Source organism: Peribacillus simplex (genome assembly GCF_001542915.1).
Taxonomy (GTDB): Bacteria; Bacillota; Bacilli; order Bacillales; family DSM-1321; genus Peribacillus; species Peribacillus simplex_B.
This window is the reverse complement of sequence record NZ_LNNH01000038.1, coordinates 1-57,671: the sequence shown is the minus strand read 5'-3', so window position 1 is coordinate 57,671 and position 57,671 is coordinate 1. Positions and strand designations below refer to the sequence as shown.

Annotated in this window: 53 protein-coding genes and 2 other annotated features (1 of these 55 running past the window's edge); of the genes, 45 read left to right on the top strand and 8 right to left on the bottom strand. The window is 45.6% G+C overall.

The window, feature by feature from the left end; genetic code table 11:
• The 10 genes from AS888_RS17910 to yihA all read left to right on the top strand — a co-directional run.
• Positions 1-796, top strand: the 3' portion of a protein-coding gene (locus AS888_RS17910) for a 2-isopropylmalate synthase (protein ID WP_061143509.1). 740 nt of this gene lie to the left of the window's left edge; the window shows 796 of its 1,536 coding nt (coding positions 741-1,536); its start codon lies off the left edge, out of view; it ends in the stop codon at positions 794-796.
• A gap of 15 nt (positions 797-811) precedes the next feature.
• Positions 812-1,924 carry a 3-isopropylmalate dehydrogenase gene (leuB, locus tag AS888_RS17905; protein WP_061143508.1) on the top strand — a complete coding sequence of 371 codons (1,113 nt, stop codon included), beginning with the start codon at positions 812-814 and terminating at the stop codon, positions 1,922-1,924.
• A 68-nt stretch (positions 1,925-1,992) separates the two neighbouring features.
• Entirely contained in the window at positions 1,993-3,402 is a 1,410-nt protein-coding gene (gene leuC, locus AS888_RS17900; RefSeq protein WP_061143507.1) for a 3-isopropylmalate dehydratase large subunit, read from the top strand.
• A gap of 23 nt (positions 3,403-3,425) precedes the next feature.
• Positions 3,426-4,022 (top strand): 3-isopropylmalate dehydratase small subunit, encoded by a 597-nt coding sequence (gene leuD / locus AS888_RS17895; protein ID WP_061143506.1) that lies wholly within the window; start codon positions 3,426-3,428, stop codon positions 4,020-4,022.
• Between the two features lie 175 nt (positions 4,023-4,197).
• The gene (locus AS888_RS17890) at positions 4,198-5,229 is read left to right on the top strand and encodes a tetratricopeptide repeat protein (RefSeq protein ID WP_061143505.1); all 1,032 of its coding nucleotides are present in this window, start codon (positions 4,198-4,200) and stop codon (positions 5,227-5,229) included.
• A gap of 183 nt (positions 5,230-5,412) precedes the next feature.
• Entirely contained in the window at positions 5,413-6,705 is a 1,293-nt protein-coding gene (tig, locus tag AS888_RS17885; protein WP_061143504.1) for a trigger factor, read from the top strand.
• Positions 6,706-7,138: 433 nt separating this feature from the next.
• Positions 7,139-8,407: an ATP-dependent protease ATP-binding subunit ClpX gene (gene clpX, locus AS888_RS17880; protein WP_061143503.1), complete on the top strand. Its 1,269-nt coding sequence runs from the start codon at positions 7,139-7,141 to the stop codon at positions 8,405-8,407.
• Positions 8,408-9,395: 988 nt separating this feature from the next.
• On the top strand, positions 9,396-11,066 hold the full coding sequence (lonB, locus tag AS888_RS17875) for an ATP-dependent protease LonB (RefSeq protein ID WP_061143502.1): 1,671 nt from the start codon (positions 9,396-9,398) through the stop codon (positions 11,064-11,066).
• A gap of 234 nt (positions 11,067-11,300) precedes the next feature.
• Positions 11,301-13,622, top strand: coding sequence for an endopeptidase La (gene lon, locus AS888_RS17870; protein ID WP_061143501.1), 2,322 nt, complete (start codon positions 11,301-11,303; stop codon positions 13,620-13,622).
• The gene (gene yihA / locus AS888_RS17865; protein WP_061143500.1) at positions 13,619-14,200 is read left to right on the top strand and encodes a ribosome biogenesis GTP-binding protein YihA/YsxC; all 582 of its coding nucleotides are present in this window, start codon (positions 13,619-13,621) and stop codon (positions 14,198-14,200) included. Before lon ends, yihA begins: the two co-directional genes overlap by 4 nt.
• A 55-nt stretch (positions 14,201-14,255) precedes the next feature.
• On the opposite strand, the gene AS888_RS17860 is transcribed toward yihA, so the two are convergent.
• Positions 14,256-14,738 carry a LiaI-LiaF-like domain-containing protein gene (locus AS888_RS17860; RefSeq protein WP_061143499.1) on the bottom strand — a complete coding sequence of 161 codons (483 nt, stop codon included), beginning with the start codon at positions 14,736-14,738 and terminating at the stop codon, positions 14,256-14,258.
• Positions 14,739-14,991: 253 nt separating this feature from the next.
• Here AS888_RS17860 and hemA point away from each other — a divergent pair, with 253 nt between their 5' ends.
• From hemA to ysxE, 8 genes are all read left to right on the top strand, one after another.
• A complete protein-coding gene (hemA, locus tag AS888_RS17855) occupies positions 14,992-16,344 on the top strand; it encodes a glutamyl-tRNA reductase (RefSeq protein ID WP_061143498.1) in 1,353 nt (450 codons plus the stop codon).
• A 10-nt stretch (positions 16,345-16,354) separates the two neighbouring features.
• Positions 16,355-17,185 carry a cytochrome C assembly family protein gene (locus AS888_RS17850; RefSeq protein ID WP_061143497.1) on the top strand — a complete coding sequence of 277 codons (831 nt, stop codon included), beginning with the start codon at positions 16,355-16,357 and terminating at the stop codon, positions 17,183-17,185.
• A 9-nt stretch (positions 17,186-17,194) separates the two neighbouring features.
• Positions 17,195-18,127 (top strand): hydroxymethylbilane synthase, encoded by a 933-nt coding sequence (gene hemC, locus AS888_RS17845; protein ID WP_061143496.1) that lies wholly within the window; start codon positions 17,195-17,197, stop codon positions 18,125-18,127.
• Positions 18,127-18,924, top strand: coding sequence for a uroporphyrinogen-III synthase (locus AS888_RS17840; protein WP_061143495.1), 798 nt, complete (start codon positions 18,127-18,129; stop codon positions 18,922-18,924). The genes hemC and AS888_RS17840 overlap by 1 nt, the downstream gene beginning before the upstream one ends.
• Positions 18,921-19,916, top strand: a complete 996-nt coding sequence (gene hemB, locus AS888_RS17835) for a porphobilinogen synthase (protein ID WP_061143494.1) — start codon at positions 18,921-18,923, stop codon at positions 19,914-19,916. Before AS888_RS17840 ends, hemB begins: the two co-directional genes overlap by 4 nt.
• A gap of 33 nt (positions 19,917-19,949) precedes the next feature.
• The gene (gene hemL, locus AS888_RS17830) at positions 19,950-21,239 is read left to right on the top strand and encodes a glutamate-1-semialdehyde 2,1-aminomutase (RefSeq protein ID WP_061143493.1); all 1,290 of its coding nucleotides are present in this window, start codon (positions 19,950-19,952) and stop codon (positions 21,237-21,239) included.
• Positions 21,240-21,852: 613 nt separating this feature from the next.
• Positions 21,853-23,256, top strand: coding sequence for a stage VI sporulation protein D (gene spoVID / locus AS888_RS17825; protein ID WP_061143492.1), 1,404 nt, complete (start codon positions 21,853-21,855; stop codon positions 23,254-23,256).
• A gap of 91 nt (positions 23,257-23,347) precedes the next feature.
• Positions 23,348-24,418 (top strand): spore coat protein YsxE, encoded by a 1,071-nt coding sequence (gene ysxE / locus AS888_RS17820; protein WP_061143491.1) that lies wholly within the window; start codon positions 23,348-23,350, stop codon positions 24,416-24,418.
• A 56-nt stretch (positions 24,419-24,474) separates the two neighbouring features.
• Here the strand turns inward: ysxE and AS888_RS17815 are convergent, their stop codons facing one another.
• Positions 24,475-24,666, bottom strand: a complete 192-nt coding sequence (locus AS888_RS17815; protein WP_061143490.1) for a hypothetical protein — start codon at positions 24,664-24,666, stop codon at positions 24,475-24,477.
• A 211-nt stretch (positions 24,667-24,877) separates the two neighbouring features.
• Positions 24,878-25,108: a binding site (T-box leader), on the top strand.
• Positions 25,109-25,151: 43 nt separating this feature from the next.
• On the opposite strand from AS888_RS17815, the gene AS888_RS17810 reads away from it, so the two are divergent.
• Positions 25,152-27,803 carry a valine--tRNA ligase gene (locus AS888_RS17810; protein WP_061143529.1) on the top strand — a complete coding sequence of 884 codons (2,652 nt, stop codon included), beginning with the start codon at positions 25,152-25,154 and terminating at the stop codon, positions 27,801-27,803.
• A gap of 55 nt (positions 27,804-27,858) precedes the next feature.
• On the opposite strand, the gene AS888_RS17805 is transcribed toward AS888_RS17810, so the two are convergent.
• Together AS888_RS17805 and AS888_RS17800 are read right to left on the bottom strand one after the other, a co-directional pair.
• Positions 27,859-28,713 carry an ATP-grasp domain-containing protein gene (locus AS888_RS17805; protein ID WP_061143489.1) on the bottom strand — a complete coding sequence of 285 codons (855 nt, stop codon included), beginning with the start codon at positions 28,711-28,713 and terminating at the stop codon, positions 27,859-27,861.
• The gene (locus tag AS888_RS17800; protein ID WP_061143488.1) at positions 28,682-29,626 is read right to left on the bottom strand and encodes an ATP-grasp domain-containing protein; all 945 of its coding nucleotides are present in this window, start codon (positions 29,624-29,626) and stop codon (positions 28,682-28,684) included. Before AS888_RS17800 ends, AS888_RS17805 begins: the two co-directional genes overlap by 32 nt.
• A 99-nt stretch (positions 29,627-29,725) precedes the next feature.
• On the opposite strand from AS888_RS17800, the gene AS888_RS17795 reads away from it, so the two are divergent.
• From AS888_RS17795 to minD, 11 genes are all read left to right on the top strand, one after another.
• Positions 29,726-31,006, top strand: coding sequence for a bifunctional folylpolyglutamate synthase/dihydrofolate synthase (locus AS888_RS17795; protein WP_061143487.1), 1,281 nt, complete (start codon positions 29,726-29,728; stop codon positions 31,004-31,006).
• A 241-nt stretch (positions 31,007-31,247) separates the two neighbouring features.
• A complete protein-coding gene (locus tag AS888_RS26885) occupies positions 31,248-31,376 on the top strand; it encodes a hypothetical protein (protein ID WP_260320254.1) in 129 nt (42 codons plus the stop codon).
• Entirely contained in the window at positions 31,373-32,125 is a 753-nt protein-coding gene (locus AS888_RS17790; protein ID WP_081092509.1) for a prepilin peptidase, read from the top strand. Before AS888_RS26885 ends, AS888_RS17790 begins: the two co-directional genes overlap by 4 nt.
• A gap of 295 nt (positions 32,126-32,420) precedes the next feature.
• Entirely contained in the window at positions 32,421-33,392 is a 972-nt protein-coding gene (locus AS888_RS17785; RefSeq protein WP_155645539.1) for a hypothetical protein, read from the top strand.
• A 187-nt stretch (positions 33,393-33,579) separates the two neighbouring features.
• A complete protein-coding gene (locus AS888_RS17780; protein ID WP_061143485.1) occupies positions 33,580-34,152 on the top strand; it encodes a Maf family protein in 573 nt (190 codons plus the stop codon).
• A 54-nt stretch (positions 34,153-34,206) separates the two neighbouring features.
• The gene (radC, locus tag AS888_RS17775) at positions 34,207-34,881 is read left to right on the top strand and encodes a RadC family protein (protein WP_061143527.1); all 675 of its coding nucleotides are present in this window, start codon (positions 34,207-34,209) and stop codon (positions 34,879-34,881) included.
• A gap of 148 nt (positions 34,882-35,029) precedes the next feature.
• A complete protein-coding gene (locus AS888_RS17770) occupies positions 35,030-36,049 on the top strand; it encodes a rod shape-determining protein (protein ID WP_061143484.1) in 1,020 nt (339 codons plus the stop codon).
• Between the two features lie 167 nt (positions 36,050-36,216).
• The gene (mreC, locus tag AS888_RS17765; protein WP_061143483.1) at positions 36,217-37,089 is read left to right on the top strand and encodes a rod shape-determining protein MreC; all 873 of its coding nucleotides are present in this window, start codon (positions 36,217-36,219) and stop codon (positions 37,087-37,089) included.
• Entirely contained in the window at positions 37,086-37,604 is a 519-nt protein-coding gene (mreD, locus tag AS888_RS17760; RefSeq protein ID WP_061143482.1) for a rod shape-determining protein MreD, read from the top strand. Before mreC ends, mreD begins: the two co-directional genes overlap by 4 nt.
• A gap of 115 nt (positions 37,605-37,719) precedes the next feature.
• Complete coding sequence (minC, locus tag AS888_RS17755; RefSeq protein WP_061143481.1) at positions 37,720-38,403, top strand: septum site-determining protein MinC; 684 nt, start codon at positions 37,720-37,722, stop codon at positions 38,401-38,403.
• A 2-nt stretch (positions 38,404-38,405) separates the two neighbouring features.
• Positions 38,406-39,209, top strand: a complete 804-nt coding sequence (gene minD, locus AS888_RS17750; RefSeq protein WP_061143480.1) for a septum site-determining protein MinD — start codon at positions 38,406-38,408, stop codon at positions 39,207-39,209.
• Between the two features lie 173 nt (positions 39,210-39,382).
• Here minD and AS888_RS17745 read toward each other — a convergent pair whose 3' ends face one another.
• A complete protein-coding gene (locus AS888_RS17745) occupies positions 39,383-39,826 on the bottom strand; it encodes a S1 domain-containing RNA-binding protein (RefSeq protein ID WP_034308861.1) in 444 nt (147 codons plus the stop codon).
• Positions 39,827-40,078: 252 nt separating this feature from the next.
• Between AS888_RS17745 and AS888_RS17735 the strand changes: the two genes are divergently transcribed.
• From AS888_RS17735 to AS888_RS17685, 11 genes are all read left to right on the top strand, one after another.
• Positions 40,079-40,825, top strand: coding sequence for a M23 family metallopeptidase (locus tag AS888_RS17735; protein ID WP_061143478.1), 747 nt, complete (start codon positions 40,079-40,081; stop codon positions 40,823-40,825).
• Positions 40,818-41,684 carry a M50 family metallopeptidase gene (locus tag AS888_RS17730; RefSeq protein WP_061143477.1) on the top strand — a complete coding sequence of 289 codons (867 nt, stop codon included), beginning with the start codon at positions 40,818-40,820 and terminating at the stop codon, positions 41,682-41,684. Before AS888_RS17735 ends, AS888_RS17730 begins: the two co-directional genes overlap by 8 nt.
• 41 nt (positions 41,685-41,725) lie before the next feature.
• Complete coding sequence (locus tag AS888_RS17725; RefSeq protein WP_061143476.1) at positions 41,726-43,198, top strand: Rne/Rng family ribonuclease; 1,473 nt, start codon at positions 41,726-41,728, stop codon at positions 43,196-43,198.
• A gap of 75 nt (positions 43,199-43,273) precedes the next feature.
• Positions 43,274-43,357: a sequence feature (ribosomal protein L21 leader region), on the top strand.
• Between the two features lie 13 nt (positions 43,358-43,370).
• The gene (gene rplU / locus AS888_RS17720; RefSeq protein ID WP_034308849.1) at positions 43,371-43,679 is read left to right on the top strand and encodes a 50S ribosomal protein L21; all 309 of its coding nucleotides are present in this window, start codon (positions 43,371-43,373) and stop codon (positions 43,677-43,679) included.
• A 13-nt stretch (positions 43,680-43,692) separates the two neighbouring features.
• A complete protein-coding gene (locus AS888_RS17715; RefSeq protein WP_061143475.1) occupies positions 43,693-44,025 on the top strand; it encodes a ribosomal-processing cysteine protease Prp in 333 nt (110 codons plus the stop codon).
• A 12-nt stretch (positions 44,026-44,037) separates the two neighbouring features.
• Entirely contained in the window at positions 44,038-44,328 is a 291-nt protein-coding gene (gene rpmA, locus AS888_RS17710) for a 50S ribosomal protein L27 (RefSeq protein WP_061143474.1), read from the top strand.
• Positions 44,329-44,871: 543 nt separating this feature from the next.
• Positions 44,872-45,411 carry a Spo0B C-terminal domain-containing protein gene (locus tag AS888_RS17705; protein ID WP_061143473.1) on the top strand — a complete coding sequence of 180 codons (540 nt, stop codon included), beginning with the start codon at positions 44,872-44,874 and terminating at the stop codon, positions 45,409-45,411.
• 48 nt (positions 45,412-45,459) lie between these two features.
• The gene (obgE, locus tag AS888_RS17700) at positions 45,460-46,749 is read left to right on the top strand and encodes a GTPase ObgE (RefSeq protein WP_061143472.1); all 1,290 of its coding nucleotides are present in this window, start codon (positions 45,460-45,462) and stop codon (positions 46,747-46,749) included.
• 40 nt (positions 46,750-46,789) lie between these two features.
• On the top strand, positions 46,790-47,239 hold the full coding sequence (locus AS888_RS17695; protein WP_061143471.1) for an ACT domain-containing protein: 450 nt from the start codon (positions 46,790-46,792) through the stop codon (positions 47,237-47,239).
• Positions 47,240-47,361: 122 nt separating this feature from the next.
• Positions 47,362-48,237: a prephenate dehydratase gene (gene pheA / locus AS888_RS17690; RefSeq protein ID WP_061143470.1), complete on the top strand. Its 876-nt coding sequence runs from the start codon at positions 47,362-47,364 to the stop codon at positions 48,235-48,237.
• Between the two features lie 293 nt (positions 48,238-48,530).
• Positions 48,531-49,289: a DUF6944 family repetitive protein gene (locus AS888_RS17685; RefSeq protein WP_260320245.1), complete on the top strand. Its 759-nt coding sequence runs from the start codon at positions 48,531-48,533 to the stop codon at positions 49,287-49,289.
• A gap of 48 nt (positions 49,290-49,337) precedes the next feature.
• On the opposite strand, the gene AS888_RS17680 is transcribed toward AS888_RS17685, so the two are convergent.
• Both AS888_RS17680 and AS888_RS17675 read right to left on the bottom strand, forming a co-directional pair.
• Positions 49,338-49,871, bottom strand: a complete 534-nt coding sequence (locus tag AS888_RS17680) for a transcription repressor NadR (RefSeq protein ID WP_061143469.1) — start codon at positions 49,869-49,871, stop codon at positions 49,338-49,340.
• 46 nt (positions 49,872-49,917) lie between these two features.
• Positions 49,918-51,066, bottom strand: coding sequence for an IscS subfamily cysteine desulfurase (locus tag AS888_RS17675; protein ID WP_260320244.1), 1,149 nt, complete (start codon positions 51,064-51,066; stop codon positions 49,918-49,920).
• A gap of 81 nt (positions 51,067-51,147) precedes the next feature.
• Between AS888_RS17675 and nadB the strand changes: the two genes are divergently transcribed.
• Genes nadB through nadA form a run of 3 tightly spaced genes read left to right on the top strand, consistent with a single transcriptional unit; the run spans position 51,148 to position 54,666 of the window.
• On the top strand, positions 51,148-52,731 hold the full coding sequence (nadB, locus tag AS888_RS17670) for an L-aspartate oxidase (protein WP_061143468.1): 1,584 nt from the start codon (positions 51,148-51,150) through the stop codon (positions 52,729-52,731).
• Complete coding sequence (gene nadC, locus AS888_RS17665) at positions 52,712-53,563, top strand: carboxylating nicotinate-nucleotide diphosphorylase (protein WP_061143467.1); 852 nt, start codon at positions 52,712-52,714, stop codon at positions 53,561-53,563. Before nadB ends, nadC begins: the two co-directional genes overlap by 20 nt.
• Positions 53,560-54,666 carry a quinolinate synthase NadA gene (gene nadA, locus AS888_RS17660; RefSeq protein WP_061143466.1) on the top strand — a complete coding sequence of 369 codons (1,107 nt, stop codon included), beginning with the start codon at positions 53,560-53,562 and terminating at the stop codon, positions 54,664-54,666. Before nadC ends, nadA begins: the two co-directional genes overlap by 4 nt.
• Positions 54,667-54,756: 90 nt before the next feature.
• On the opposite strand, the gene ypfJ is transcribed toward nadA, so the two are convergent.
• Positions 54,757-55,602, bottom strand: coding sequence for a KPN_02809 family neutral zinc metallopeptidase (gene ypfJ, locus AS888_RS17655; protein ID WP_061143465.1), 846 nt, complete (start codon positions 55,600-55,602; stop codon positions 54,757-54,759).
• A gap of 294 nt (positions 55,603-55,896) precedes the next feature.
• Between ypfJ and safA the strand changes: the two genes are divergently transcribed.
• Positions 55,897-57,671 (top strand): SafA/ExsA family spore coat assembly protein (safA, locus tag AS888_RS26880; protein ID WP_061143464.1); only part of this gene is annotated, 1,775 nt, incomplete at its 3' end.

Sequence of the window (57,671 nt, the reverse complement as noted above, 5' to 3'; positions counted from 1 at the left end):
GTACATCCGTAAAGACTTCTATCAAGCAAAATCGGACCTCGTATTGAATGAAATCAAACGGACCAGTGATTTGGTCAGCCGCCTGACGGGGATGCAGGTTCCTGCCAATAAAGCGATAATCGGTGCCAATGCATACGCCCATGAGTCGGGCATTCATCAGGATGGCATGTTAAAAGAAAAAACGACATACGAAATCATATCACCTGAACTTGTCGGCGTATCCTCCAATTCACTCGTATTAGGCAAACATTCAGGACGTCATGCCTTCAAAGAGAGATTGCAAGAATTGAATTTTTCCGTGACGGATGAAGAGATGAACTCGTTATTCGTTCAATTCAAGGAATTGGCGGATAATAAAAAGACCATGACGGATGAAGATATCGTGGCACTTGTGCTTGAAGAGAAAGCGGCGGATCTCAGCTTTTATGAATTGACTTCCTTGCAGATTTCTCACGGTACACATCAAACAGCTACAGCGACGGTAACGTTGAAAAAAGGCGATCATGAAGAAATTCAGGAGGCAGCCACAGGCGCAGGAAGTGTCGAGGCCCTCTATAATACTCTCGAGAGATGCTTGGGATGTGAAGTGAACCTGCAAGACTACCGAATCCAATCGGTGGGCGGAGGAATGGATGCCCTTGCTCAGGTTTTTGTCAAAATTGATTATAACGGTGTGGAAACGAGCGGGCGCGGGCTTGATCAGGACGTTCTGGAAGCATCCGCAAAAGCGTATTTGAACGCTGTGAACCGCGTCATCATCATGAGGGAACTGGAAGAAAAGGCAGTATTACAATAGGAAGGGGAGATTTCGATGAAAAGGAATATTGCGGTGCTTCAGGGAGACGGCATCGGTAGGGAAGTGACTAGAGGCGCTGTAGAAATCCTCGAAGCCGTTGCCCAAAGATACGGACACGAATTTGACTTTCAATATGGTGATATTGGCGGCGGTGCCATCGATCTTACAGGTTCACCATTGCCTGATGATACTGTGAAGATTTGCCAAAATAGCGATGCGGTATTATTAGGGGCAGTCGGAGGCCCGAAATGGGATGATCAGCCAGCACACCTAAGGCCGGAACGGGGGTTGCTGAAAATCCGTAAAGATTTGAATCTTTATGCCAATATCCGTCCAATCAGCTATTATTCCAGCTTGTCGGAGTCTTCTCCCCTTAAAAAGGAATTCATTGAAGATGTGGATTTCGTGATCGTCAGGGAATTAACCGGTGGCCTTTATTTTGGAAAACCAAGCGAACGAGTGGAAAGGGACGGGAAGGAAGCGGTCGTCGATACGCTTTTCTATCAGAAAAGCGAAATGAAGCGCATCATTGAACTGGCGTTTGCAATGGCTTCCAATCGCAAGAAAAAAGTCACCTCCGTCGATAAAGCGAATGTTCTTGAATCCAGCAGGATGTGGCGTGAAACGGCCGAGGAAGTCGCCAAAGATTATCCGGATGTGACGCTAGAGCATATGCTTGTGGATAATGCGGCCATGCAGCTGATTAAAAACCCGAAACAATTCGATATTATCGTAACGGAGAATATGTTTGGTGACATTTTAAGTGATGAGGCGTCTGTATTGACCGGTTCGCTTGGTATGCTTCCTTCGGCTTCGATATCTGCGGAAGGACCTAATCTATATGAACCGATTCATGGCTCTGCGCCGGATATTGCTGGCAAAAACTTGGCCAATCCAATCGGGACCATTTTATCGGCGGCTTCCATGCTGCGGTTATCCTTCGGTTTGGAGGATGAGGCACATGCCGTCGAGCAGGCTGTGGAAACGGTGCTTGAATACGGCTTGAGAACAGGCGATATCGCAAATGGGCAACGGGATATTACCACTACTTCAGAGATGATTGCCGAAATTAAAGCCAGCCTTTTAGACCAGGAAGCCATTTCCAATATCATGGGTGCTTATGCATAAACGTCTTCACGGCCTAACATTAGGCCGTGTTTTTTAAAAAAATATAAGATTGATCGAGGTGGATACGGATGGGAAAGTCGATAATAGAGAAAATATGGGACCGGCATATTGTAAATGAAGAGGAAGGTAAACCGGATCTATTGTATATAGACCTTCAATATATACATGAGGTGACCTCGCCGCAAGCATTTGAAGGGTTGAGATTAAAGGGACGCACCGTCAGGAGGCCGGACCGTACCTTTGCGACCATGGATCATAATGTTCCGACCGTCAATCGCTATTTCATCGAGGATGATATTGCCAGGAAACAGCTGGAAGCACTTGACCAAAATTGTAAGGAGTTCGGTATCCGCCTTGCTGACTTGGATAGTCCGGAACAAGGGATCGTTCACGTCATCGGCCCGGAATTGGGGCTGACGCAGCCGGGAATGACGATTGTTTGCGGGGACAGTCATACCTCTACACATGGTGCGTTCGGATCGATAGCATTTGGAATCGGTACAAGTGAGGTCGAGCATGTATTAGCGACGCAAACGCTATGGCAAACAAAACCAAGAACGTTAAAGCTTGAAGTTAATGGCACGCTGGGACACGGTGTGAAGGCGAAAGATGTCATTTTATATGTCATCTCCAAATTCGGTGTCGATTTTGGCACGGGGCATATCATTGAATACTGTGGGGAAGTTTTCCGGGATATGTCAATGGAGGAGCGAATGACCGTCTGCAATATGTCCATCGAAGGCGGGGCAAGAGCAGGGCTGGTTGCTCCTGATGAAACGACTTTTTCTTATTTGAAGGGTCGTAAATATATGCCGAAAGGGGAGGAATTCGAACGATATGTTCAGGATTGGCAGTCACTATCCAGTGATGAAGATGCTGTATATGACCAAGAAATCATCCTCGACGGCAGCCTCATTTCACCAATGGTAAGCTGGGGCACTAACCCGGGAATGGCCAGTGGTGTGGACGGCAAGGTGCCGACCTTTGCCGAGGATACCATCGATCCGAAGGAATTGAATCGTGCACTTGAGTATATGGGCCTTGAGGAAGGCATGGCGATCACCGATATTCCGGTTCAGCATGTTTTCATAGGGTCTTGTACGAATTCCCGCATTGAGGATTTGCGGCAGGCCGCAGAAATGATAGACGGCCACGAGGTTCATCAAGGGGTGAGGGCAATGGTCGTTCCGGGCTCGCAAAGTGTAAAAAGGCAAGCGGAGGATGAAGGGCTCGATGAAATCTTTAAATCTGCAGGTTTTGAGTGGCGTGAGTCAGGCTGCAGCATGTGTCTGAGCATGAATCCGGATGCCGTGCCAGCCGGAGAGCATTGTGCCTCGACCAGTAACCGAAACTTCGAAGGGCGCCAGGGTGCAGGTGCAAGGACACACTTGGTTAGTCCTGCCATGGCTGCTGCGGCTGCCATTCATGGGAAATTTGTCGATATCAGGAATTTTCAGAAGACGGAACAAATTCATTAACACTTTAATCGGAGGTGCAAGTAATGGAACCCATTACGTTATATAAAGGAAGAGCGGCGGTTCTTGACCGTAAAAACGTGGATACCGATCAAATTATCCCTAAGCAGTTTTTGAAACGGATCGAGCGCAGCGGCTTTGGGGAATTTTTATTCTATAACTGGCGTTTTGATGAAAACGGGAAAGAACGTCCTGATTTTGAATTGAATCAACCCCATAATCAAAACACATCCATTTTAATAGCAGGTGAAAACTTCGGCTGCGGTTCCTCGCGCGAGCATGCTCCTTGGTCATTGAAAGACTACGGCTTCGATATCGTCATCGCACCGTCGTATGCAGATATTTTCAAAAGTAATTGCATGAAAAATGGCATGGTTCCGATCGCATTGACGCCGGATGAAGTCAGGCATTTGATGCGGGCTGCATCAGCGCCTGACCATGAGCTGACGATCGATCTTCCGAATCAAACCTTGAAGGACGACCAAGGATTCGAGGCAAGCTTTGACATTCATCCATACTGGAAGGAAATGCTCGTCAAGGGGTGGGATGAAATTTCCATCACGCTTCAATATGACAAAGAGATTTCTGCCTATGAATCACGAACCAAAGCTGTATCCATATAAGCGCAGAAGGATTATCTCCCGTTTTCAATTCCCATTGGGAAAGAAAACGGGATTTTTTATGACTGGAAATACGGAAATCAGCATATATAAGTGAAGATCCGGGGAAATTTTTGTGTTTCCTTCTATTACATGCTAAACTGTTTTTCAAAAAGTGAACGGTGAGGCGGAAAATAGGATGGATAATGAGAACAACCGAAAAAAGGACGGAGAAGCTAGGGTTATCGCCTTTCCAAAACTCGGTGAAAGGCTGATCGCCAAAGGGTTGGATGAGCTAGGTAATCGAAACTTCAAAGCTGCTGCCCAGCTTTTCAGCCAAGCGAGGGAGTATGAACCTGAAGATGATGAGGTGTGCATGGGGCTTGTAGTCTCGCTTGTCGAGCTGGAGTTTTATGAGGAGTCAAAGGAATTGTGCAAAGAGATGCTGAATAAAGGCATCGGTGACTATTTTCAACTGATCAATATCTATTTGATGGTTTTGCTGCAATTAGGCGAGCATCAAGAAATGGTCACGACGATCGAGCTGCTGTTTGACGAGAACCAAATTCCGTTCGACAAAGAGGAACAATTCGAGAAGATGCTGCAGTTCAGTAAACGGGCACTTGAGGATAAAAAAGAGGAAGAAGACAGGAACACTCAGCAGATTGCAGTGGAATTGCAAGAGGATGGGCTTTTTGAAGGCAAGACGGATAATGAAATGTTTTTGGTCATTTCAAAACTAACGCATATCAATATCCGACCGTTTATCCCTCAAATCGAGCAATTTCTGCAATCCGAAGGGCACCCCTTCTTTAAAACGATGCTCCTGAACATTCTGACCGACCAGGAATATAACGAACAAGTGAGACTTAGCAAATTCAATGAATCGAAGTCGGTCCTCCCGACGGAATTGAAGAGCTTGAAGGAAACGGACTTCTATAAGAAGATCACCAGCCTGACGGAAGCAAGAATCAGTCAAGATAACCCAAGCTTGTTCGAGATGGTGCATAGTTTAATCGAACGGCATTCCTCCCTGTTATACCCCTTCGAACCGGAACAGGAGAGCATTCCTTCTTGGGCGGCCGCTTACCATGCCTTGGCGGAGGAATACATGACTGGTGAAGTTTCCGCGAGGGGCATAGCAGGATTTTACCTCGCAGAAGAGGATGCCGTAGCCGATATTCTTTCCTATTTAAAAGAAATTGAGGAAATTTCTTATCCCATTATTTAACCTATTGCTGTTGTAACAGAATCAACCTGTGGTATAATGTAGTGGTTGTAATGTATAATTCGTCTAATTTTGACGAAACCCAAGATTTTTTGGGTATATTTGAGGGATGACTTGTTAACACTTGCAAAGCATATTCATCCAATGCTTATTATTGAAGTATATAGATTTTTTGGAGGGAAACACATGTCTGTAAAATGGGAAAAACAAGAAGGTAATCAAGGCGTACTAACAATCGAAGTTGACGCTGCAAAAGTAAACGAAGGTTTAGACGCAGCTTTCAAAAAAGTAGTGAAACAAGTAAACGTACCTGGCTTCCGTAAAGGTAAAATGCCACGTCAAATGTTCGAAAAAAAATTCGGCGTAGAATCTCTTTACCAAGATGCGCTTGATATCATTCTTCCGGACGCTTACGCAAATGCTGTCGAAGAAGCTGGAATTCAGCCTGTAGATCGTCCAGAAATCGACATCGAGAAAATGGAAAAAGGCGAAAACCTAATTTTCACTGCAACTGTAACAGTTAAGCCAGAAGTTAAATTAGGAGATTACAAAGGTGTTGAAGTTGAAAAGTTCAACACGGAAGTAACGGACGAAGATGTGGATAACGAATTGAAAACTTTACAAGAGCGTCAAGCTGAGCTTGTCGTGAAAGAAGAAGGACAAGTTGCCGAAGGCGATACAGTTGTTCTTGACTTTGAAGGATTCGTTGATGGTGAAGCATTCGAAGGCGGAGCTAGCGAAAACCATTCATTGGAAATCGGTTCTAATTCTTTCATCCCAGGATTCGAAGAGCAACTTGTTGGTCTTGAAACTGGCGCTGAAAAAGATATCGAAGTTACTTTCCCTGAAGAATACCATGCTGCTGAACTTGCAGGAAAACCAGCTGTATTCAAAGTGAAAATTCACGAAATCAAAACAAAACAACTTCCTGAGTTGGATGATGAGTTCGCGAAAGACGTTGACGACGAAGTGGAAACGTTGGCTGAACTGAAAGAAAAAACAAAACATAAATTAGAGCATGACAAAAAACATGAAGAAGAAAACTTCATTCAAAACACTGTAATTGGCAAAGCTGTTGAAGGTGCAGAAATGGACGTTCCTGAAGCTATGATTTCCAACGAAGTGGACCGCATGATGAACGAATTCTCTCAACGCATTCAATCTCAAGGTCTTAATCTAGAACTTTACTACCAATTCTCAGGTCAAGATGAAGAAGCTTTGAAAGCGCAAATGAAAGAAGAAGCTGAAGGACAAGTTCGTACGAGCTTAACTCTTGAAGCAATCGCTGAAGCTGAAAAGCTTGAAGCGACTGATGAAGATGTAGAAGCCGAGCTTGGACAAATGGCTACAATGTACAATATGGAAATTGATGCGATCAAACAAGCTCTTGGAAACTTGGAAGGCATCAAAGGCGATCTTAAAATTAAGAAAGCCATTGACTTCTTGGTAGAAAACAGCAAAACAGTTGACGCTAAATAATTTTTATAAGTAAGCGGATTTTAATATTTTCTTTTAAAAAAACAAGGCGCGAGTAATCGTGCCTTGTTTTATACATATTGAGAATTAGTGGAAATTTCAAATATCGGTTATTTCCTGATTGATTTTTTTTGGATTTCAGTGTAGATTAGTTCTAATACCGCATATACATATTTATACAGCGAATCCTAATTTTAAAAATCAAAAGTTTTGGGCATACTGGTAAAGGGCAAATACATATTGATTGATTATTGTACTTATTTAACAACTCGGACGCGTGAGCATTTTTGTTACTAAACTTCCAAGAACATGATAAAATGCAAAACATACTAGGGATTTGGAATGCTTAACTAGAGGTGTGCCTAGTTTTTTTTCAATTAAGATTGGGTACCGCTATGTACTAGAGTTGGAAGAGTATTTAAAGGGGTGAACGTACATGTTTAAATTTAATGATGAAAAAGGACAGCTGAAATGTTCTTTTTGCGGAAAAACACAAGAACAAGTCCGTAAACTGGTTGCTGGTCCAGGTGTATATATTTGTGACGAGTGTATCGAGCTTTGTACGGAAATCGTCGAGGAAGAACTTGGTACTGATGAAGAAGTGGAATTCAGAGATGTACCTAAACCTATGGAAATCCGGGAAATTCTTGATGAATACGTGATTGGACAAGAACAGGCGAAGAAATCTTTGGCTGTTGCGGTTTACAATCATTATAAGCGTATCAATTCCAATAGCAAAGTCGACGATGTCGAGCTTTCGAAAAGTAACATTGCCCTAATCGGACCGACAGGAAGCGGGAAAACCCTTCTTGCACAAACATTGGCCCGTCTATTGAATGTTCCTTTTGCCATTGCTGATGCGACTTCATTGACGGAAGCTGGATACGTAGGGGAAGATGTGGAAAATATCCTCCTTAAATTGATTCAAGCAGCCGATTATGACGTTGAAAAAGCGGAAAAAGGCATCATATATATTGATGAAATCGATAAAGTTGCGCGTAAATCGGAAAACCCTTCGATTACACGTGACGTATCTGGAGAAGGCGTGCAACAAGCTTTATTGAAAATTCTTGAAGGAACCGTTGCAAGCGTGCCGCCTCAAGGTGGACGTAAACATCCGCATCAAGAATTCATTCAAATCGATACGACCAATATCCTGTTCATTTGTGGCGGTGCATTCGATGGCATCGAACCGATCATCAAACGCCGTCTTGGCCAAAAGGTCATTGGATTTGGCTCTGATGTGAAAAAGGATGATATTGCGGAAAAAGAATTGCTTTCCAAAGTACTTCCTGAAGACTTGCTACGTTTCGGATTGATCCCGGAATTCATCGGACGACTGCCAGTAATTGCGACTCTTGAGCAATTGGATGAAGCCGCTTTGATTGAAATCCTGACTCAACCGAAAAATGCTCTTGTTAAGCAATATCAAAAATTACTTGAGCTTGATGATGTCGAATTGGAATTCGAACCGGAAGCGTTAAGTGAAATTGCCAAAAAAGCGATTGAGCGTAAAACGGGTGCCCGTGGATTGCGTTCCATCATTGAAGGCATCATTCTAGAAGTGATGTTCGATCTGCCTTCACGTGATGATGTTGCAAAATGTGTGATCACGGGCAACACGATTTCCAAAAATGAATCTCCAAAGCTTGTCCTTAAAGATGGCACGACCATCAAGGGTCAAGAAAAGAAAACATCCGCTTAATGAATGTGAAAAAGTAAGACGCCAGTACAACCTGGCTGTATAGAAAAAGGGTTTCGGAGTGATTTCATTCCGAAACCCTTTTTTTTGCAAATTGCACGCGTGATCTTATCCTCTTGTCCGATGTTTAGGTGGCTAGGTGCGGTAGAAGAACTGTTTAAACAAGTAAAGACCCAAAATGCAGCTCACCATTTTCCCCGACCTCCTCTGGATAAGCGAGTGCCTGAAAAGTAAAGCAACGGTCAATGTCCATGCCCTCCTCCAACCCTGTGATTAGGCAGGATTCGAAATACATTTTCACGTAAAGTGGAATGAAACGGAAGGCGGCGAGACTCCTGCGGGAATTGCGCGTTCACTTGAGACCCGCAGGCTGAAAGCCGAGAAGCTCAAAGACCGCCTCTGAAAGATAAGTGCCTGCAGTGCAATGAAACGGTCCAAGTACAGATTCCCCCATACTGTGGGCAATGGAGATTTCCACTTCTTGTTCACACAAAGTGGAATGAAACGGAAGGCGGCGAGACTCCTGCGGGAATTGCGCGTTCACTTGAGACCCGCAGGCTGAAAGCCGAGAAGCTTAAAGACCGCCTCTGAAAGATAAGTGCCTGCAGTGCAATGAAACGGTCCAAGTACAGATTCCCCCATACTGTGGGCAATGGAGATTTCCACTTCTTGTTCACACAAAGTGGAATGAAACGGAAGGCGGCGACACTCCTGCGGGAATGGCGCGTCCGCTTGAGACCCGCAGACTGAAAGCCGAGGTGGGTCAAGGACCGCCTCTGGATAAGCGAGTTGCCTGCAGTACAATGAAGCGGTCATTGTCCAAACTCACCGAAACTTAACCAATGAAAGTCTAACCTCAACCTGAACGGAAATACGGAATTCCACCGCCAAAACCCCAAAAATTTACAACGTTGATTTCTTGGATAATTTCGCCCTTCCCAAGGAGATACTAACAGAAATGACAAACTAGGAGAGTGCAGGAGGGAATAGAATGAATTGGACAGGATTGGCGTTGTTTATTCAGCTGTTTTTTGGGATTATTATTGGATTGTATTTTTTGAACTTATTGAAAGGCCAACGGACCCAAAAGGTTTCGATTGACAGAGATTCACGAAAGGAAATGGACCAATTAAGGAAGATGAGATCCATTTCATTAACGGAACCATTGGCGGAGAAGGTAAGGCCAAGCACATTCACCGAAATCATCGGGCAGGAAGATGGGATTAAATCATTAAAAGCTGCATTATGTGGACCGAATCCCCAGCATGTGATCGTTTACGGCCCTCCGGGGGTTGGGAAAACGGCAGCAGCCAGACTTGTTCTTGAAGAGGCTAAGAAAAATGGCAAGTCACCTTTTAAGAATTCAGCCGTTTTCGTGGAATTGGATGCGACTACAGCTAGATTCGACGAGCGGGGGATTGCCGATCCGCTGATTGGTTCGGTTCACGACCCGATCTATCAAGGGGCCGGGGCGATGGGACAGGCTGGCATTCCGCAACCAAAGCAAGGCGCTGTCAGCAATGCTCATGGCGGGGTGTTGTTCATAGATGAAATAGGGGAGCTTCATCCCATCCAGATGAATAAACTCTTAAAGGTTTTGGAGGATCGGAAGGTCTTTCTGGAAAGTGCCTATTACCAAGAGGAAAATCAAAATATTCCCACTCATATCCATGATATTTTCAAAAATGGGCTTCCTGCCGACTTTCGCTTGATTGGAGCGACAACGAGGACGCCGAATGAAATTGCACCTGCGATCCGTTCAAGATGCATAGAGGTTTTTTTCCGCGAGCTGGACCGGGAAGAAATAATGAAAGTGGCCAAGAATGCCTCCGATAAAGTGGGGATCACGATAAGTGAAAAAGGATTGCAGTCGATTTCCGATTATGCCCGTAATGGCAGGGAAGCGGTCAATATGATCCAGACTCTTGCCGGGATCTCGATTAATGAAAATAGGAGCTTCATAAGAGAAGAAGATATTGATTGGATGGCGCATAGCAGTCAATTGACCCAACGCATGGACCGGAAAATAGAAACGAATTCGAAAATAGGTCTAGTCAACGGTCTTGCAGTATATGGTCCCAACTCAGGGGCATTACTGGAAATCGAAGTTACCGTCATGGCTGCATCGAATGAGAAAGGCTCGATAAATATCACCGGCATCGTGGAAGAAGAGAGCATTGGCGGTGGAAATGGCAAGTCGATCCGTCGCAAGAGCATGGCGAAAGGTTCGATCGAAAACGTGATCACGGTTCTCCGGTCGATGGGGGTGCCTGCCGATCAATTCGATATCCATGTGAACTTCCCAGGCGGAAGTCCCGTCGACGGACCTTCTGCAGGGATTGCAATGGCAACGGGCATATACTCGGCCATTTATAAAATCCCTGTTGACCACACAATAGCAATGACTGGGGAAATCAGCATCCATGGCGGAGTCAAGCCGATTGGCGGAGTCATACCGAAAATCAAGGCCGCGAAGCTAGCCGGGGCAAAGAAAGTGATCATCCCAGCCGATAACATGCAGCCGTTGCTATTGGAAATCAAGGATATCGAAATCATCCCCGTTACACATGTAAAAGAAGTGCTGGATCAAGCACTGAAAAAGGAAATGATATCAGAGCAAATCCTCACGTCCTTGGACCTATCAAAAAAAGAAAGCGTATAAAGGAAGTGCCCCGGCTTAATAGAACCGGGGCATTATAATGAAGTCCATTTGGGAAAAATAATCGCAAGTTCAGGCGTGCTTTTTTAATTAATATTGGAGATAATAAGAGCAGTAGAAACGTGTCAAGGTAAACGAATAGACACTTCTATATAAATAAGATAGAATTGTTAAAAGGTCGAGAACATGGGTAAATAGTTTACAACGACGATACTAAAAAGATGGAGGTGTCAGGAAATGACTGATAAAGAAATCATCGTCCCCCTCCTGCCGCTTAGAGGATTGCTTGTATATCCAACGATGGTACTTCATTTAGATGTAGGCCGAGACAAATCGGTGCAAGCCCTTGAGAAAGCAATGGTGGAAGACCATCTTATATTTTTGACGACACAACAAGATGTTTCGTTGGACGAACCAGGTGAAGAAGATTTATTTAAAATGGGAACTTTAACAAAAGTAAAACAGATGCTGAAGCTTCCGAACGGGACAATCCGGGTATTGGTGGAAGGGTTGAACCGGGCAGAGGTCGTTGAATTTTACGATTATGAGACACATTATGGTGCCAAAATAAAAATATATGAAGACAGTGATGAAAAGGATGCGGAACATCAAGCATTGATGCGCACTCTTCTGGATTATTTTGAACAATACATAAAAATGTCCAAGAAAATAACCGGTGAAACATTCACATCCACTTCCGATATTGAAGAGCCAGGGAGATTGGCTGATATCATTGCCTCGCATCTGCCTTTGAAGTTGAAGGAGAAGCAGGAAGTGCTAGAGACCATCGATATGAAAAAGCGATTGAGCCGTGTAATCGAAATCATCAATAATGAAAAAGAGGTTCTTTTTCTCGAGAAAAAGATCGGCCAGCGCGTCAAGCGTTCAATGGAACGGACTCAAAAGGAATATTATCTGCGTGAACAAATGAAAGCCATACAAAAAGAATTGGGCGATAAAGAAGGAAAGACTGGCGAGATTGAAGTCCTTAACGAAAAGATTGAAGAAGCGGATATGCCTGAGCACATAAAGGCAGCGGCCTTAAAGGAATTGGACCGATATGAAAAAGTGCCTTCAAGCTCTGCTGAGAGCTCTGTCATCCGCAACTATATTGAATGGCTCATATCGCTTCCGTGGTCGAACGCGACAAAGGATGATTTGAATATCCATAAAGCTGAAAGAATCCTGAATAGGGATCATCATGGTTTGGAAAAGGTGAAAGAGCGGGTGCTGGAGTATTTGGCCGTCCAGCAATTGACCAATTCCTTGAAGGGACCGATCCTTTGCTTGGTTGGGCCTCCTGGGGTCGGGAAAACCAGTTTGGCTAAATCAATCGCAACATCCATGAATAGGAACTTTGTCCGGATCTCACTAGGTGGAGTTCGTGATGAATCAGAGATCCGCGGCCATCGCCGCACATACGTAGGGGCAATGCCAGGACGGATCATCCAGGGCATGAAAAAAGCGGGAACGATCAATCCCGTCTTTTTGCTGGACGAAGTGGATAAGATGTCCAATGACTTTAGGGGCGATCCATCCGCAGCGATGCTTGAGGTGCTCGATCCCGAGCAAAACCATAATTTCAGTGACCATTATATTGAAGAAACGTATGACCTATCCAAAGTCATGTTCATAGCGACAGCGAACAATTTGGGCTCCATTCCTGGCCCGCTTCGTGATCGTATGGAAATCATTTCGATTGCAGGTTATACTGAAATAGAGAAACTTCATATAGCCAAGGATCACCTTCTGCCTAGACAGTTGGAAAACCATGGGTTAATGAAGACACAATTGCAAATCCGTGAGGAAGCTCTAACCAAAATCATTCGTTATTATACCCGGGAAGCCGGTGTCCGGAGTCTGGAGAGACAGCTTGCTGGCATCTGCAGGAAGACTGCGAAAATCATCGTGTCCGGGGAGAAAAAGCGGGTCGTCATTTCTGATAAGAATGTCGAGGAGTTTCTGGGGAAAACGATGTTCCACTATGGACAGGCAGAAGTCGAGAATCAAGTCGGGGTAGCCAATGGCTTGGCTTACACATCGGTTGGCGGCGATACGCTGCAAATCGAGGTTTCCTTATCACCAGGTAAAGGAAAGCTTATATTGACTGGCAAGCTTGGCGATGTAATGAAAGAGTCTGCACAGGCCGCTTTCAGCTATGTCCGTTCAAAAACCGAGAAACTTCATATTGATGCGAACTTCCATGAAAAATATGATATTCATATTCATGTCCCAGAAGGTGCTGTCCCTAAGGATGGTCCTTCTGCAGGCATCACGATTGCAACAGCGTTAATATCGGCCCTTACCAACAGGCCGATCAGAAAAGAGGTAGGCATGACAGGCGAAATTACATTACGCGGACGGGTTCTGCCAATCGGCGGCCTTAAAGAAAAATCTTTAGCGGCGCACCGGGCAGGACTTACGAAAATCATCATCCCGCAAAATAACGAAAAGGATATTGATGATATCCCGGAGAGTGTCCGTAAAGCATTAACATTTGTTCCAGTTTCACACGTAGATGAAGTCCTTGAGCATGCATTGGTAGGTGTGGACGAATGAAAGTGACAAGTTCAGATATTGTCATCAGTGCCGTAAAGCCTGATCAATATCCCAATACTCCAATCCCGGAGTTTGCCTTGGCTGGCCGCTCCAATGTAGGGAAATCGAGTTTCATCAACAAAATGATCAACCGGAAAAACCTGGCGAGAACATCGTCCAAACCGGGCAAGACGCAGACTTTGAATTTTTACATCATTAATGAAGCACTCCATTTTGTCGATGTTCCAGGCTATGGCTATGCAAAGGTATCCAAAACCGAACGTGATGCGTGGGGAAGAATGATCGAAACGTATTTCACTTCCCGTGATCAGCTCCGTGCTGCGCTTCTGATCGTCGATTTGCGTCATCCGCCGACAAAGGATGATATCGCAATGTATGAATTCCTGAAGCATTATGACCTTCCAAGGATCGTCATCGCCACTAAAGCGGATAAAATTCCTAAAGGCAAATGGCAGAAGCACTTGAAAGTCACCCGCCAAACGTTAAATATGGAAAAAGAAGATGAATTGCTTCTTTTCTCTGGTGAAACGGGCGAAGGGAAAGAACAGGCTTGGGGTGTCCTTAAGAAATATATGTAAATGAAAAGGGTATTCCGCATCCGGAATACCCTTTTTCAATATGAATTCTGCCTGATCACTTTTTACGAACTAAAAAATAGATGCCGATTGCCATCAAGGCAAATGGCCAAAACCTTTCGATATTCGCCGTGCTCGTTTCGACCAGCCCGAAAGAGGTCGTGATCTTATCATAGAATAAGAATAGAATCGAGATGATCAGCAGTATCAACCCATGAAACATTCCATTATTTGTTTTGCGGGCCCGCAGTATAAAACCCAGTGAGATGATTAAAATAAAGATACCTATATTATCCGGCCAAATTTCCAGGTTTTTTACGATGTGAAAATGAGCCCCGAAACCAAGCAAAATCACGCCTGGCAGGATCGACTCATACTCATTGCCGCTATAGGCCTGAATCAAGAAGGCTGCACCCACTATACATAATAGGGTCGGCCAACTATAAAAACCTGGGAAGATTTCGATGTGGGAATGCTCAAGAAAAAAATATAGGCCGAAACCAATTAAAACGATTCCAGGGAAAATGCGTTGCGTTTTCATGTGATCCTCCTATCCAATTCGATTACTTGAAGTTTTTTGCCATTTTTGATATGGTACTTTTGTACACTATGTCGAAATATGTATGTAACTTATAAATCCCGCCTAGACACCTTTTGGAGCAATCCTGGCGTTTTAGCCGTCTTTTCATGGTAGCATATGTTTTCATAAACTGTTCATATTATTTGCGTGAATCATTTTTTGTACATGGTATAATAAATTTACACGAAAAATTTTGGGGGTGCAAAACAAAAGGATGCATATTCTAGCGGTTGGTATTAATTACAAAACTGCCCCTGTTGAAATTCGGGAAAAACTATCGTTTAACGAAGCCGAACTTGCCGAGGCAATGAAAGCTCTTAAAAATAAAAAAAGCATCTTGGAAAATATCATTATTTCAACTTGTAACAGAACGGAAATATATGTGGTCGGTGACCAGCTTCATACAAGCCGGTATTACATTAAGGAATTTCTTTCGGAATGGTTCCATATCGATAAAGAGGAATTTTCTAAATACCTGTTCATCTATGAAGGTGATGGGGCCGTCGAGCATTTATTTTCCGTTACGTGCGGCTTGAATTCCATGATCCTTGGGGAAACGCAGATTTTGGGACAAGTACGCTCCAGCTATATGTTGGGACAGAAAGAAGATACGATTGGGACCGTTTTTAACCATCTCTTCAAGCAAGCCCTTACATTGGCGAAGAAAGCTCATTCAGAAACGGAAATCAACACCAATGCCGTTTCTGTCAGTTATGCTGCCGTCGAACTTGCCAAAAAAATCTTCGGCGGTCTGAACGGCAAAAACGTTTTGATTCTTGGTGCAGGTAAAATGGGAGAGCTGGCCATTCAAAACCTTCACAGCAATGGTGCAGACAGCGTTACGGTCATTAACCGCACTTTTCAGAAAGCGGTCGACTTGGCCGGCAGGTTCAATGGTAAGGCAAAACAGCTTCAGGAGCTGCAGTGCGCTTTAGTGGAAGCGGATATCCTGATTACTTCGACTGGGTCGAAAGATCTTCTCGTAACAAAAGAGATGATGACATTCGTAAATAAGCTTCGCAAGGGCCGTCCTATTTTCATGGTCGATATCGCCGTTCCGCGTGACCTCGACCCAACGCTGGCCGAGCTGGAAAATGTCTTCTTGTATGACATTGACGACCTTGAAGGGATCGTGCAAGCGAATATCGAAGAGCGCAGAAAAGCCGCCCAGAAAATAGAATTGATGATTGAATCCGAAATCGTCGACTTCAATCAGTGGATTAATTTGCTTGGCGTGGTTCCTGTCATCTCTTCCTTGCGGGAAAAATCGCTTTCGATTCAGAAGGAAACGATGGAAAGCATCGAAAGAAAGCTTCCGCATTTAAGCGAGCGTGACAAAAAGGTATTGAACAAGCATACGAAGAGCATCATCAACCAGATGTTAAAAGATCCGATCCTTTATGCAAAAGAGCTGGCGGATGAGCCGAATGCAAAAGAGCAATTGAATAACTTCGTGAAAATCTTCCATTTGGAGGAATTGATAGAAGACCACCTGGTAGCGGAGGATGATGAAAAAGAACGGAACGGCTCCAAGGCATCCCTGCTAAACCCAGTTCCTGTCCAGTAATGAGGTAGATATGGAATTACTAATGACAAGATTGCATGAAGTCACAGTATTGTTGTATGCCATCAGTATGCTTTTATATTTTATGGACTTCCTTAATAATGACCAGAAGGCGAACAAGGTCGCTTTCTGGTTGCTTTCTATTGTTTGGGTACTGCAAACAATTTTTTTGTTTCTGTATGTATGGAAAACGGGAAGGTTCCCGGTTTTGACGATTTTTGAAGGTTTATACTTTTATGCATGGGTCCTCGTATCTTTATCATTAATCATCAATCGCTTGCTAAGAGTCGATTTTACGGTCTTTTTTACGAATGTCTTAGGCTTCATGGTCATGGCCATCCATACCTTTGCACCTGTACAGATAGAATCGCAAGTTCTTGCACAGCGTCTCGTTTCGGAGCTGTTGCTCATACATATCACCTTTGCGATCCTTTCTTACGGGGCATTTACGCTTTCTTTCGTATTTTCCCTCCTCTACTTGATTCAATATGATTTATTGAAACGGAAGAAATGGGGCAAAAGGCTGCTTCGACTCGGCGACTTAACAAAGCTTGAGCATATGTCTTATGTCCTTGCGGCAATAGGCGTGCCCTTATTGGTGGTCTCGCTTATCCTGGGCATCCAATGGGCCTATATAAAAGTGCCGGGTGTATCGTGGCTGGATATGAAAATCATCGGTTCGTTTATATTGCTCATCGGCTACAGTGTGTTCTTATACTTAAAAATCCGGAAACAAATGTATGGAAGGACATTGGCCTTTCTGAATATTGGATCCTTCATGATCGTGTTAATCAACTTTTTCCTTTTCGGAAGCCTTTCAACATTCCACTTTTGGAATACTTAGGAGGAAATTATGAGAAAAATTATTGTCGGTTCTAGACGAAGTAAATTAGCGATCACCCAAACGAATTGGGTGATTGCCCAACTTAAAGAACTTGGGGCTCCATATGAGTTCGAGGTGAAGGAAATTGTGACAAAGGGTGACCAAATCCTCGATGTCACACTTTCCAAGGTAGGCGGTAAAGGCTTGTTCGTCAAAGAGATCGAACAAGCGATGCTCGATAAAGAAATCGATATGGCCGTACATAGCATGAAGGATATGCCGGCAGTGCTTCCCGAAGGCTTGACGATCGGGTGCATACCTCCACGTGAGGATCACCGGGATGCCTTGATATCAAAAAATCATGAAACCTTATCCGGATTGAAGCCAGGCTCCATCATCGGCACTAGCAGCCTGCGCCGTGGCGCCCAGATTTTAGCAAGAAGGCCGGACCTTGAAATCAAATGGATTCGCGGCAATATCGATACCCGCTTGAACAAGCTGAAAACGGAAGATTATGATGCGATCATCTTAGCGGCAGCCGGACTTTCAAGAATGGGCTGGGAGCGGGAAATCGTTACCGAATTCCTGGATGAAGACATTTGCATTCCAGCAGTCGGTCAAGGAGCGCTTTCCATTGAATGCCGTGAAGACGACAAAGAGTTGCTCGATGAACTTGCTAAATTAACATGCGAAAAAACGAAAAAGACCGTCGAAGCGGAGCGTGCGTATTTGGATAAAATGGAAGGCGGATGTCAGGTACCGATTGCCGGCTTCGCGGTGGCAAAGGATAATGGCTCCGTTGCCTTGACGGCATTGGTCGCTTCCCCGGATGGAAAGGTGATTTACAAGGAAATGGTCGAGGGTGAAGATCCCGAGGCAGTCGGACATGAAGCTGCCAAAAAAATAAGTGAAATGGGCGGTAAAGAATTGATCGATCGCGTAAAAGCGGAGCTCGATCAGTAATGACTCCCTTTCAGCCTCTTAAGGATTATCAGGTACTGATCACCAGAGGGAAAGGACAGGCTGATGGCTTAAAGGCATCTATCGAGGAAAATGGCGGAACGCCGCTTCTTGTGCCATTGCTGGAGTTCACCCTGCCTGATCGTTTGGAGGAGGTCCGTCAATGCTTAGCGGCGATTCATACCTATGACTGGATCATCTTGACCAGTCAAAATGGGGTGGATTACTTCTTTCAGCTTCTTGGTAAACGGCCAAGGACTCTTCCGAAGATAGCGGTGATCGGTTCCAAAACGGAAGTCGCCCTGAAACGGTACGGATATGAGGCGGATTTCGTGCCATCCGAATTTGTTGCCGAAGGGTTCGTTTCGGAGTTCATTACCATATTGGAACCTGGAACCCGTGTGCTGCTGGCGAAAGGGAATCTAGCCAGGTCCGTCATTGCGGAGGCAATCAATGAAGGTGGAGCATCATGTGATGAAGTGATCATCTATCGCACCGTACTTCCAGCAAGCAGCGAACAAGAACTCGTCCATCTTATAAAGAATCATGCCATTGACATCATAACCTTTACGAGTTCTTCGACGGTCAATCATTTCCTGCAGATCATGGAAAGCCATGAATTGGGTACATACATAGACCGGATCGTCATCGCATGCATCGGTCCCATCGCCGCCAAGACGGCTGTTAAACATGGATTATCAGTAGACGTGTGTCCTGATGTCTATACGACGGACGCCATGGTTGCCGATATCATTCACTTCATCATGAAACGAAATACTAAGGGAGGAACTTTACAATGAAAAATATTCCATTCAATCGCCACCGCCGTTTGCGTGCAAGTGCAGGCATGAGGGCTTTGGTCCGTGAAACACAATTGCATAAAGAGGATTTGATTTATCCCATCTTCATCATTGATGGTGAACAGGTAAAAAATGAAATTAACTCGATGCCGGGTATCTATCAGCTTTCCATGGATAACTTGGAGGCGGAAATGGATGAAGTGGCAAGTCTTGGGATTAAATCGGTCATTTTATTCGGTGTACCCTTTGAACATGATAAAGACGAACACGGCACCGGGGCGTTTCACCATAACGGACTTGTGCAGGAAGCAACCCGCCTTATAAAAAAACAATATCCAGAAATCATCGTCATTGCTGACACCTGCCTTTGTGAGTATACAAGCCATGGCCATTGCGGAGTGGTTGAAGGGGAAAAAATCCTCAATGATGCTTCCCTGGACCTTCTTGCCAAAACAGCAATCAGCCAGGCAGAGGCTGGAGCTGATATCATCGCTCCTTCCAATATGATGGACGGGTTCGTGGCAGCCATCCGTGCAGGACTGGATGAAGCCGGATATGAAGATATACCGATCATGTCCTATGCCGTGAAATATGCTTCTGCTTTTTACGGTCCCTTCCGTGATGCAGCGAATGGCGCGCCGCAATTCGGCGACAGGAAAACATATCAAATGGATCCAGCCAACCGTCTTGAAGCATTCCGTGAAGCGGAATCCGATGTCGCTGAAGGTGCGGATTTCCTAATCGTTAAACCGGCACTCGCTTATATGGACATCATCCGGGATGTTAAAAATAATTTTAATCTCCCTGTTGTTTCCTACAATGTCAGCGGTGAATATTCAATGGTCAAGGCAGCCGCCCAAAATGGCTGGATTGATGAAAAAGCGATCGTGACGGAAATGCTGACAGGATTGAAGCGTGCGGGTTCCGACTTGATCATCACGTACTTCTCAAAAGATGTTGCACGGTGGATGGACGAAGATCAACAAAGATAAAAAAAAACCGGTAATGGAAAAGGGGATTGAATCATGCGGTCATATGAAAAATCGAAAAAAGCGTTTGCCGAAGCAGTAAACTTGATGCCAGGCGGAGTGAACAGCCCGGTACGTGCCTTCAAGTCAGTGGACATGGACCCCATTTTCATGGAGCGCGGCAAAGGCTCAAAAATGTATGATATCGATGGCAATGAATATATCGACTATGTTCTTTCATGGGGACCGCTTATCCTCGGTCACACAAATGATCGTGTCGTCGAAGCATTGAAAAAGGTAGCCGAATCGGGCACTAGCTTTGGAACATCTACGGTAATCGAGAATGAACTCGCTAAGTTGGTCATAGACCGCGTGCCTTCGATTGAGATGATCAGGATGGTATCTTCCGGAACGGAAGCGACCATGAGTGCTCTCAGGTTGGCACGAGGCGTTACAGGACGTGATAAAATCCTGAAATTCGAAGGCTCTTATCATGGACACGGAGATTCCTTGTTAATCAAAGCAGGTTCCGGCGTTGCCACGTTAGGATTACCGGATAGCCCCGGTGTACCGGAAGGCATTGCCAAAAATACGATTACCGTGCCTTATAATGATCTTGCAGCAACCAAATATGCATTTGAACAATTTGGCGAAGATATCGCCTGTATCATCGTCGAGCCGGTTGCCGGCAATATGGGGGTCGTTGCGCCACAGCCAGGCTTCCTCGAAGGCTTACGGGAAGTGACGACCGAATATGGGGCCTTATTGATCTTTGATGAAGTCATGACAGGCTTCCGTGTCGGATATCATTGTGCCCAAGGGTATTTTGGCATCGCGCCGGATCTTACCTGCCTTGGCAAAGTGATTGGCGGTGGACTGCCGGTTGGAGCCTTCGGAGGCAAGCGTGAATTGATGGAACGAATTGCTCCTAGCGGAACGATTTATCAAGCGGGAACATTGTCAGGCAACCCGCTGGCCATGACGGCTGGTCTTGAAACACTGAGCCAATTGACGCCTGAATCTTATCAAGAATTCACTCGAAAAGGCGATATGCTTGAAAAAGGCATTGGCGAAGCAGCCAAAAAGTACGATGTCCCACATACATTCAACCGGGCAGGCTCGATGATCGGACTATTCTTCACGAATGAAGAAGTCATCAACTACGATACAGCCAAAACATCCGATCTTGAATTTTTCGCCTCTTACTATCGGGAAATGGCGGACCAAGGCATCTACCTGCCGCCGTCCCAGTTCGAGGGCTTATTCCTATCCACTGCACATAGTGATGAAGATATCGAAAAAACCATCTCAGCTGCAGAAAAGGCTTTTGCCAAATTAAAGAAATGATTCGAAAAAAAAACGCTTAAGTCAGGCTACCCTCCTCCAAACGCTTTTGGAGAACGGAAGCCTGACTTTTTTTTATTTACTCGATTGTGGCCGGATTAAGTAGGGTGTAGGTCGAATTAATGTGGTTACAGGCCGGATTAAGTTGGATGTAGGTCGGATTAATGTGGAGGTAGGCCGAAAAAGTGGGCGCAGGCCGGATTAAGTTGGTTCAGGACGAAAAAAGGTAGCAGTAGGCCGAATTAAGTTGGATGTAGGCCGGATTAAGTTGGGTTCAGGACGAAAAAAGGTAGCAGTAGGCCGAATTAAGTTGGGTGTAGGACGAATTAAGTTGAATGTTGGTCGAATTAATGTGGAGGTAGGCCGAATTAAAGTGGCTGAAGGCCGGATTAAGTTGGTTCAGGCCGAAAAAAGGTAGCAGTAGGCCGAATAAAAGTCACTGTAGGCGAATTATAGGCAAAAGCCCGAATCATGTACATGAAATTTCTCCTTTAAAGCTGCGGACAAAAACGTGGACTAGATAGGTTTAGATGAAAATAAGGAATAATTGATCGTTTTCCTTCATAGATTGTTATTGGTATATGTACCGTTTCTGAAGTTGAAAGGAGGAGTTGTTTTGTCGCAAGAAAATGAATCGCATTTACGATTTTCTTTAGAGGAATCCGTTTGGTTCCAGAAGGGACAGGAAGTGGCTGAGCTTTATTCGATTTCCCTGGATCCGAATGTGACGATTCAAGAGAGTGATCAATATGTTTTTATACGAGGCTCGTTAGACTTATGCGGTGAATACAAGGACTCGCAAAATGGTGAACAAGAGGAGTTTTCGCAAACCTTTTTGCCAAAAGCCGTGCAAAAGGTCGAGAGGCATCTCAATGGACTTAATGAGTTCACACACCGTTTTCCGGTTGATATAACGATTCCGACAAATCGGGTTGCTTCATTGGAGGAAATCGATGTCTCGATTCAGAGCTTTGACTATGCGTTGCCGGAACATAATCACTTGAAATTGCAGGCGGATTTATTGATAACTGGAATTTACAATGATTCATACGTGGAAGAGCGGTTCGATACGGAACAGGAAGCAGGGGAATTGGAGGAACAGGAAGAAACGGATGGAGAAAATGAGTCTTACATTCCTTATGCGGCTGGAATGCCGACCATTCCGGATTTTCAGCCTGTTTTCCGTGATGAGGAGGAAGATGAGTTATATTCGCCATTTTCCGCTGAGGCAAAACGGGTAGCCGAAGCTAACGAAGAGGAAGAAGAAGAAGAAGAGCCGATTTACTTAAGCGATCAGCACAGCGCTCCTGTTTTCGAAATGCCGGTGTCACCTTATCCTGAAGAGGAGGAGTGGGAAGCGGAAGTAAGCAGACAGGAAGACACGGATGCCAGTGAACAAGGGTCCGAAGAACCTGTATTATCCGTGCAGGAAGAGAGGCCTAGCAGGCAGGAAAAAACGATAGAGAACGTGGAATTGCCAATGGCGTCCTTGAATGCGGAAGAAGGTCAGGGGGATGCTGGCAATCATCAGAGTGTTCCAATTGCCAGCGGTCCAGTGTCACGGTTCAAAACCGAGGGCGGCGCCCTTCAGGAAGAGGATGAAGTTGTGGCCGCAGGTCCGGTCCTCAACGAACAGGTGAAGGTGGAAAAGGAAGTCGAGCTTCCTTCATCGATAGGGGACCTGTTCAAAGAAAGGGAAAGACCGGCACCGCAAGCCAAAGATAAGGAAGTGAAAACGTACAAGGGCCGGAAGCAAGCAGCGGAACGGGATGAAAAAGAAACGGCTGAGCATGGGGAAAAGCAGTCTTCCATCATGGATTTATTCGGCAGGAAGCAAGATGAAGAATTGGTAAGGATGAAGGTCTGCATCGTTCAGCAAGGAGAAACGCTTGAAGACTTGGCGCAGCGTTATGATGTAACGGTCCAATCGATACTCTTCAGCAATGAATTGGAGTCGAATCAGAGTATCGAGGAAGGTCAAGTCGTTTATATACCGAAGGCGGTTGCCTATAAAAATTAACCGTGACAGAGAGCAGCGCATCCATATGGCCTGCTCCTGTTTTTTACGAAGGTAACGGGTTTAGTTTTTTTAGAGAAGGTGAGTGGGTCTCGTGAGGGAAAACGAGAATCAGCAGTCGGTTAATCGGGATCGGGACACGGAAGCCGTCTTGAGGGAATATGCCCTTTATGTACAATATATAGAGGATTTCGGACGGGTGAAGAAAGTATACAGTGATCGTGGTACGTTTGCCTTGAAATCGATTTTACCGCATAATGGCATAGATTTTATTAAAAATGTCCAAAAGCTTTACCATCGCGGTTATAATCGGATCGTTCCCATCTATCAAACGATGGATCAGCGTTATGCCGTCCTCCATAATGGCCGGTTGTATTACTTGATGCCGTGGTTGAACAACGAAGGGGACGGGGAGCGTGATGAAAAGCATAAGCAAATGTTCCGGGAGCTTGCCCGGATGCATACGCTGACAGTAAAAGAAACGCAAGTGGATATAGAAGAACGGGAAGCACATTATGAGCGGACGCTTGAGGCCTGGAATAATGAGAAGGACTTTATGGATGAGTATATTGTCAGTTGTGAAAAGAAGTGGTATATGTCGCCATTCGAAATGTCTGTGTGTACGTTCTTCACTGATATTTCACAAGCCCTGAAGTACTCGATCAAGAAGTTTGAAACCTGGTATGAAAAGACGAAGGAAAGTGAAAAGGTTCGAACCGTCGTTACCCACGGAAAGATTTCCCTTAAGCATTTCGTTTATGATGAACGGGGATATGGCTATTTCATCAATTTTGAGAATTCGAATACGGCACCGCCTCATTTCGATTTATTGCCTTTTCTCGTTAAATCGGCGAGGACCTATCCGATCCAAAGTGATGATTGCGTCGATTGGCTATATAACTATATGCGATATTTTCCGCTGAAGGAAGAAGAACTGCTGCTCATGCAAAGCTATCTTGCTTTTCCTTCATCTGCTTTGGAGCTGGTGAAGGGATATTCGGAGGGCAGGTCGATCCGCTCCGAGCTGGATCATGTCACCCAACTGCAGCGGCAATTCTGGTTATTGAAAAACATTGAGTATATGGTGATGAAAATCGAGGAAATCGAGCAGCAGAAAAAGGCGGCTGCCGAGGCTGCCAAAGAAGAGCAGTCGCCCTCAAGCTAAATATACATGATTGGATCATCTCCAGTCATGTATATTTTTTTGCTGTAGGGGAATAATTAAATCCATTCGAAATATAAAGACATGGCCAGGAAAATGAATGCGACCAACAGGAGCATATCAAAGAAAGTCGGGAAAATCAGGGTCCGCAATCCTTGGAAAACGATGAAGGGAACGATGAACTGCTGGCAAACACCGCGGAATTTTTTCATCCAAGGCGGTAAAGTATAGGGAGTATATCTTCGTTTCATATTTATTACCTTCCTTTTTTGGACGTCTAATATTCTATGGGCGGCAGTGGAAAAGGTGAAAAAACCGTCACAATGACCGTTGGTGGAGGATACTATGAGATATGGATGGTCCTGCTTCGTTAAAAAAGTAAGCGAAAAGATGATTGACTCTAGCCCCATTTTTTTTGTACTATATACTATATGCGTTTAATGATTTTACATATGAATAGAAATCAATGCTAAGACCGGAAATAGTAAGATGAAATGCACTTTTCAGAGAGGAAGCCGATTGGTGAGAGGCTTTCAGGCAGCAGCATCCGAAGTCGTCCGCGAGCAGTTTTCGTGAAAGATTTTTAGTAGCGAAGGCCGGTGAAGAGCCGTTATCCGATTTGAGAGCCGAAAGGGATTATTTTTCTTTTTCGGAAAAAAGGTGGCACCGCGAACAACTTCCTTCGTCCTTTTATGATGATGGAAGTTTTTTTTATGCCCAAAAAGGAGGAAATGATATGGAAGAGAACCAGATTTCGATGCCGACTAAATATGATCCGCAGGCAATAGAGAAAGGCCGCTACAAATGGTGGCTTGATGGGAAGTTTTTTGAAACGAAGAGTGATGATACAAAAGAACCTTATACGATTGTCATCCCGCCGCCGAACGTGACAGGCAAGCTGCATCTTGGCCACGCATGGGACACGACGCTTCAAGATATATTGACGCGCATGAAAAGGATGCAGGGCTATGATGTTTTATGGTTGCCGGGCATGGACCATGCCGGTATCGCGACGCAAGCGAAGGTGGAACAGAAACTACGTGCTGAAGGCGTAAGCCGCTATGACCTTGGACGTGAAAAGTTCGTTGAAGAAACATGGAAATGGAAGGAAGAATATGCGAGCCATATCCGCGAACAGTGGTCAAAGCTAGGTCTAGGGCTTGATTATACCCGAGAACGCTTCACTCTTGATGAGGGTCTTTCAAAAGCGGTCCGCGAAGTATTCGTCTCCCTTTATAATAAGGGCTTGATTTACCGCGGCGAATACATCATCAACTGGGACCCATCGACGAAAACGGCGCTGTCCGATATCGAGGTCATTTACAAGGATGTTCAGGGTGCGTTCTATCATATGAAATATCCGTTAGTGGACGGCTCGGGTGAAATCGAAATAGCCACAACCCGTCCGGAAACGATGCTTGGCGATACGGCGGTTGCCGTACATCCTGAAGATGACCGGTATAAGCACTTGATCGGCAAAATGGTCCGCCTGCCAATCACGGGCCGGGAAATCCCGATTGTCGGGGATGATTATGTCGATATGGAATTCGGTTCCGGCGCAGTGAAAATTACACCTGCACATGATCCGAATGACTTTGAAATCGGCAACCGTCATGACTTGGAGCGCATCCTCGTGATGCATGAAGATGGGTCGATGAATGAAAAGGCTGGTAAATATGAAGGCATGGATCGTTTTGAATGCCGTAAACAAATCGTCAAAGATCTTCAGGAAGAGGGTGTGCTCTTCAAAATCGAAGATCACCTGCACTCAGTCGGACATTCAGAAAGAAGCGGAGCTGTTGTTGAGCCGTATCTTTCCACGCAATGGTTCGTTAAAATGCAGCCACTTGCGGATGCTTCGGTTGAGCTTCAAAAAGGGTCCGATGAAGAAAAAGTCCATTTCGTTCCAGACCGTTTCGAAAAAACGTATTTACACTGGATGGAAAATATTCGCGACTGGTGTATATCCCGTCAGCTATGGTGGGGCCACCGCATTCCAGCTTGGTACCATAAAGAAACAGGTGAAGTATACGTAGGACATGAAGAGCCTGCGGATGCGGAAAACTGGGAACAAGACACAGACGTTCTGGATACATGGTTCAGCTCGGCTTTATGGCCGTTCTCGACGATGGGCTGGCCTGATGCGGACAGTGTCGATTTCAAACGCTACTACCCAACCGGGGCACTTGTTACGGGCTATGACATCATCTTCTTCTGGGTTTCAAGGATGATTTTCCAGGCGCTTGAGTTTACGGGTGAACGTCCATTTGAAGATGTATTGATCCACGGCCTCGTTCGTGATGAACAAGGACGCAAGATGAGTAAATCGCTTGGCAATGGTGTCGATCCGATGGATGTCATCGATCAATACGGCGCCGACTCGCTGCGTTACTTCTTATCGACTGGCAGCTCACCAGGTCAGGACCTTCGTTACAGTACGGAAAAAGTCGAGGCGGTTTGGAACTTCTCCAATAAGATTTGGAACGCATCCCGATTCGCTTTAATGAACATGAATGGAATGACGTACGATGAAATCGATTTGAGCGGCGAGAAATCCGTAGCAGATAAATGGATTTTGACACGTTTGAATGAAACGATCACGAATGTGACGAGACTTGCGGACCGTTATGAATTCGGTGAAGTCGGCCGTGTGCTTTATAACTTCATCTGGGATGACTTCTGTGACTGGTATATCGAAATGGCGAAGCTTCCATTATACGGTGAAGATGAAGCGGCAAAGAAAACGACACGTTCAATCTTGGCTTACGTGCTCGATAACACAATGAGGCTGCTGCATCCTTTCATGCCATTCATCACCGAAGAAATCTGGCAAAACCTTCCGCATCAAGGGGAGTCCATCACTGTTGCCGCTTGGCCGGAAGTGAACGAAGAATTGACGGATTCGGCTGCAGCCGAGGAAATGAAGCTGCTTGTTGAAATCATCCGCTCCGTCCGTAACATCCGGGCTGAAGTGAACACGCCGCTAAGCAAAAAAATCAATTTGATTTTAAAAGCGAAGGACGAGTCCTTCTTGACGACACTGCAGAAGAATAGCAGCTATATTGAGCGATTCTGTAATCCTGAACAATTGACGATCGGCATTGAGGTCGAAGAGCCAGCCCAAGCGATGACTGCTGTCGTAACCGGTGTGGAGTTGATCCTTCCGCTGACAGGACTGATCAATATTGATGAAGAAGTGAAACGTCTTGAGAAAGAGCTCGACAAACTCAATAAAGAAGTGGAACGTGTACAGAAAAAATTAGGCAACGAGGGCTTCGTCAAGAAGGCGCCGGCAAGCGTCATCGAAGAAGAACGCGCCAAAGAAAAAGACTATAGCGAGAAACGCGATTCCGTGATCCACAGAATCAATGAATTGAAACAACTGTAAACATGAAAGGAGGAACCAGAATATTGGCTGGTTCCTCCTTTTTTTATCGTGAATCTTAAACGTCCTGCAGGGTGTTGATCCTGTCCTTAATGAAAGTGAGATATTCCCTTACGATATTGATCTCGCTTAAGGCACTTAACGTACGGCTCCCGACGACATCCTCGATTTCATTGAGCAGCAGGCTGCCGTCTTTGGCAAAAATGAAATCGATGCCGACCAGGCCAAAATCAAACGCTTCGATGATTCTTTCAACCAGCGCTAAATCGTGTGGAGCTAGTTCACATAAGGAAGCTGTTCCGCCTAACGTATAATTGGCCTTGAAGCTCGAAGCTGATTCGCGGAGCACGGCGGCCTTCACTTGGTTGCCTATTACAAAAACACGGATATCCTGTCCGAATCGGCCAGGCTTTTGCACGATCCAGTTTCCTTCATTCAACTGGGCCAAATCAGCCTCATTCTCGATTAAATACACCTGCTTCCCGCCGCGGCCTTTTGTTTCTTTAGCGATGAAAGGGAGTGCCATATCAGTTGCCTTCGGCCGTCCGTTGCAATATACGGTATCAGTCATCGGAATTCCCATCGCTGATAAATATTGATGGGTCTTTGCTTTGTCATTCGCCATTTCGGATACGGAAGAAGAGTTGAAGCAAACAATCCCCATTTGCTCCAGCTGTCTCGTGAAAAAAGGGTCGATGGTCCGCACGATGGCAAAGGCTGGCATTGTGATTGGCTCCAGCACATGCTCGGCATATAACGCATTGAAGCGATGGCCGATCCGCAGATCTTCACGATGATAGAAATGCAAATCAAGATCAAGCTTGCTTGCCTCGTCCAGCATCCATTCTATGTAGCCTTTATTTTTTTCGGCATCCTCGCGGTTATATATCAGCCAGCCTGCTTGTTTTCTCATCTGTCGCACTCCCCTTCCCTATATTGTTCAACATATGATCAAACATGCTGTCAGCGATGTTGATGCCGGTGCATTCATATATATTAAGCAAATGAGAATTCGAATTCACCTCGCACAAAAGCGCCCCATCTTCACCGAATAACAAATCGACGCCAGCAAATGCGGCGCCAAGAATCTCGGCACAACGGATCGCCAGTATGGCTTCCTCCTTCGTGGGTGTATAGGGATGGGCCCTGCCGCCAGCTGTCATGTTGGCCCGGAAGTCACTCTCGGAATGGCGTTGCATCGCAGCTATGACTTGATCGCCGACGACATTGATGCGAATGTCACGTCCTTTGCTGTGCCTGATGAATTCCTGGATGATGAATGGTTTGTGGCCAAGAAGACGGATCGCCTTGAGAAGTTCTTCTTCCGTTTGAATCAAATAAACTTGTTCCCCGAAAGAACCGTACGACTCCTTGACGACAAGCGGGAATCCAAGCTCGCTTCCGATTTGGTTGAAAACATCCATATTAACCCTTTCGATACCCTCGTAGGTGAAAGGAGGAAAGACGGTCTTCGGCATCGGTATGTTATGTCCCGCTAAGGCTTGATGCGTTTTCGCTTTGCTGTCGCAAATATCGATAGCAGAACTGCTGTTGTATACCGGGAGGCCGAGCAATTCCAAATGGCGCGCCAAATGGATATCTTTATCCATGAATAGGACAAAGTCAGGCAGCTTTCCAAACGTTCCTTTAAGCATTGGAATCCCGTTTTCAATGACGGGAATAAGATCCGAATTACGGATGAGGGTTGCCTTGATTTTTTTTCTTTCAGCCGATTCTTTGATGAACAAAGCCAGGCTGGAAAATTTATCATGCTGTAAATAGCCATTCACGACAATCCAGCAATGGAGGTCAGAAGAAGTTTTCATGAATTAACACTACCTTTCGTCTAGGTTAATCGTTCATATATTGATAAAATAATCTTAACGCATTAGAGCGGTATAAAGATAGAGGAGGCTCGATGATTAATGGCAAGGACCATGAAAGAAATCAATCATTTTTTTGAACGACGACAAGTTCGATTGGGCATGAATTTCGGCCTGTCACGCATGGAAGCATTATTAAAGAAATTAGGCAACCCGCATGAAGGGTTAAAGTATATTCATATTGCCGGTTCAAATGGGAAAGGATCGACGCTGCAGTATATGAAAGGAATTTTGATGGAAGAAGGAGTCCGGGTCGCTTCGTTCACATCCCCGTATTTAAGCCGCATGAATGAACAGCTGAAGATAAATGCAGATGAAATCAGCGATAAGGATTTCATCGCTGTGTTCACGGAACTGTGGCCGTTCATCCAAGAGATGGATCATGCAGGGAATGGCCCCACCCAATTCGAAATATTGACGGCCATGGCGTTCTCTTATTTTAGCAAGAAAGAGGTAGATCTGGTCTTAATGGAAACCGGACTTGGAGGCAGGCTGGATACGACGAATGTCATCAAGCCGTTGCTTTCGATCATTACCTCGATTTCCTTGGAGCATACGAATATCCTCGGTGACACATTGGCGGAAATCGCTTCAGAGAAGGCAGGCATCATCAAAAGCGGGGCGCCGGTCATAAGCGGAGTGACGGCGAAAGAACCGGCAGACGTGATCGAAGATAGGGCACATGCAGTCGGTGTTCCGTATTACCAATTAGCCAGGGATTTTCAAATAAGGCATGTAAAGAAAAGAGAAGGCAGACAAAGCTTCTCGTTTACGCATGGGAATAGGACCATCGATCATCTTGAAATGAACATGTTAGGCCAACATCAAATCGAGAATGCAGCATTGGCCATTGCTGCCGTCCAGATCGGCCTGGAACATATCGATGAAAAAAACATCCGCAAAGGAATAGCGGAAGCGAAATGGGATGGCCGTTTTGAAAAAATCTCCAATGACCCTTTGGTGATTTTGGATGGTGCCCATAATCCTGCGGGCATTCAGGTTCTTGTGGATACGCTGAAGGCACATTACCCTGAATATCACTACCGATTCGTTTTCAGCTCTTTTAAGGATAAGGATTATGCCAAGATGCTGCATGAACTTGAAAAAGATGCGCTTGAGATCATCATTACCGAATTCGGCCATGATCGGGCTGCCGATGCGCAGACGCTTTATGAAGCATCTCATCACGAGAATAAACAGCTAATCAAGGATTGGCAGGCGGCCATAACGGAAGGAAGACGGAAAACAGGGGACAAGGAGGTTCTTGTCATCACTGGTTCCCTGCATTTCCTTTCTCTTGTGAGGGCATTCCTGCAAGACTGACCAATTCGAATCGGGAGGGATCAGACAGTGTTGGCGTGAAGGAGATAGGGGGAGCAATGGAAAATAAAACGGGATATCCACTGCTTCCGTGAAGTTTTTTGTCAGCCAACTCCACGTATATTTGTTAAAATATGCTTATATATTGTTCCTGGATGCTAAATGAATCGTATCAAATCAAGCGGGAATGGGAGATGTTTTGGAAGGGCCGGCCTGAAGATGAAATACGGGGGGATGAATGACGATGAGGAACCGTAATGATTATCGTAAAAGAGATGTCCTGGCAAGGGCTTGGGACATGCTGATGAAGGATTTTATGCAGGCGGGGAAACGACCAATCTGGACGGTTCCCCTGTGCATCTTACATAAATGATCGCTATCCATATTTATCTCCTCATACTAGGCTTGATTTTAGGCTCCTTTTTTAATGTCGTCGGTTTAAATGTTCCAGTAAGTCACGCATTTGTAAACCGTCGCTCGGCTTGCCCATCCTGTGGGCGTACCTTGAAACCCCTTGAGTTGATACCGGTCATTTCCTATATGCTGCAGGGCGGAAAATGCCGTGGCTGTAAAGCGAGGATTTCCCCCTTATATCCGGTCGTGGAAATGCTGACAGGCATTTTATTTGCCTCAGCTCCGATATTCCTCGGCTGGTCGGGCGAGCTTCTTATTGGCTGGACATTGATTTCGTTATTCATGATCATTTTTGTCTCCGATGTGACCTATATGCTCATACCTGATAAAATACTGCTTTTCTTTATGGTGATTTTTATCATCCTGAGAGTGTCGTTCCCTTTGTCCCCGTGGTGGGATTCGATAGCCGGGGCGGCGATCGGCTTCAGTCTTCTGCTCCTGATCGCCGTGGTGAGCAAGGGGGGGATGGGCGGTGGTGATATCAAATTGTTTGCAGTGATCGGATTTGCATTGGGAACGAAGCTGGTCCTCCTGTCCCTTCTTTTTGCTAGTTTTTATGGGGCGCTCTTTGGCATCATCGGGATGTCCAGCGGCGTACTAGACAAGAAAACTGTCATTCCTTTCGGTCCGTACATCGTTTTTGGGACATTGACGGCTTATTATTGGGGCGATTATATGGTGAGTTTGTATGCAAGCTTCCTAAGATGAGTGTAAAGGACCACTCTGGATAAGGGGGAATTTGTCAAAATGCCCCTGGGTCAGCACAACTAGTGAATTTCCCCCATTTGCATTCAAGGGAATGGATGGCACGGAATTTGTGAGGCATGGATATTGATGCGGCAATGAACCAGAAGTACCAGTGATTAAGAAGACCCTTGTAACCTAGTGGTCTGTAAAAGGGAAATTTGACGAAACCTATTAATGACAAGACGACAAAAGTCTTGTTATTTTTTTTTGGCACTATGATAGGATGGAAAAAATGATCAGGAGAGGAGGAATGAAAGTGGGCAAGTCAGGAAAAAGCAAAGGCGTCAAGATAAAAATAAATGGGGAAGAAAAAATATTTACCGATAAAGGCAGAATTGAAAGCGAAGAGGCAGCGAGCGAAGAGCAGGAACAACAAGATGAGAGTTTCGAATGGATCCTTCCTGATGAAACAAGCGAGAACAAGATGGTATTGGTCCCCACACCCCCAAAGAAAAAAATGCCGAAGCTTATCGGCTTTGGTGCCAGCTCGCGGAAAGGCCCGGAAAGTAGGCCGCTTAAGACATTTTTGATTGCTGTCATTTGTGCGGTGTTTTTTGGTTCGATACTTGGCTTGATTGCGGTTAAAACGATCACCAGGGAAAAAGCTGCGGTTCCATCAGTAGAAACCCCGATTTCAACGAAGGCACCAGTGGAGGATAAAAAAGCGGCAGTGAAGGAAAAGGGGACGCAGCTGAAGACATTCCTTGTGCAGGGCGGAGTGTTCAGCAGTGAGGATGCAGCCAGGCAGGTACAAAAGAAAATTTTGGGGAAACAGGTTCCCGCTGAAATTTTCAAACTGGAAGACAGCTATTATTTATTCCTGGGTTCGGCAGAGAGTTTAGCTTCAAGCAAGGAGCTGGCCTTATTCTTAAAGTCCTATGATGTCGACGTTTATTGGAAGGAAATCAATCTGGAAGCGGCTGGAAAAAGCGGGGAAGATGAAAAAAACCTCATCAAGATGAAGACGGTATATGCGTCACTAGCGGAAATATCCGCTGCCAAGCTTCGTGGTAAAGAAGCGACAGTTAACAGGGAAGTGCTGAAGAAAAACTTGAATGAATTGAAGGCGGCGAAAGTATCGGGAGAGTTAGCGAAAATGAATGCTGACCTATCTGCTGCGGCACAGTCGATTACCGAGTTCGAGCGTTCGAAAAAGGAAGACAAGCTGCTGCAGGCACAAGGAAGCCTTCTGGATTTCTTGTTGAATTACCAAAATACATCAAGTTAAGTGAAAAAAGGGAGCCGTCCAACTGGACGAGCTCCCTGCCAAAAGCTGTCAGGTGACAGCTTTTTTATTTTCCGGGAAATACTTAACTGGATTTGTCGATTCGTAGTAAACAATAATTGTGGATTGGAAGATAATTTGATAGGATAGATATGTATCTCCCTATGTAAAGAAAGGTGACCTTTTAATTATGCAGCCATTGATTTTAGCTTCTTCATCACCACGTCGTAAAGAACTTCTGCAGTTTCTACAAATCCCCTTTGAAAGCATGAATTCCAATGTCGATGAAACGATTGATGATACCATGTGCCCGGATGCTGCTGTGAAAGAGCTTGCCTCGCGTAAGGCGAAAGCCATCGCAGCAAGATTTCAGGAACGCTGGGTAATCGGCTCGGACACGGTTGTCGTCCTTGATGGAAAGATATTAGGCAAGCCAACAAGCCGCGCGGATGGAAAAAGAATGCTGGAGATGCTATCAGGCCGGACACATGAGGTATATACGGGTGTTGCCATCTTATTCGGCAAGCATGGCAAAGTGTTCGCAGAAAAAACGGAAGTGACATTTTGGGAGCTGCCAGGAGCTGAAATCGAACGTTATCTGGATAGCGGGGAACCTTTTGATAAAGCTGGCGGTTATGGGATACAAGGATACGGATCCCTGCTTGTCAAACAAATCAAAGGGGACTACTTCTCTGTCGTCGGGCTTCCGGTTTCAAGATTGGCCCGTGAGCTCAAGGCGTTGCAGGCGGACATAGGTGAATGATTTCCGCTCTGGCATCTCCCTTTCGATGGGAGGAAGGATGTTTTGAGTGAAAAAATGTTAATAAAGGATTACCCGAAAGAAGAGAGACCGCGCGAACGGTTTCTGCAAGACGGACCGCAAAGCCTCTCCAACCAGGAGTTGCTCGCGCTGCTATTGAGGACGGGTACACGGGAAGAATCCGTACTCCAGCTAGCAGGCAGGCTCATCAATTCGGTCAAAGGCCTGCGTCTGTTAAAAGAAGCCTCCGTGGAAGAATTGACCGGGATCAAAGGAATAGGCGAAGCGAAGGCGATCCATATTCTTGCATCAGTCGAACTTGGCAGGAGAATGAACCAATTGAATGATCAAGACCGCTATGTGATTCGTTCACCTGAAGATGGGGCCAATTACTGCATGGAGGAAATGCGGTTTTTGACCCAGGAACATTTCGTCTGCCTTTATTTGAATACGAAAAATCAAGTGCTCCAAAAAACAACAATCTTCATCGGCAGCCTCAATGCCTCGATCGTGCACCCGCGCGAGGTTTTTAAAGAAGCTTTCAGAAGGTCTGCCGCCTCTATCATCTGTCTTCATAACCACCCCTCCGGAGACCCCACTCCTAGCAGAGAAGATATTGAAGTGACGAAAAGATTAGCCGAATGTGGTAGAATTATCGGGATTGAAGTATTGGACCACATCATTATCGGGGAGCATAAATATGTTAGTTTGAAGGAAAAAGGTTATTTATGACACTATCAAAATTTTTGACGATACGATATAATATTGTTTATGATTTTTAAAAGAGGAAACTTTTTCAAAACTCTTATTGTCAAAAAACGACAAATTACATGTTGAACTTATAAAAAAAGGCATTTTTGTTTACGAAAGGGAGATACCAATGTTTGGAATAGGCGCTAGAGATATAGGGATTGATTTAGGAACGGCTAACACGCTCGTATATGTTAAAGGAAAAGGGATCGCGGTTCGCGAACCATCCGTTGTAGCGGTGCAAACCGATACAAAGCAAATCGTTGCAGTCGGAAACGATGCGAAAAACATGATCGGCCGTACACCTGGAAACGTGGTTGCCCTCCGTCCGATGAAAGACGGCGTAATTGCCGATTATGAAACGACGGCTACCATGATGAAGTACTATATGAAAGAAGCCCAAAAAAAAGGTGTATTCGGCAACAAGCCATATGTCATGATTTGCGTTCCTTCTGGAATTACAGCTGTTGAGCAGCGTGCAGTCATTGATGCAGCCAGACAAGCGGGGGCACGTGATGCATACCCGATCGAAGAACCGTTTGCAGCAGCGATTGGTGCAGACCTTCCTGTTTGGGAGCCTACAGGCAGCATGGTCGTTGATATCGGCGGAGGAACGACGGAAGTGGCCATCATTTCCCTTGGGGGTATCGTAACAAGCCAATCCATCCGCATTGCTGGTGACGAAATGGATGATGCCATTATCGTTTACATACGCAAAAACTACAATTTGATGATCGGTGAGCGCACTGCAGAAGCGATTAAAATGGAAATTGGTTCTGCCGGTGACACGGAAGGCGTCGAAAACATGGAGATTCGCGGCCGTGACTTATTGACTGGTTTACCAAAGACGATCGAAATCACAGCTGATGAAATATCCAAAGCATTAAGCGATACAGTTTCTGCTATTGTGGATTCCGTGAAAAACACCCTGGAAAAAACACCGCCTGAATTGGCCGCAGATATCATGGACAGAGGCATCGTCCTGACCGGCGGAGGAGCTTTACTGCGCAATTTGGATAAAGTGATCAGTGAAGAGACGCAAATGCCGGTGATCATCGCCGAAAATCCGCTGGATTGTGTGGCGATCGGCACGGGGAAAGCGTTGGACCACATTCACTTATTCAAAACTAAATCAAGAGATTCCCGATAAGCATAACTTCTCAAATAGGAGCCGGCTCAACAAAAGGTTGCAATTTTGAGCCGGTTTTTCTTATGTTCAAGCTGGGTATGACCAGTACAGGCAGCACATGCAAGATTTATAAGAGTGAAGTATAAAGATAGTAAGATATGATATTAAGATATAGAGGTGCAATTACCATGCCACAGTTTTTTAATAAAAAGCTCCTTCTCTTGCTCGTTAGTATCATCGTTCTCGTGGCATTGATCGGTTTTTCCTTAAAGGAAAGAGAAGAGTTGACATGGCCGGAGCAATTCCTGAAAGATACGACAGGCTGGGTTGGGAATGTGTTTAATAAGCCAGTATCGGGTATAACAGGATTTGTAGGGGGCTTAAAGGACCTTCAACATACATACGATGAAAACAAAAAATTGAAGGCCCGCCTGGATGAATATGTATTATTGAAAACCCAGGTACAGGATTTAAAAGAAGAAAATGATGAATTTCGCGATAACCTCAAAAAAGAAGATGACCTGCGGAAGTATTCATCGATTCAATCGACGGTCATCGGCCGTAATCCTGACCGTTGGAATGAGATGCTGACGATCAATAAAGGAAAGCGTAATGGGGTAGAAAAAAATATGGCCGTCATCAAGTCCAATGTGCTCGTAGGCAAGGTCAAATCCGCGACTGATTTCACGGCTTCGGTTCAGCTCTTAAGTTCGATCGATAAAGCCAACCGTGTTTCGGCCATCGTTCAAGGTGATGATAAGGCATACGGTTTGATTGAAGGATTCGATGATAAAAGGAACCTTTTGTTAATGAAACGGATTCCATATGATAAAAAAATCAAGAAGGATTCGACGGTCATCACTTCCGGTTATGGCGGGATCTTCCCAAAAGGCCTTTTGATCGGAAAAGTGGTTGATGTCAAAGTGGATCAATATGGATTGAACCAGACTGCATATATTGAACCTGCCACGGATTTATACGATATAAATAATGTTATGGTCGTTCAGCGTGAAGTTGGCGGGGTAGCGGATGAAAGTGATGGGGAGGATGAAGTGGAGTGAAACAATTCATCCTTTCTTTTATAGCCCTGATTTTTTTCGTTTTTGAAAGCATCTTCGCGCAGCTGTTTGCTGGAGATACGTTCGGGGACGATAAAATCCTCGTTCCCCATTTCATGATGATTTTCATCTTTTTCCTGACCATGTACGGTTCCAGGAAAATGGGCATGCTTTATGGAGCCATCCTTGGATTGACCTATGATGTCGTGTATACGGAAATCCTGGGAATCTATATGTTCCTGCTTCCTTTTCTTGCCTACTTGATTTCAAAATGCATGAAAATCCTGCAAAATAATATATTGATTGCCTGTCTGACGGCTTTTTTATTCACGGCCGTTTTGGAGCTGGTCATCTTTCAGATGAATACCATCCTTTCGTTCGCCGATATGCCATTCGGTGAATTCGCGGAGAGGAGATTGCTGCCGACCTTGTTATTGAATCTCGTATTCATTATCGTCAGCTGCTATCCTTTAAAGAGAATATTCGAAAAGCTTGATTTGCAAGGAGACGCGGAATAACGTTTCAATGTCCGAAGAGCAGGTCGGAATTGTATTTTCTCTTTTCCGAGGACGTAGAAAAAGGAAAATTGTTTTCCTATGTCGAATTATATTTCATTGAGGTGAAACAAACGTCATGAATAAAAGAATTCAGCAAAATGTCATGATTAAGGGAACAAAAGACGGGTTTATGCTTCATCTCGATGATTCTTGCTCATTTTCCGAATTATTGAAAGAGTTAGAAGTGAAGCTTTCGGCAAACTATCAGTTTCAAGAAAATGACCCGTCCATTTCCGTTAAAGTACATACAGGGAACCGCTATCTTGATGAAAAACAAGAAGAAATGATTAAAGAGGTCATCCACAAAAAAAAGAAGCTTTTCGTAGATGAGATGATTTCGAATGTCCTGACAAAGGATGAAGCGAACCGCTGGAAAGACGAAAACCAAGTGACGACCGTGACCAAGGTGATAAGATCTGGACAGGTTTTTGAAGTTCCCGGGGATTTACTCCTGATCGGGGATGTCAATCCTGATGGAACGGTACGTGCCGGTGGCAGCATATATGTAATGGGGCAGCTAAGGGGAATAGCCCATGCCGGTTACAAGGGGAATAATGAGGCCATAATAGCGGCCTCGGTCATGAAGCCTGCCCAGCTCCGCATTGCCGGACAAGTCAATTTATCTCCTGATGAATATACGAAATGGGGGCATGATTTGGAATGTGCCTTCATGGATGATGATGAAAATATCATTATCGACAAACTGCAAGTTTTAAAGAAATATAGACCTAATTTAAATAGATTAGAAGGGGGTCTCTAATCGTGGGAGAGGCAATAGTTATAACATCCGGTAAGGGTGGTGTCGGGAAAACGACCACCTCCGCCAATTTGGGAACATCTTTAGCTCTTCTAGGCAAAAAGGTTTGCTTGATTGATACGGATATCGGTCTGCGGAACTTGGATGTGATCATGGGGTTGGAAAACCGGATCATCTATGATTTGGTCGATGTGGTCGAAGGGCGCTGTAAGATACATCAAGCGCTTATTAAAGATAAACATTTCGAGGATTTGCTTTATTTGCTTCCGGCTCCGCAAAATAGTGATAAATCAGCGGTGAATGAAGAGCAGATGAAGAAACTCATCAGCGACATGAAGCCGGACTATGATTATATCCTCATTGACTGCCCAGCAGGCATAGAGCAGGGCTTCAGGAATGCCATCGCCGGGGCAGACAAGGCGATCATCGTGACGACTGCCGAGAGACCCGCTGTCAGGGATGCAGACCGCATCATTGGCCTGCTGGAAAAAGAAGAGCAAATTGAGCCGCCCCAATTGATCATCAACCGGATACGCGGCCATTTGCTTCATGAAGATGAAGAAATGGATATCGATGGCGTTACCGATTTTCTAAAAATTGATTTGATTGGTGTCATTCCTGACGATGACCAGGTCATTGTGGCAGCGAATAAAAAGGAACCAATTGCCTATAATCCAGACAATAGAGTCTCGCTTGCCTATCGGAACATAGCCCGCAGGATTCTTGGTGAATCCGTGCCTTTGTCGCCAATCGGCGGCGAACCGAAGGGCTTCATGTCCAAATTGAAAAAGTTCTTTAGCGTACGGTGAATTCCCTTTTCCGTGACTTGATTTGGATCGTCTGAAAAGTAAGGGGCCAAGCCCTTGGAGTCAAACAAATTCAATGGAAGCGGGAGCATTTGATGCCCCGCTTTTTTTTGCTTTTCGAATACATAAAAAAGGCAAGCCATGGTTTTGGCTTGCCTTGTCTATATGCAGATAGGTTATCCGCGTCTGCCGCCTCTGCCGCCGCGTTTCGATTCGGTGCTGCGTTTAAGAGTCGATAAATTTTCTTCACTAGTCTTTAAGAAGCGAACCATTTTATCTTCGAAATTTTCCTTTGGTTGGAAGTTACCTTTTGAACGAAAATCTTTAGAACGGCTATCCCCTTGGCGTGGTGGGCGTTTGGTATAAGAAGAGGTTTGCCCTTCGGGTCTATCTATAGCCTTTTTGATGGACAAGGCAGTTTTTCCGTCTTTCTCACTAATCACTTTTACTTCAATTTGGTCGCCTACTTTAAGATGGTCATTGACGTCTTTTACATAGCTATCTGCTACCTCACTGATATGCACAAGACCTGTCGAGCCTCCTGGTAATTCTACAAATGCTCCAAAATTAGTGATACCTGTTACTTTACCTTGTACTTTGCTGCCTATTTCGATTGACATAAAAAAATGTTCCCCCTCAATAATGTTAAAACCACTTTATTATAACAAATTTCAGGGAACAATATCAATTGGATTTTTCCCTCATTTATCCGAATTCATCAATCGATGCGAAAATCCTTTGGATTTCATGGCTTTTTGCTCGATTTACAGGTGCGATATTTATTTCATTTCCAACATCTTTTCTCGGTCATAGTCTGGACAAGTTGCTCATACGCTGTAATATAGCGCTTTTTAAAGCAGGGGGGATCCTTTATGGATGATCGCAGGAAAGATATCCGCAATCGCATCGCCAAGAGACGCAAGGTTAATGAAAGTCCAGTTGGAAACGGCAGTTGGACGGAGATCAACAATGATGAATCGTATGGTGTTGATTCTTTTAACGGATATTCGGAAAAAGATCATCCGCTTTTCAGGAAAGAATATTTCTTCTTTAAAATACTTGTCAGTGTCTGCCTGTTCCTGATCATCGCGGTGATGTTCAAACATCCTTCGGCACGGCTGGAGCCTGCCAGGAGCTTTGTCACGGAAAACATGAGCAAGGAATTCCAATTCGCTTCCATCTCCAATTGGTACGAAAATGCGTTTGGCAAACCGATCGCTTTTTTGCCAAAGGAAGCGGATAAGGAAACGGTTGACACGAAGGAATATGCGATGCCTGCCTCAGGCAAGATCACCCAAACTTTCGAGACGAACGGTGAGGGGATCATCCTGGAAACGAGCAAAGGCTCCAAGGTGGAGGCAGTCAATGAGGGCGTAGTCATTTTTGCCGGTGAAAAGGAGGGGATAGGGAAGACGGTCGTCATCCAGCATGCCAATCAAAGTGAATCCTGGTACGGGCAGCTGAAAGAGATTGATGTGAAGCTGTACGAATTTGTTAAAAAGGGCAATGAAGTAGGACAGGTTACAGTCAGTGAAGACGGATCCAAGGGCAGGTTTTATTTAGCGATCAAAGAAAATGACGCTTTCGTCAATCCTAAAAAGGTGATTCAATTTGAGTGAATATGGGAAATTGCTGTTTAAGATCAGGGTGCATCCGACATTGTGGTTCGTGATTGGCGTTGCCATCCTCACTGCCCATTTCGTGGAAGTGCTGATGCTGCTGCTCATCGTCTTCATTCATGAAATGGGGCATGCCGTCTGTGCTCAGCACTTTAAATGGCGGATAAAATCCATCCAGCTGCTTCCTTTCGGGGGGGCTGTCGAGACGGAGGAGTATGGCAATAAAAGTTTGAAGGAGGATTTGGCGGTTGTGCTTGCCGGTCCGCTTCAGCATGTTTGGCTTATTGGTGCAGCTTTTTTGCTCTATTTCTTTTCTTTTATTTCCCAGGAGCTGTATCAGCCCTTTTTGTATATGAACTTGATGCTGCTGGCGTTTAATTTGCTGCCGATTTGGCCCTTGGACGGGGGGCGGCTGCTATTCATAGGTATTTCGCTTTATTGCACCTTTCTTGAAGCCCAGAAGCATACACTTCATTTTTCGGCAGCATTCGCTGTCGTGGCTTTTTTGACCTGGCTCATTCTTGATCCGCTCAATTTGAATATTTGGCTCATCGTCTTTTTCATCAGTCTCTCACTCGTGATGGAATGGCGGCAGCGCTATTATGCATTTATCCGCTTCCTCCTGCAGCGCCATTACGGGCATACGAATGACTTGGCGAAATTGAAGCCCATTTTGGTGGATTCACAAGAACCGATTTATAAAGTGTTGGAACTGTTTCAACGAGGGTGCAAACATCCCGTCATCATCATGAAAAACGGCAAGGAGAGCGGCTCATTGGATGAAACGGAAATCCTTCATGCTTATTTTTCCGAGAAAATGACAAATGGGAAAATCGGTGACCTATTATATTCTTATTAAATATGTTATCCTTTCTTCAAATTGAGGAGAGGATTTTTTTAATGAAAAAGATGATTGCCAACCTGGCTTCACGCGAAAAAAGAGTCGCCGTATTGGAGAATGAGGTACTACGCCAGCTTGTCATTACGCCTGATCACCACCGCAGTACGGTCGGTAACATTTATCTTGGGAAAGTGACGAAGGTATTGCCCGGTATGGATGCGGCCTTCATTGATTATGGGGCAGAGAAGAATGGCTTCTTGCATCGAGACGAGCTCCCTTCCTTCCAACTGACAAAAAACGTTGAAGGAAAAGCGGCCATCGGTCAATTTGTCCGTCAGGGAGAAAAGCTGCTCGTTCAGGTAAGCCGTGATGAGACAGGTACAAAAGGAGCTAAATTGACGGGGCTGATCGAGTTTTCCACAGAATCCCTCGTATACATACATGGAATCGATTATGTCGGCGTGTCCAAGAAATTCAAAAACGAGCACCTGCAAATGCAGTGGCGGGAAACAGCCCTGCAAAACAAAAATCCTGATGAGGGATTGATCGTACGCACCTCGATGGAGAACGAGAGTGAAGCGGTCTTCCTGGAAAGGCTGACTTCATTGCGTGAGCAGTATCAAGGACTTGAAAGGAAGGCTGCCTCCCTCAAGGCTCCGGCACTGCTGCTTGCGAGGGATACGTTTTTGGAAATGATCATGAATGAAATGTCCCGAACGGCAGTCGGCCAGCTTGTCGTCGATGATTCAGCAGCCTGCCGCGCATTGAGTAAATGGGTAGAGGAAAATGAGAAGGGATGGGAAATATCCCAGGCACCCGGTCCGCAAAATATTTTTTCCGAAGCGAATATGGAAGCGCAAGTGGAAAAATTGAGCAAGAAAATCGTTTGGCTTGATAATGGCGGTTATTTAATCTTTGAAGAAACGGAAGCATTCACGGTCATCGATGTCAATTCAGGCAAGTTCACCGGAAAAGTGGCCAAGGAGGCAACCTTGTTTGCCGTGAATCAGGCGGCGGCGAAAGAGATCGCCCGCCAGGTAAGGCTTAGGAATATCAGCGGAATCATTTTGATCGACTTCATCAATATGGCTCAATCGCGCCACGAGCAGGAAATCATCGATATCGTTAAAAAGGAGACGGCAAAGGATGAGAAGCGGGTACAGGTCATCGGCTTTACTGAACTGGGCATCCTCCAAGTGACAAGAAAGAGAACCTCGCCGTCTTTAAGCGAATTGATGACGGTTCCTTGCCCGGTTTGCAGTGGAAGCGGAAAAATCGAGAGCCCGGAAACCGTAGCCTTCCGGCTGGAGCGTGAACTGCTGGAGCACCGCAAGACCGATGATGAAGCGGTCTGGGTCGAGGCAAGTAAGGCGGTGGCGGACGTGCTGCTCGGTGAAAAAGAATCGTACAGGCAGACGTTGGAGGAATTGATCGGCAAAAGGGTATTCCTATCATTTATCCCCGGCTCCATGAATGCCTATTCCATCAAGCGCTTTGGAAGCATGAAGGAAATCAGCGGCGCCATCGAATGACGGGAGAGAATTTCTACAAATATATTGACAGGCATTCCGGTTTCATGATAGGATTTTACTGTTATGTTTGTAGCACCCGTGCTACAACCGCTCAACAACAGGTCCCAAGCTTTTGCCTTTCAGGCAAGACGCCTGTGATTGGCGAGTCTGAGACATTCAAGGAGGTGCAAGTATGTACGCAATTATCGAAACTGGCGGTAAACAAATTAAAGTAGCAGCTGGCGAAGCGGTTTACATTGAAAAATTAAACGCAGAAGCAGGCGAAACTGTTACATTTGACAAAGTTTTATTCGTAGGTGGCGAAGACGTGAAAGTCGGTGCTCCACTAGTTGAAGGCGCTACTGTAACAGGTACTGTCGAAAAACAAGGGAAGCAAAAGAAAATCACTGTTTTCAAATACAAAGCGAAGAAAAACAATCGTAAAAAACAAGGTCATCGTCAACCATACACAAAAGTTGTTATCGAAGCAATCAACGCGTAAGGGCTGATTCTAGATGATTAAAGTTGTCTTTGATGCTCCGCAGGAACGAATTGCTTCGTTCACCTTAAGCGGACATGCCAATTTTGCTAAAAAAGGTTCTGATATCGTTTGTGCAGGTGTATCGGCTGTATCCTTCGGGGCAGTCAATGCAATCATGTCCTTAACGGACGTGGAGCCTGAGATCGAGCAAGGAAGAGAAGGCGGCTATCTTCGCTGCGTCATCCCGGGGAATCTTTCACCGGAATCCGAAGAGAAGGTCCAGCTGCTTTTGAACGGCATGCTCGTATCGTTGCAAACCATCGAACGTGATTATGGTAAATACATGAAAATTATCCTCAACCAATAGGAGGTGGAACAAATGTTAAGATTAAATCTTCAGTTCTTCGCTTCGAAAAAAGGAGTAGGTTCTACAAAGAACGGACGTGACTCAATCTCTAAGCGTCTTGGCGCTAAACGTGCAGACGGTCAATTCGTATCTGGTGGTTCTATCCTTTACCGTCAACGCGGAACGAAAATCTATCCAGGTGAGAATGTAGGCCGTGGTGGAGACGATACTCTATACGCTAAGGTAGACGGTGTTGTTAAATTCGAACGTTTCGGACGTGACCGTAAAAAAGTAAGCGTATATCCAGTTGCACAAGAAGCATAATTGGCATCTTTGAACAGAGGCTGACTCAAAAGGGTCTGATTCCTTCTACGAGACACTATATACCGCGTCATTTTTAATAATGGTAGGGCTATATAGTAGAGAAGAAGGGGTCCGGCCCTTTATTTATACTATGGTTCGATAAATAACCAGCGTTTTGCAGGAGACTTTAGTCATCAGTATAAGGAAAACAACCTCTGACTTACAAAAGGCTCGCCAACCGGCGGGCTTTCTTACACTTTCAGGGGAACAACCGCATTACTCATTCACCCCGTTTGGTTCATCCGGATGGACAGTCCAATTCAACTATACCATCTCCAATTGGTGCTAAGATAAGGCCCATTCTCTTTTCAAGTTCAAATGGCTCTACCATCGTCCAAAGAACTCAGGGTGTGTGGCTGTATTTTTTGGACGGGGGCTTCATGTGAAGGCATGTGAATCGAGCTTCATTTCCTGTTTGTTGTTTTTTTGTTATACTGTAAAATGGAAGTATTCAACATGATAGAGCTGAAAAAAGTTTCTTTATCATAATTGAAGGTGTAAATAATGGATAAAAATTGGACGACTATTGAAACCCTGCGTCAAACCAGGCATGATTGGCTGAATAAAATTCAAATCATCAAAGGCAATCTTGAGCTGAACAGAATTGACCGTGTCAAGGGCATCATTGATGAAATCATTATTGAAACCCAGAATGAAGCACGTCTGTCCAGCTTGAATTTACCGAAATTCACCGAAATGCTGCTGACTTCCAATTGGAATAACGGATCATTTTATTGCGAATATGAAATCATCGATGTGTTTGAAGGATCTGCCGAGGTGGATGAGCGGATGTATCGCTGGACGACCGATTACTTTTCCATTTTGGATAAGAGTCTGGACCCGGCTTTTGAAAACGTACTGTCTGTTTCCATAGGTGAAAAAGAAATGAGCAACATGCGCTGTTCCTTTCATTTGCAAGGCAGGTTCATTGACCAACCAGCAGTGATCGAGTTTTTGGAACGGTCGCTAACGGCTGGGCAAACGATCGAATTGTGCGAATGTAATGAGGATGAAATGTTTTTTAAGATGAATATTATTTTTTAGAGAAGTATACAGCAAGAATTGACTTGCAGAAAACAAGGAAGTGATAGCATGTTTGTCGATCAAACGAAAGTCTATATAAAAGGCGGAGACGGTGGTAACGGGATAGTTGCTTATCGTCGCGAGAAATTCATACCAAAAGGCGGACCTGCAGGCGGAGATGGCGGTAATGGCGCCAATGTCGTTTTTGAGGTGGAAGAGGGCTTGCGTACGTTAATGGATTTCCGCTATCAACGTCACTTTAAGGCACCGCGGGGTGAGCATGGCATGTCCAAAAACATGCATGGAGCGGCCGCAAAAGATATGGTCATCAAGGTTCCGCCAGGCACGGTTGTCATTGATGAAAAAACGAAGGAAGTCATTGCTGATCTAGTTGAGCACGGACAGCGTGCCATCATTGCCAAGGGTGGGCGCGGAGGCCGGGGGAATTCCCGTTTTGCTACACCTGCCAATCCTGCTCCTGAAATCGCCGAGAACGGGGAACCTGGCCAGGAACGCGATATCATCATGGAGTTGAAGCTGTTGGCTGATGTCGGTTTGGTCGGTTTCCCTAGTGTGGGGAAATCCACTTTGCTTTCGGTCGTTTCCGCAGCAAGACCTAAAATTGCCGAATACCATTTCACCACGATCGTCCCTAACCTCGGTATGGTGGAAACGGAAGATCACCGCAGTTTCGTCATGGCCGATTTGCCTGGTCTGATCGAAGGGGCTTCCGAAGGGGTCGGCCTTGGCCATCAATTCCTGCGCCATATTGAAAGAACGAGGGTAATCGTTCATGTAATCGATATGTCCGGACTTGAAGGCAGGGATCCATATGAAGACTACCTAACGATCAATAAAGAACTGGAAGAATACAACCTGCGCTTGACCGAGCGTCCGCAAATCATCGTTGCAAGTAAAATGGATATGCCGGACTCTGCAGAAAATCTTGCGGCATTCAAGGAAAAGCTGGAAGAAGACTACCCTGTCTTCCCGATTTCTGCGGTGACGCGTGACGGAATTCGTGAGCTTCTTTATGCAATTGCCGATAAAATCGAAGAAACACCTGAGTTCCCTCTTGATCATGAAGAAGAAAATACGGGAATCCACCGTGTTCTTTATAAACATACATCACAGTCGGATGAGTTCAACATTGAACGCGAATCCGATGGCAGCTTTGCCGTATCAGGATTCAAGATCGAGCGTCTATTCAAAATGACGGACTTCACCCGTGAAGAGTCGATCCGTCGTTTCGCCAGGCAGCTCCGTTCATTCGGAGTCGACGAAGGCCTTCGTCAAAGAGGGGCCACAAATGGCGATATCGTCCGTATCCTTGAATATGAATTTGAATTTGTTGATTGATTAGATGCCATGATGGCAGGCAAAAGGAGGCGTGCAGAGTTTGAATAAGGCCGATCAGAAGTTTTTCCTCGTTCGAGAGGATGTCCTTCCCGAAGCGATGAAAAAAACGCTGGATGCAAAAGAAATGATTGAACGGGGAAAAGCGGAATCAGTTTGGGAAGCCGTACAGCGGGTGGACCTAAGCAGGAGCGCTTTTTACAAATACCGGGACACGGTGTTTCCGTTTCATACCGTTGTCAAAGAAAAACTGATTACCCTGTTCTTCTATCTTGAAGATCGGTCCGGTACTCTATCGGAGCTATTACGGCTCGTCGCATCATCCGGCTGCAACATCATGACCATCCATCAAACGATTCCTTTGCAGGGCCGTGCCAATGTCACCCTGTCCCTCAACACGGGCGGAATGACGATGGATATTAATGAACTGCTTACAAAACTGCGTAAAATGGAGTTCGTCGAAAAAGTCGAAATCATTGGGAATGGCGCATGAAAAACAGCCTGTACATGTTATATGTACAGGCTGTTTTTTTATAAGTGGCGATTAACTATTGTAAAAAATCTGAAAATGGCATAACATAAACAATAGATTTTCCGTGAAAGGGAGTTTATAATATGACATCAAAAATCGCATTTCTAGGGCCAAAAGCAACGTTCACGGATTTAGCTGTTTCACGACTATTTCCTAATGACATAAAGATACCGATGAATACGATTCCCGACTGCCTTGATGCTGTCCGGGACGGCGAAGTGAATCACACGCTCGTCCCCATCGAGAATGCATTGGAGGGCTCGGTCAATATAACGATGGATTACCTGGTCCATGAAGTCACATTACCGATAAAAGGGGAAGTGACGATTCCGATCCAGCAGCATTATATGGTGCATCCGGATCATGCGTATCCAGGTTTCAAACCGGACATGGTATATTCGCATTCCCATGCCATTGCCCAATGCCGCAAATTTCTACATAAAGATTTGAGGGGCATTCCATATGAGTATGTGACGTCGACCGCCGCTGCCGCGAAGATGGTGATGGAGAACCCTGACATCAACATTGCTGCCATTGCCAATGATATGGCTGCAGCGGAGTATGGCCTGACGATCGTGAAGCACAATATCCATGATTACGAACATAATCATACAAAGTTCATCGTCGTATCGAACAGTGAAGTGGACTATACCGGGCATTTGACAGTTGAAGGAGATGCGAAGACGACCTTGATGGTCCAGCTTCCTGCCGACCACTCGGGGCAGCTGCATCAAGTGCTTTCCGCTTTCTCCTGGAGGAAGCTGAACCTCTCCAAGATCGAATCAAGACCGATGAAAACCGGCCTTGGCCATTACTTTTTCATCATTGACGTTGAGATGGCCCTTGACGATGTTCTCATCCCAGGCGCCATATCCGAATTGGAGGCACTTGGCTGCACGGTTTCGGTCATGGGAAGCTATTCATGCTTTAAAGTAAGAAACGGTGTGGTGCAGCGCTGATTTCCGGTCGGATGACTTGTTGCGAAGGGTGCATACCTTTTCCACAGTTTCAAAAAGGTCCAGTCTATAGCGGCGGGCCTTGGAATCAGGAAGGAATATAATGATCATGATTGAGACGGCGCCCTGGAGCTTATCCGGGGCGTTTTTTTGTGGGAGGAGGCCGGTTTGAAAAGGCCGAATGTACTCACCATTCTTGCTGAACTCGTATACAATGGGTAGGCGAACGGCAAAATCGATAAAAAAGAATACATACCTACAAGACGAAAGCAACAGCGGCACTTTTTTATGGCCGGGTGAGTATTAAAAATGCATGGAGCGGGTGGTGTTCAGTAGAGATGGATAGTCAATTCAAGGAAACTTTCGGTTCTTGGACGCAAGCGATAGGGACGGTCATTTCTGCTGTTGGAGGAACACCATCGAAAGTGTTCGATGAGGATTTCCGCAAAAACCTGGATTTGATCGGCAATGAACTTCAAGCGACAGGAAATGCGATATTGGCGGATGCGGAAGAAACATGGTCACTAGATAAATTCGGCAATCAAATACAGGCGATCGGTAATTCGACTGTCATCTTAGGCTTGGTCATTGACTTCGATGAGGTGACGAAGCAGGAATTGATCATCAAAGGCAACCTGATTCAGGCGTTAGGCGGGGGAACAGCGGTAGCGGGGGCATACGAAAATCCTGATGAACCTGAACAGGCCTTGAATGTCACGGGGAATATTTTGCAGGCGATCGGGAATTCGATGCAAGCGATTGGTGGAATTAGCGAATTAAGAAATAGCATCCTTGAAAAAGATCAGGAAAATGATGAAGGTGAAAAACAAGAAAACGATGAAGGCAAACAAGAAGAAAACGAGGAGGGAAAACAAAAATATCAATATCCTGATTTAGACGAAAAGCAGACAGATGCTGAATTAATACAGACGATGGGGGGCTGGATACAAGCGGTCGGTTCCGTCCTCAACCTCATTGGCCAATTGAGAAGCAATGAAAGCCAATCAGGCCAAGACAGCTCCCATGAAAGCCATTCGGATCAGCAGCAAGTATAGATAGTCAGACAAGAAAAAACCCCTCCAGATAAGATGGGGTTCGTTCAGTCAATCAACCAATATGCCGGCGTCCCTTAGTGCCTCCTCCGCCTCGTCAAGCAGTTCCTCGGAAGATGCGCTCAGTGTATGGAGATGGATGCCGCTCGTTAGCTCCGATAAAAAGGAAGCATTCGTGGCAGATACCCTTGAGAGGAATTGCTGGACTTCCTTACGGCTGCTGACCATGATGGAAGCAGTAAGGTCACCGTATACAGGGTGCTCGATTTTGACATCCTTCACCGTGATGCCGATATCCACGAGCAGATATAGCTCTTCCTGCGTCCGGGAAGGATCGTGCTGGCAAGCGATGATCCTTTCGGGCTTTTTCGTGCTTTCGGTCGGTAAGAACATATAGCCTTGGCTCGTGGCAATGATCGGTTCATTCCGTGCTTTCAGAAGCGTTATATCGCCAACGATGACTTGGCGGCTTACATTCGTCATTTGCGAAAGTTCGCTGCCAGTAACGGGCTCTGGGCTTGTTTGCAATATATGTAAAAGTTTCGTCCGTCTTTCTTCCCCGAGTAATTTCTTTCTTTCCATCATTCATTCACCTCTTTATGATAAACATTCTACCATAGAATGGCCGGTCTTATCGAATGGCAGCCACTCCTTCGAGGCAGTCTGCCAATTTGTGAATATCATCTGCAGTGGTATGTTTTCCAAAGGAAAGGCGGACGAATTGATGGGCTTCTTCTTCGTTTTTCCCGATTGCCATCATGGTTTTGGATGGCTCCTGTTTACCGATCTGACAGGCGCTCCCCGTCGATACCGCGAAGCCCTTCCTGTTTAATTCGAGCATGATGTACTGCCCTTGCAAACCCGCGAAGGTCAAAGCGAGGATGTGCGGCAATTGCTCAGTTTTCGCTTCGATGATTTGAAAGTCGACCTTTCTTTCCGTTAGTTGGTGAATCAATTGAATCCTAAGCATGAAAATCCGCCTATGCTCATTTTCGATGATATCTCCTAAATTTTTGGCAGCTGTCACGAACGAGGCTATACTGGGGACATCCACCGTACCAGGACGGAATCCAGATTCATGCGTGACATTCGGAATCAAAGCCTTTAAATGCTGGATGGCTGGGAAAATCGCGGCCCCGGTCCCTTTTGGTCCATAAACTTTATGGCTGGAAATGGACATTCCATCACATAAAGCGGATAACCTATCCAGTGGCAACTTTGCAAATGATTGAACACAATCGACATGCAAAAAGGCTTGATGCTCCCGAACGATTCTGCTTATTTGCTCAATGGGCTGAATGACACCTATTTCAGAATTCACATGCTGGACAATGACCAGGCAGGTTTTCTCCGACAGAGCTCCCCTCAGGTGTTCGATATCGATGAGGCCATCTTCCCAATGCCGTAAATACGTCACCTCGTAGCCGGATTGTTCAAGCTTGCAGATATAGTTGGCAATCGATGCATGCTCGGTCCGGCTAACAATCAGATGGTTTTGCCAAGCTGGTTTTGAAGCGATAAATGTATCGATTGCAAGCATATTGCCTTCCGAACCACCGCTCGTGAAGATGATGCCTTCTTTTTTTATATTCAGCATATCTGCCAGTTGCTGTCGTGACATATCCAATAAACGTGCACTATCAGAGCCAATATCATGCAAACTGCTTGCGTTCCCGAAAAACCTCCGGGAGGCTTGGCTGTACACGTCGATCGCTTCTTCATCCATCGGCGTAGTGGCCGCATAGTCCAAATAGATCACTAAATCACTTCCATCCTTCATTCTAAAAAACTCTTGATAATAGTTTAATAATATGTAAATATAGTTGTCAAGACACCTGTCGTAAACAGGAGGTAAATAATCATGGTTAGAACGGAAGTCATCGTGATAGGCAGTGGTATTGCAGCCTTGAAAACGGTATTGGAAGCAAGTGACCATAAACATGTGATACTCATCACAAAATCAGAGCTTCGTCATAGTAATTCCTACTTGGCGCAAGGAGGGATTGCCGCGGCACTATCCGATCAGGATGGGGTATCCTTACATAAAAAAGATACGCTGGCTGCCGGCCAGCACCATAACAAAGTGAAGGCAGTGGAAAAACTTGTCGAGGGGGCCCCTTTGGCGATCTCTGAACTTATCCAGTCCGGTATGCAATTTGACCGAAGTCATGACGGCAGGCTGATGTTTGGCATGGAGGGTGCCCATAGTGAAAGGAGAATCCTTCATAGTCACGGCGATGGTACAGGAAAGTACATGATGGAGCACCTAATAGAATGCTTGAAAAGCTCGAAGGTTCAGGTAATCGAGAATGAGGCCGCGGTGGAGTTGATCATCGGTGAAGATGAATCTTGCATCGGCGTCAAAACCCTTGATAGGTCAGGGAAACTGGCTTTCTATCATGCAGAGCAAACGGTTCTGGCAACGGGCGGATGCGGTTCGCTATACCGTTTTACATCTAATTCACAAACGGTATCAGGTGATGGAATCGCGCTTGCGTTCAAGGCGGGGGCGAAGGTTCGTGATATGGAATTCATCCAGTTCCATCCGACACTGCTTTTTGTGAATAACAAAGCCGAAGGTCTTATTTCGGAAGCGGTCCGTGGTGACGGCGCCCTATTAGTGACTGAAGATGGAATGCCGATCATGCAGGATGTACATCGGTTGAAGGATCTCGCCCCGAGGCATATTGTCGCACAGACGATTTTTTCTTATTTACAGCGCGGTGAAAAGGTATTTTTGGATATTTCGATGATCAAGGATTTTAAAAAGCGATTCCCGACGGTGAGCTCATTATGTGAGAGAAGCGGGGTGGATCTCCAATTCGGAAAGATCCCGGTTGCACCTGGGAACCACTTTTTAATGGGAGGAATCGAAGTGGATGAGTGGGGGAGAACCTCTGTCCCTTCTTTGTATGCAGTCGGTGAGGTGGCATGCACGGGTGTGCATGGTGCGAACCGACTGGCAAGCAATTCACTTCTCGAAGGGCTGGTTTTTGGCAAGATCCTTGGCGATTTGCTTGCTCATACGCCAGCAAGGGAGCTGCCAAAAGAAAAAGAGCGGTCCCAATGTGCCTGTCATGTTGCTTCTTTACCTGATTTACGGGCATTGAAGGAAAAATTGATGAATGAAGCGGGCATCGTCCGGACGGAAGCGGGGTTAATTCGTTTGAAGAATTATCTCGAGGCTTTTCACATCGAAAACCTGCTGCATCTGGAAGTTACCGGACGATCACTAGCAGAAATCACCAAAGCTAACGCCATTATCGTAGCTTGGCTGATTGCCGAATCGGCGTTGACTAGAACGGAAAGCAGGGGCGGTCATTACCGCAGTGATTATCCAAGCGAAGATGACTCCCTATGGCTTGGAAAATCGGTCATCCTTGCATGCCAAGACGTGAAAAACAGAATGAAGGGAAGACGACAGTATGAACATATTGAAGCTTAAGCGAATGCTGGAGCATTTTTTGATCGAGGACATCGGGGAATGTGATGTAACGAGTGATACGATTTTCGGTCCGTCAAAGCAGGGGGCGTTGACATTCATTGCAAAGGAGGGCGGGGTTTTTAGCGGAAGCGACGTCATCAGGACAGGGTTTGCCTTGTTGGATAACCAAATCGAGGTGACCCTCCATGTCCGGGATGGTGAAGTGTTTGAAACGGGTCAAAAGCTTGCACGGATGACAGGCAATATGGCTTTGCTGTTAAAAGGGGAACGGGTTGTTTTGAATTTGGTGCAGCGCATGTCGGGAATTGCCACGCTTGCCCATGAAGCGACGATGATCTTAGCGGGGACGAAGACAAGGGCATGTGATACAAGGAAAACCACGCCTGGCCTGCGAATGCTTGAAAAATACGCGGTCCGCTCAGGCGGGGCCTTCAATCATCGAAATGGTTTGTATGACGCCGTCATGATCAAAGATAATCATATTGCTTTCGCAGGTTCGATTACCGAAGCGGTTCAGGCGGTCAAAGCAAAACTGGGGCATACATGTAAGGTGGAGGTTGAAACGGAATCATTGGAACAGGTCCTTGAGGCTGTGGAAGCCGGTGCGGATATCATCATGTTCGATAACAGGAGTCCTGACGAAATCAAGCAATGGATCAAATCGGTTCCTGGCCATATCATAACGGAAGCTTCAGGAGGGATTACGCTGGGCAAGTTAGCGACATTTCGTGAAACGGGAGTGGATTACATTTCGTTGGGCTGTCTGACGCACAGCGTCCGGGCTCTTGATATCAGTGCAAAAGTTACAGAATGTGAGGGGGTATTGAAATGAATATACTGGAGATGGCTGGCACGGCAAGGAATGTCCTGCCTGAAAAGTACAAAACGATGACAGTGGAGGATATAGAAAAAACGGTACTAGCCATAAAAAGGCGCTTAGGTAACCGTCTTTATATACCTGGTCATCATTATCAACGGGAGGAAGTGATCCGGTTTTCCGATGTAACGGGAGATTCACTTCAGTTGGCCCAGCTTTCCGCCCAAAATCGTGAAGCGGATTATATCGTGTTTTGCGGTGTGCATTTCATGGCCGAAACGGCCGATATTTTGACAGAAGAAGGGCAGACCGTCATTCTGCCTGACATGCGTGCAGGCTGTTCGATGGCAGATATGGCGGATATCGATCAAACGGAACGGGCCTGGACAAAGCTTCAGGAATTATTTGGAGATTCTATCCTTCCGCTTACTTACGTTAATTCGACTGCGGCCATCAAAGCATTTGTGGGGAAGAATGGCGGAGCTACGGTGACTTCTTCCAATGCACAAGAGATGGTCTCATGGGCCCTTGAGCAAAAAGAACGGATCCTGTTTCTCCCCGATCAGCACCTTGGCCGGAATACAGCCTTTGATATTGGCATTCCGTTGGAGGAAATGGCTGTTTGGGATCCTCACAAGGAGGAACTGATCCATGAAGGTGAACGAAAGGATCTGAAGGTGCTGCTATGGAAAGGGCATTGTTCGGTCCATGAAAATTTCACGACGGCGAATATTGAAGCACTTAGGAAAGAGCAGCCTGCCATGAATATCATCGTCCATCCGGAATGCCGCCGGGAAGTGGTTGCCATGTCGGATTATGCCGGTTCCACATCTTATATCATTGATATGATTGAAAAGGCACAAGCGGGAAGCTCTTGGGCAATCGGAACGGAAATGAATCTTGTCAAGCGACTAATCGCCAATAATCCAGACAAGCAAATCATCTCCCTAAATCCGAATATGTGCCCATGCCTTACGATGAACCGGATAGATTTACCGCATCTGCTATGGGCTCTTGAATCAATCGAAGCAGATCAAATCATCAACCCGATAAAAGTGGAAAAAAAAATTGCGGCTGATGCAATCCTTGCTTTAAATCGAATGCTTGAACGGGCCTGAAATCGCCTGTCTATCTCCAGGCTTATTGGACATTGGAAAAAGGAGGCCCTTGCAGCCCCCTTTTTATGTATTGCCCGTATTTGATTGCCATTAAAGATTTTTTGCTTCAAACGTATTGCCTTCATTCATATTTCCGGATTCGAACCCCTTATTGAACCAACGTTTTCGCTGTTCGGACGTACCGTGTGTGAAGCTGTCGGGAACTGCGTAGCCTTGTGCTTTTTTCTGGATGGAGTCATCCCCCACGCCGCTGGCTGCATTCAAAGCCTCATCAAGATCGCCTTTCTCAAGTAAATTCTCCCCCTGGACATGATGTGCCCACACCCCAGCTAAATAATCGGCCTGTAATTCAAGGCGGACAGAATATTTATTATATTCGGTTTCACTAACCTTGGAACGATCCGGCATAACCTTTTCCGTTGTTCCCAATAATGTCTGGACGTGGTGCCCGACTTCATGAGCAATCACATAGGCCATGGCAAAATCCCCTGGTGCCTGGAATTCTTCCTTTAACTCCTGATAAAAACTGAGATCGATATATAGCTTCTTATCGCCTGGACAATAAAACGGTCCCACTGATGAACCTGCGATCCCGCATGCCGATTGCACGCTTCCTGAGTACAGGACAAGAGTCGGTTCTTCATAATTCAGGCCGTTTTCCCGGAATTCCTCAGTCCAGACCCGCTCCGTATCTGCCAGGACGACCGACACAAACTGTGCAAGTTCCTTTTCTTCATCACTTTCCACATAAGTGCCGCCGCTTCCAGGATTAGGTGAAGTCAAGCCGCCCAGTAAATCGCTTGGGTTGCCTCCAAGCAGCGTAACGATCAAGACGATGATTAAGCCGACCCCGCCACCGATGCCTGCCATCCCTTTGCCGCTCATTCCCCTTTTGTCCTCGACGTTCGAACTGCCCTGTCGTCCCTTCCATTTCATTAACATTCCTCCCAGTAAAAATATAAATGCCAGATATAGCTTAAGCCATCTACTTTCTTATACCCGGAATTCCTTGAATTTAGACTGGACCTTAAAGAAAGGCGGCTTAGGAAGAAGGGGTGAACTGTTTTTCGTGCTTATTTCTTCGCCGAGAAAGTGGGCATCGGTGCGCCTAAATCATTGATCCAATCATAAAAGGCCATTTTGAAGCATAAGTTTTCATGATAAAAATAATAGCAATTCACCCACTACATCATAGTATATATGGACATATGCACAGGAGGGGTTATCAGCGTGAAAATTCATATAGTCCAAAAAGGCGATACACTTTGGAAACTCGCCAAAAAATACGGCGTCAGTTTTGAAGAACTTAAAAAAGTGAACGCTCAATTAAGCAACCCGGACATGATGATGCCGGGAATGAAAATTAAAATACCAGGGACAACCGGAGCAGTAATAAAAGAAACGATTAAACCCAACATTCATATGGGAGTGAAAGAATCCCAGATTCAACAGTATCCAGCTCAGCCGGCACCTATGAAAGAGCAGCAAATGATGCAACCGCCAGTCAAAGAACAGCCAAAGTATCAGCCACCGATGAAGGAACAGCCAAAGTACCAGCCACCGATGAAGGAACAGCCAAAGTATCAGCCACCAATGAAAGAACAGCCAAAGTACCAGCCACCGATGAAGGAACAGCCAAAGTACCAGCCACCGATGAAAGAACAGCCAAAGTACCAGCCACCGATGAAGGAACAGCCAAAGTATCAACCACCGATGAAAGAACAGCCAAAGCCAATCGTGAAAGAAAAGCAAATAATCGTTCCAAAAGAAGTCCAGGTACCGACACCAGTGATTCCTGAGGTCGATATCAATAATTATTATATGGTCAACATGACCAATATGAGTGTGCAAAAGCCCCCTGCACCGCCGCCATTACCGAAGAAAGAAGAGCCGGTCGCTAAAAAGAAAAAGAAGAAGAAGCCAGACGTATCGCCAAGTCAGGAATATTGTGAGCCTGTGGATGATTGCATTCCAATGACGCCAATCATGCCAGGAACCGGCTATAACATGCAGCCTCCGCCATGGGCGCATATGCCGATGCAGGGGATGCAAGCCCCTTATCATGGCGGCTATGGGAACCAGGAAACACAAGGCTATCAAATGATGGATGAAAGCTCCGAGATTTGGGGGGAATCTCCTGACATGCAATCGATGGGGCCGCAAGGGTATGTTCAAGGTGCAAGCATGAATCCATACAATCAGCAACAACACTATCCATATCAAGCATCTGCGCCGATGCCGCACCATTTTTATGGGGGGATGATGGGGCAGCAGCATCAAGTAGCGGGCTCATATATGCAACAAGACCATGAGTCACCAAGCGAATCGCCATACAATCATCATAATCACCCGCAACAGTCTGAAGATGAAGAAGATTGTGGCTGTAATAAGGGGTTGCTTGGAACGTATGGGCCGGAAGTGAAGGGGCAGTATCAACCTGGTCAATCAATGAACGCCTATGAGCATCACCATCCTGATTATCATCAATATCAATCCGATCAATCACAGCCCCATTACCATGATCCGAATTTAGGGGCCTATCCACAGATGGGCAATCCGATGCAATATCAATATGAAACAGAGTCAGCTGAATCAGATCAAGCCCAACAATATCAACCCTTCGTAATGCCAGGCCAAAACGGAGGCCAGCCCGGCATGATGATGGGAGGTCAAAATGGAGGTCAGCCCGGCATGATGATGGGAGGCCAAAACGGAGGTCAGCCCGGCATGATGATGGGAGGCCAAAATGGAGGCCAGCCTGGCATGATGATGCCAGGCCAAAACGGAGGCCAGCCTGGCATGATGATGGGAGGCCAAAATGGAGGCCAGCCCGGCATGATGGGAGGCCAAAACGGAGGCCAGCCCGGCATGATGATGGGAGGCCAAAATGGAGGCCAGCCCGGCATGATGGGAGGCCAAAACGGAGGCCAGCCCGGCATGATGGGAGGCCAAAATGGAGGTCAGCCTGGCATGATGATGGGAGGTCAAAATGGAGGTCAGCTCGG

Coding starts and splice junctions, on each gene's coding strand:
- AS888_RS17780 (WP_061143485.1), top strand. CDS start 33,580: ATGCAGCCATTGATTTTAGCTTCTTCATCACCACGTCGTAAAGAACTT.
- AS888_RS17815 (WP_061143490.1), bottom strand. CDS start 24,666: ATGAAACGAAGATATACTCCCTATACTTTACCGCCTTGGATGAAAAAA.
- AS888_RS17860 (WP_061143499.1), bottom strand. CDS start 14,738: ATGAAAACGCAACGCATTTTCCCTGGAATCGTTTTAATTGGTTTCGGC.
- lon (WP_061143501.1), top strand. CDS start 11,301: ATGACTGATAAAGAAATCATCGTCCCCCTCCTGCCGCTTAGAGGATTG.
- rplU (WP_034308849.1), top strand. CDS start 43,371: ATGTACGCAATTATCGAAACTGGCGGTAAACAAATTAAAGTAGCAGCT.
- obgE (WP_061143472.1), top strand. CDS start 45,460: ATGTTTGTCGATCAAACGAAAGTCTATATAAAAGGCGGAGACGGTGGT.
- pheA (WP_061143470.1), top strand. CDS start 47,362: ATGACATCAAAAATCGCATTTCTAGGGCCAAAAGCAACGTTCACGGAT.
- nadB (WP_061143468.1), top strand. CDS start 51,148: ATGGTTAGAACGGAAGTCATCGTGATAGGCAGTGGTATTGCAGCCTTG.
- yihA (WP_061143500.1), top strand. CDS start 13,619: ATGAAAGTGACAAGTTCAGATATTGTCATCAGTGCCGTAAAGCCTGAT.
- AS888_RS17795 (WP_061143487.1), top strand. CDS start 29,726: ATGGCAAGGACCATGAAAGAAATCAATCATTTTTTTGAACGACGACAA.
- AS888_RS17725 (WP_061143476.1), top strand. CDS start 41,726: ATGAAAAAGATGATTGCCAACCTGGCTTCACGCGAAAAAAGAGTCGCC.
- AS888_RS17850 (WP_061143497.1), top strand. CDS start 16,355: ATGGAATTACTAATGACAAGATTGCATGAAGTCACAGTATTGTTGTAT.
- mreC (WP_061143483.1), top strand. CDS start 36,217: ATGCCACAGTTTTTTAATAAAAAGCTCCTTCTCTTGCTCGTTAGTATC.
- leuD (WP_061143506.1), top strand. CDS start 3,426: ATGGAACCCATTACGTTATATAAAGGAAGAGCGGCGGTTCTTGACCGT.
- leuC (WP_061143507.1), top strand. CDS start 1,993: ATGGGAAAGTCGATAATAGAGAAAATATGGGACCGGCATATTGTAAAT.
- radC (WP_061143527.1), top strand. CDS start 34,207: ATGTTAATAAAGGATTACCCGAAAGAAGAGAGACCGCGCGAACGGTTT.
- AS888_RS17680 (WP_061143469.1), bottom strand. CDS start 49,871: ATGATGGAAAGAAAGAAATTACTCGGGGAAGAAAGACGGACGAAACTT.
- AS888_RS17675 (WP_260320244.1), bottom strand. CDS start 51,066: ATGAAGGATGGAAGTGATTTAGTGATCTATTTGGACTATGCGGCCACT.
- AS888_RS17735 (WP_061143478.1), top strand. CDS start 40,079: ATGGATGATCGCAGGAAAGATATCCGCAATCGCATCGCCAAGAGACGC.
- hemA (WP_061143498.1), top strand. CDS start 14,992: ATGCATATTCTAGCGGTTGGTATTAATTACAAAACTGCCCCTGTTGAA.
- nadA (WP_061143466.1), top strand. CDS start 53,560: ATGAATATACTGGAGATGGCTGGCACGGCAAGGAATGTCCTGCCTGAA.
- AS888_RS17715 (WP_061143475.1), top strand. CDS start 43,693: ATGATTAAAGTTGTCTTTGATGCTCCGCAGGAACGAATTGCTTCGTTC.
- tig (WP_061143504.1), top strand. CDS start 5,413: ATGTCTGTAAAATGGGAAAAACAAGAAGGTAATCAAGGCGTACTAACA.
- AS888_RS26885 (WP_260320254.1), top strand. CDS start 31,248: ATGAGGAACCGTAATGATTATCGTAAAAGAGATGTCCTGGCAAGGGCT.
- lonB (WP_061143502.1), top strand. CDS start 9,396: ATGAATTGGACAGGATTGGCGTTGTTTATTCAGCTGTTTTTTGGGATT.
- AS888_RS17770 (WP_061143484.1), top strand. CDS start 35,030: ATGTTTGGAATAGGCGCTAGAGATATAGGGATTGATTTAGGAACGGCT.
- AS888_RS17790 (WP_081092509.1), top strand. CDS start 31,373: ATGATCGCTATCCATATTTATCTCCTCATACTAGGCTTGATTTTAGGC.
- rpmA (WP_061143474.1), top strand. CDS start 44,038: ATGTTAAGATTAAATCTTCAGTTCTTCGCTTCGAAAAAAGGAGTAGGT.
- AS888_RS17805 (WP_061143489.1), bottom strand. CDS start 28,713: ATGAGAAAACAAGCAGGCTGGCTGATATATAACCGCGAGGATGCCGAA.
- ypfJ (WP_061143465.1), bottom strand. CDS start 55,602: ATGAAATGGAAGGGACGACAGGGCAGTTCGAACGTCGAGGACAAAAGG.
- AS888_RS17890 (WP_061143505.1), top strand. CDS start 4,198: ATGGATAATGAGAACAACCGAAAAAAGGACGGAGAAGCTAGGGTTATC.
- leuB (WP_061143508.1), top strand. CDS start 812: ATGAAAAGGAATATTGCGGTGCTTCAGGGAGACGGCATCGGTAGGGAA.
- AS888_RS17810 (WP_061143529.1), top strand. CDS start 25,152: ATGGAAGAGAACCAGATTTCGATGCCGACTAAATATGATCCGCAGGCA.
- AS888_RS17745 (WP_034308861.1), bottom strand. CDS start 39,826: ATGTCAATCGAAATAGGCAGCAAAGTACAAGGTAAAGTAACAGGTATC.
- clpX (WP_061143503.1), top strand. CDS start 7,139: ATGTTTAAATTTAATGATGAAAAAGGACAGCTGAAATGTTCTTTTTGC.
- hemB (WP_061143494.1), top strand. CDS start 18,921: ATGAAAAATATTCCATTCAATCGCCACCGCCGTTTGCGTGCAAGTGCA.
- AS888_RS17705 (WP_061143473.1), top strand. CDS start 44,872: ATGGATAAAAATTGGACGACTATTGAAACCCTGCGTCAAACCAGGCAT.
- minC (WP_061143481.1), top strand. CDS start 37,720: ATGAATAAAAGAATTCAGCAAAATGTCATGATTAAGGGAACAAAAGAC.
- AS888_RS17800 (WP_061143488.1), bottom strand. CDS start 29,626: ATGAAAACTTCTTCTGACCTCCATTGCTGGATTGTCGTGAATGGCTAT.
- AS888_RS17840 (WP_061143495.1), top strand. CDS start 18,127: ATGACTCCCTTTCAGCCTCTTAAGGATTATCAGGTACTGATCACCAGA.
- hemC (WP_061143496.1), top strand. CDS start 17,195: ATGAGAAAAATTATTGTCGGTTCTAGACGAAGTAAATTAGCGATCACC.
- hemL (WP_061143493.1), top strand. CDS start 19,950: ATGCGGTCATATGAAAAATCGAAAAAAGCGTTTGCCGAAGCAGTAAAC.
- nadC (WP_061143467.1), top strand. CDS start 52,712: ATGAACATATTGAAGCTTAAGCGAATGCTGGAGCATTTTTTGATCGAG.